This is a genomic window from Nocardiopsis sp. NPDC049922, from assembly GCF_040660275.1.
Lineage (GTDB): Bacteria > Actinomycetota > Actinomycetes > Streptosporangiales > Streptosporangiaceae > Nocardiopsis.
Genome location: NZ_JBFAME010000001.1, coordinates 794317 through 849520, shown reverse-complemented (window position 1 = coordinate 849520; position 55204 = coordinate 794317). Strand labels below are relative to the sequence as shown.

The following is a 55204-nucleotide window of genomic DNA, read 5'->3' as shown; positions in this document are numbered from 1 at the left end:
ACGTCACGTGGGACATGCGCGACGTGCCCGTGAGCGTGTCGGTGAAGGACAACGGCGTCGTCGGCGTGGCCGGCGGCGGCGAGGGCGCCCAGGCCCTGGAGCGCTGGCTCGTCGCCCAGCTCACCGCCCTGCACAGCCCGGCCGAGCTGCACCTGTACCTGCTGTCCATGGAGGGCGACCACAACCGCTGGCGGTGGACCCGCTACCTGCCGCACCTGCGCTCGGAGACGCCGCAGCTCTCCCTGAGCCGGATGGGCATCGACGCCACCACCTGCGCCCGCCGCATCTCCGAACTCCTCGTCATCCTGGAGTCGCGCAGCAAGGCGCGCCGCGACGGGGCGGGGGACGATCCCGCGATCGTGGTCGTGCTCGACGGCGCCCGCCGCATCCGCTCCCTCCCGGGCGTGGTGCAGCTGCTGCGCGAGGGGCCCGAGGTCGGGATCTACGTGCTGTGCCTGGACGCCGACGAGCGCCTGCTGCCCGAGGAGTGCCAGGCGGTCGTCAGCATCACCCCGCACGGCATGCGGCTGCGCCGGACCTCCTACGACAACGTCGAGGACGTGCGCCCCGACGTCCCCTCCGCCGCGTGGGCCGACCGCCTGGGCCGCGCCCTGGCCCCCATGCGCGACAGCAGTGTCGGCGAGGGCGGCGGCTCCCTGCCGCGCAGCGCCCGGCTGCTCGACGTCATCGGCCTGGAGCCGCCGACCGGCGAGGCCATCGCCGCGCACTGGACGGGCGGCGGCCGCAGCACCGTCGCCACCCTCGGCCTGGGCCTGGACGGCCCCTTCGCCGTGGACGTCCGCCGCGACGGCCCGCACGCGCTCATCGCCGGTACCACCGGTTCCGGTAAATCCGAGCTGCTCCAGACCCTCGTGGCCTCGCTGGCGGCGGTCAACCGCCCCGAGTCGATGTCCTTCGTGCTCGTCGACTACAAGGGCGGCAGCGCGTTCAAGGACTGCGTCGACCTGCCGCACACCGTCGGCATGGTCACCGACCTGGACACCCACCTGGTCGGTCGGGCGCTCGTCTCCCTCGGCGCCGAACTGCACCGCCGCGAGCACATCCTGGCCAAGGCCGGGGCCAAGGACATCGAGGACTACCTCGAACTGCTCGACCGCGACCCGCGCATGCCGCAGATGCCCCGGCTGATGCTGGTCATCGACGAGTTCGCGTCCATGGCGCGCGAGCTGCCCGACTTCGTCAAGGGTCTGGTCAACATCGCCCAGCGGGGCCGCTCGCTCGGCATCCACCTGGTGCTGGCCACCCAGCGCCCCGGCGGCGTGGTCACCAACGACATCCGCGCCAACACCAACCTGCGCATCGCCCTGCGGATGACCGACGAGAGCGAGAGCCGCGACGTCATCGACGCCCAGGAGTCCGCGCACATCGGCATCGACACGCCCGGCCGCGCCTACGCGCGGCTCGGGCACGCCTCCCTGCTGCCGTTCCAGTCCGGGCGGGTCGGCGGCCGCCGCGTCGTGGCCGCCGCCGACGCCTCCGACCCGGTCGTCCATCCGGTCAAGTGGTCGGACCTGGCCCTGCCCGCGCCGACCGTGGCCGAGGCCAAGACCGAGACCGGCGACGTCGAGGTCACCGACCTGACCGTCCTGGTCTCCGCCGTGAAGGAGGCCGCCGAGCGGATGGGGGCGCGCCGCCAGCCCAGCCCGTGGCTGCCCGCGCTGCCCACCGGGCTCACCCTGTCCGACCTGCTCCGCGGCCGCCCGCCCGCGGCCGAGCCCGGCCGGATCCGGCCCGCGCCGGTCGGACTGATCGACGTCCCCTCCCAGCAGCGCCAGTTCCCGTACACGCTCGACCTGGCCAAGACCGGCCACCTGCACGTCATGGGCTCCGGTCGCTCCGGCCGCTCGCAGACCCTGCGGACGATCGCCGCCTCCCTCGCCCTGGCCCACCACCCCGCCGACGTGCACATGTACGGCCTGGACTGCGGCAACGGCGCCCTGCTGCCGCTGGAGCGGCTGCCGCACTGCGGGGCCGTCGCCCAGCGCACCCAGAACGAGCGGGTCGTGCGCCTGCTGGGTCTGATCGGTGAGGAACTCGACCGCAGGCAGAAGCTGCTGGCCGCGCACGGGGCCGCCGACCTGGAAGAGCTGCGCGCGGCCCTGCCCGCCGCCGAGCGCCCGGCCCACATCGTGCTGTTCATCGACCGCCTGGACGCCTTCGAGCAGGCCTTCGGCGAGTACAACTACGGCGCCCTCGTGGAGGACGTCACCACCCTCATGCGCGACGGCGCGGGCGTGGGCCTGCACGTCGTCGCCACCGGCGACCGGGTCCTCACCCGGACCAAGTACTCCTCCACCACCGAGGAACTGCTGGTCCTGCGCTGCAACGACCGCGGCGACTACGGCGCGGCGGGGATCAACCACCGGGACCTGCCCGAGGAGATCCCGGACGGCCGGGCCTTCCGCGCGGGCGACTCCATGGAGGTGCAGATCGCGCTCCTGACCAGGAACCTCCAGGGCGCCGCGCAGGCGGCGGAGGTGGGGCGCATCGCCGACTACGTGGCCCGCCGCCCCCAGGCCGCGGCCGGGCCGCGGCCCTTCCGCGTGGACGTCCTGCCCGACCGGATCGGCTACGCGGACACGGCCCGGTACCGCACCGAGCCCGCCCGGCCGCTCTCCGCGCTGCTAGGCGTGGGCGGCAACGAGCTGTCCGCGGTCAGCGCCGACCTCTCGCGCGTCCCCACCTTCCTGATCAGCGGACCGCCGCAGTCGGGCCGCTCCAGCATGCTCACCACCATGGCCATGTCCCTGCTGGCGGCCGGGACGGAGCTGCTGCTCGTCACCCCGCGCGGGTCGCGGCTGACGGACCTGCGCACCCACCCGGGCGTGCGGGCCGTCATCGACGCGGCCGAGCCGAAGCTGTCGCAGCTGCACGAGGCGCTGGGCAGGTTCCAGGCGGACACGGCGGTGGTGGTGGTCGACGACGCGGACCTGCTGCTCAGCAGCGACCTGGGCAAGGAGTTCACGCGCATCGCCCGCGGCATGGTCGGCCCGGGATGGGGCATCGTCGCCGCGGGCACCAACGAGACGCTCCAGGGCGGGTTCAACGGCTGGCACGTGCACCTCAAACGCAACCGCGTGGGGGCGCTGCTGTCGCCGCAGAGCCAGGCCGACGGCGAGGTGCTGGGCCTGCGGCTGCCCAAGGGCGTGTCCAGTCCCCGGCTGACTCCCGGCACCGCCTACCTGCACCTCGGTGACGGCCGCATCCAGCAGGTCAAGGTGCCCCACCCGTGACCGGCCGACCCTCCCGGACCGGCGCCGGTCCGGAACGCCCTACGATCCGAATACCGGCACGACCCTCCCGGCGCACCCCTGCCCCGGGTGCCGTTTCCCTCTCCACTCGCCTCATCCGAACCAGGACCCGTCCCCAGTGAGCGCAACTCCCTCGTCCGTCAACCTGCCCACGACGGCCAGCGACCTGACGCCCTCCGACCCGGCCCGGATCGGCCCCTACCGGCTGGTCTCCCGCCTGGGGTCGGGCGGTATGGGCGTCGTGTACGCCGCGCAGGACCAGCTCGGCGAGCTGGTCGCCGTCAAGCTCATCCACGCCGAGTACGCCGCCGACTCCGAGTTCCGTGCCCGCTTCAGGCGTGAGGTCGACCTGCTGCGCCAGGTCGGCGGCGCCTGCGCCGTGCCGCTGCTCGCGGCCGACACCGACGCCGAACGCCCCTGGCTGGTCACCCCGCTCGTGCGGGGCCTCACCCTCAGCGCCTACATGCGCAAACACGGGGCCCTGGACGAACGGCTCCTCCTCGGGCTGGCCGCCGGTGTCGCCGAGGCCCTCGCGCAGATCCACGCCGCCGGGGTGATCCACCGCGACCTCAAGCCCGCCAACATCGTCCTCTCGCCCGAGGGGCCCCGGGTCCTGGACTTCGGTGTGGCCCGCGCGGTCGACCAGACGGCGCTCACCCGCACCGGCGCCGTCATGGGGTCGCCCGGGTGGATCAGCCCCGACCACTACCAGGGCAGGCCCGCCAGCACCGCCGACGACGTCTTCGCCTGGGGCGCGCTCGTCTCCTACGCCGCGACCGGCCGTCCTCCGTTCGGCTCGGGCGACCCCGCCGCCGTGGCGCACCGGGTGATCAGCGGCGAGCCCGACACCGCCGGGTTCACCGGCCCCCTCGCCGAGCTGGCAGCCCGCGCCCTGAGCAAGGAGGCGGAGGACCGCCCGACCGCGATGGACCTGGTCAACGGTGTGATCGCGGTCGCCAACCCCGGGCGCGCGATCGCCCCCCTCCCCGACGCCTCGGCGGCGGGCGGAGCGATGGCCGCCCTGGTCGACGACAACTGGACCGGGGTGCGGACCGCCCCCGAGCGCGCGTTCACCGTGACGCCGGAGAAGGGTTCGGGAGCCGGGCGCCGCGTCCTCCGCCTCGTCGGCGCCGGAGTCGCGGCGCTCGTGGTCCTCGCGGGCCTGGGCTTCGGCGGCGTGGCCGTGGCGCGGAACTGGGACTCGCTGCCCGTCGCCGCCTGGTTCGAGGGGGACCCCGACCAGCCGACCGGCGGGGACGGGGCCGGGGAGGACGGCGACACCCGCCGCCCCGGTCCGGTGGGCGAGGAGCCCTCCGAGGACGCCTCGCCCTCCGAGGACCCGTCGGCCTCCCCGTCCGACGACCCCTCCGAGGGTGAGGAGGACGAGGCCGAGGACTCCGGCGGCGGCGGGGAGACGACCACCGCGACGGCCACGGTCGGCTCCGGGGTGAGCGCCGGCGGCGAGCGCCCCTCCGGCGACCACGTGGTCGCCTTCCAGCCGGAGGGCGGTTCCGCCCGGTACGCCGTGCTCGACGGGGCCGACGTGACGTGCGCCTGGAGCTTCTGCCAGAGCCAGGGCGGAGAGGTCGCCGACGGGGCCTCCGGGACGGTCTCCTCCAGCCCCCAGGCGCTGACCGGCTACGTCAACAGCGGTGGCCGCACCATCGAGGCGCAGGTCACCTACACCACGGCCGACGACGGCACGATCACCATCACCCGCCTGGTCGAGCGGCACCGCGCCAGCGGCTCCGGGACCCCGCCGTGGTAGGCGGGGGAGCGCGCACGGACGGGACCGACAGAACGGACAGGAGAGCAATGCACAGGACCCTCATGCGCGGGGCCGCCGCCGGGCTGGCCCTCGCCGCGACCGCGGCGGTCGCCGCCCCGGCCCCCGCCTCCGCCGCGAGCTACGGCGGCCGGTGCGGGAGCGGATACGGCGTGGTGAACCAGGCGGCCGTCCCGGGCGGCACCGTCTTCCTCACCTACAACGACGCGAACGGCCAGAACTGCGTGGTCACCGTCCGGGACCGGACGGGCAGCGCGATCTCCATGGACGCCGCGCTCAAGACCAGCGACGGCACGTCCTGGCAGACCGACGCGGGGCAGTGGCAGACCTACGCCGGGCCGGTCTACGTGTCCGCCGCCGGGCAGTGCGTCGACTGGGGCGGTGCGATCCAGAACGAATGGGTCGTCCGGACCGGTACGAACTGCAGCTAGGGCGTGTGCCGCGGACACATACCCCGCTCGCGACGGGCGGCATCCACGGCACACACACCCTAGACCGACGGGTCGCGCTCGTAGAGCTTCCTGGCCCAGAGGTAGGAGACCAGGGCGATGCCGACGCACCAGGCGACCGCCGCGACCCCGCTGTCGCCGATCCCGGTCCCCGTCAGCAGCCCGCGCAGGGTGTCGATGACGGGCGTGAACGGCTGGAACTCGGCGAACCAGCGCAGGCCGGTCGGCAGCGTCTCGGTCGGCACGAAGCCGCTGCCCAGGAAGGGCAGGAACACCAGGGGCATGGGCAGGTTGCTGGCCGACTCGACGGTCTTGGCGACCAGGCCCAGCGCCACCGACAGCCAGGTGAGGGCGAACGAGACCAGCGCCAGCAGGCCGGCGGTCGCCAGCCACTCCGCCGGGCCCGCGCTGGGCCGGAACCCGATGAGCAGGGCGACCGCGACGACCAGGCCCGCGCACAGCATCGCCTGGATCAGGCTCCCGACGACGTGCCCGGTCAGGACCGAGACCCGGGCGATGTCCATGGTGCGGAACCGGGCGACGACGCCCTCGGTCATGTCCATGGCCACCGAGATGGCCGTCCCCTGGGCCGCGCTCGTCACCGCGATCAGCACGATGCCGGGCGCGATGTAGTCGAGGTAGTCGGCGCGGCTGGCGGCGGCGCCGTCCGTTCCGGGGCCCATGGCGCCCCCGAAGACGTACACGAACAGCAGGAGGAAGAAGATCGGCATCCCGGCCAGGAGCAGCGTCATGGACGGGTAGCGCAGCATGTGACGGAGCTGGCGGGCCACCATCGTGGCCGAGTCGCCGACGGCGTGGGCAAGGGTGGTCATCGGTTCGCCTTCCGTGCGTGGTCGTCCGTGCTCCGGTGGCCCGTGAGCGCGAGAAAGACGTCGTCGAGGGCCGGGGTGTGCACCGACAGCTCCTCGGGGGTGATCGACGCGGTGTCGAGGCGGTCCAGGAGTTCGCGCAGCGAGGCGATCCCGTCCCCGCCGGGCACGTCGAGCACCAGCGCGTCGGGGTCGGCCTCGCCGCCCAGGGCCCGGGCCGCCGACTCCAGCGCGTGGGCCTCGGTGAAGCGCAGGCGGACGTGGCCGCCGGGGACGCGCCGCTTGAGTTCGGCGGCGGTGCCCTCGGCCACGATCGTGCCGTGGTCCAGGACCGCGATCCGGTCGGCGAGCTGGTCGGCCTCCTCCAGGTACTGCGTGGTGAGGAAGACGGTGACGCCTCCGGCCACGAGTTCGCGGATGATCTGCCACATGTCCCGGCGGCTGCGCGGGTCCAGGCCGGTGGTCGGCTCGTCCAGGAAGATCAGCCGCGGCTCGCCCACCAGGGTCATCGCCAGGTCGAGCCGACGGCGCATGCCCCCGGAGTAGGTGGAGGCGGGCTTGGCCGCCGCGTCGACCAGGTCGAACCGCTCCAGCAGCTCGGCGGTGCGGCGGCGGGCGCGGGCCCGGCCCAGGCGGTGCAGCTTCGCCATGAGCATCAGGTTCTCCCGGCCGGTGAGCAGGCCGTCCACCGCCGAGTACTGCCCGGTGACGCCGATCGCGGCGCGCACCGCGTCGGGTTCCGTCGCCAGGTCGTGCCCGAGGACCCGGGCCCGGCCGCCGTCGGCGCCGATCAGGGTGGAGAGGATCTTGACGACGGTGGTCTTGCCGGCGCCGTTGGGGCCGAGGAGCGAGAAGATCGTTCCGGCGGGGATGTCCAGGTCGACGCCGTCCAACACGGTGTGGTCGCCGTAGGACTTGCGCAGTCCGGTGACCGTGACGGCCGCGCGGGGGGTGGGCTGGGTCATGTCTGCCTCTCTGTGTTCTGTGGTCAGGACCGGTGGATCAGGACGTCGCCGTGGACGCTGCGGGCACGGATCTCGACGGTCTCGTCGGCGGGGGCGGGGCCCTCGGCGGCCTCCAGGGAGCTGCGCACGACGCCCTTCTTGGACACCGCGTCCAACCAGGCGGCGGTGCCCTCGCGGACGCCGATCTCCAGTGCGCCGAAGGAGGTCTGCACATCGACGCCGCCGCGGACCACCTGGCCGAGCCGGATGCTGCCGTGGGTGGTGCGCGCGGTGACGGAGGTCTGGGCCCGGTCGACGGTGATGTCGCCGTGCGCGGAGTTCGCCCGCAGCTCCCCGGTCACCGTGCCGAGGGTGAGGGCTCCGCCGGTGGACTTGACGACGGCGGAGCCGCCGATCTCCCCCGCCCGGATCCAGCCGTACCCCGTGGTGAGCTCGGCGTCGCCGGTGACGCGGTCCACGGCGATGTTGCCGTGGGAGAGCGCGATCTCGGACGCGCCCAGGCGTCCCTCGCAGCGGAGGTCGCCGAAGCCGCCCGTGGCCTGGACACGCGAGCCCGCGGGCAGTTCGACGGTGACGTCGACCATGCCCTTGCGCCCGATCACGCGGCCCAGGCCCGTGGGCTGGGGGTCCCGCACCTCGAGGCGGCCGCCGGCGTAGGCGACCTCGACCTGTGCGGCGGCCCGCACGTCGCTGTCCTTGTCGGTGTCGCGCGGGCGGACCTCGACGGTGGTCTCCGCGCGGTCTCCGGCGGTGATCTGGACGGTTCCGGTCACCAGGGTGAGGGCCGCGGTGATCGGTTCGGGGGTGTCGAAAGTTGGCATGGCTGTCTCCCTGACATGGCGTTGGTGGGCGTCTCCGCTGGTGGGAGACGTGGTGGTGGGGTGGGCGGGTCCGGTCAGCGGATCCAGCCGGTGTAGCCGCGGCCGATCTGGCGTGCCCGGCCGCCGGTCCGGCGCCCGCCGTCGTCGAGCGCCGCTCCCACGGCGCGCACGAGCCAGGCGTTGACCGACAGCCCCTCGGCGCGGGCGGCCTCCTCGACGCGCGGCTTGAGGCGGTCGGGCAGGCGGAGGGTGATCCGCGACGTTCCGCCGTCCTCGGCCTCGGCCGGGAGCTGCCCCGCGGACGTCCGACGGTCCTCCCCGGTGTCGCCCTGGTGGGGTTGCGGCAGCGGGAGGCTCTCCTCGTCGACGTCCTCGAAGTCGGGTGACGTCACGATGAAGTCAGTCTGGCGTCCGCGCAGCCGAACCTCGACCGAGCCGGGGGCGAGATCCCGGGTGATCTCGTCCGCGGCGGCGGACAGGGCGTCCAGGAGGGTCAACCGCGCAGCGGCTTCGAGCGCCGCGCTGAGGCGCTCGGCGGTGGCCCGGGTCTCCTCGTCCCCGGCTTCGGCGGCCACCAGGAGTTGGCGGCGGAGTTCGTCGACGTACGGCATCAGATCCATGATGTCATCATGACGCCATGGATGACGTCATGTCAAGCACCGCCGAGGGGAGTGGCGCCGCCGATCCCTCGCGCGCGGACATCCGGTCACCGATTCCGGACGGTTGTGCGACTCGCCGTAATGGGATGATTGCCCGGAGTGGTGGGTGCGACTAGCGTCGGGCAGGTGCGTGCGACGAGGCACGTCAGGCGCGTCGGCGCCGGAGCCGGCCTCCACGTCGCCTCCGCGCCGCGGACACGGCCGGTGGGAGGTGTGGACAGATGCCGAATCCGCCCGAAGGGGCACCTGAGGCGATTCCGCGCGGCCGCACCCGATGGCGCAGGTTCGCCCTCCTCGCCCTCCCCGGCTTCGCGGCGGCCGGACTGCTCGGCGTGATGACCGCTCAGGGGCTGATCGCCGCGGCCTTCGCCGTGTCCGGGGACCGGATCAAGGTCTCCGCCGACGTCCTCGACGCGCAGGGGTTCACCCAGTTCGGCTCCTTCGACCACACCATCGACGGCACCAGCATCCCGGTCGCCGTCACCACCATGCAGCGGGCCGAACTGGTCAACCTGTGCCAGTCGACGCTGCTCGACACGCCGCTCGGCCCGGTCGTGGTCCGCGTCACCGCCGGTCACCACGAGCCGGTCGTGGGCCACTCGGTGGTGTTCGACGTCGAGGAGTTCACCGCCGACGTCGAGTTCACCGACGTGGAGATCGGCCGGGACGCCAGCACCCTGGACAAGGCCGCGGGCGGACAGGGGCCGCCCGGCGGCTTCGGCCAGCAGGCCGACACCCTGCGCCTCATCGACCTCCGGGCGCGCGTCCTGGCGATCACGGCCGCGGACCTGCGGCTGCCCGATACCCGTTTCACCGTCGGCTTCGACGAGCCGGAGTGCTTCTGACCATGCTCCGCCCGATCGCCGCCTCGCGGGCCGCCGCACGAGGGTTCCGCCACTGGCGCTGGAGCCGTCCCTTCTGGGGCGGCCTGCTCCTCGTCGTCGCGGGGGCCGAGGTCCTGGCCGTGCCCACCGCGCGGTCCCTGGTGCTCCCGCCGGACCTGCTCGTCGTCGCGGGGCTCGCCGGTTCCTCGCACTACCTCATCGGCGCCCTGCTGGTCGTCAACGGGTTGATGAGCTGGGCACAACCCGCGCACCACGCCTTTCACGGCGTGGTCGGGGTCCTCCTCGCCCTGGCCGCGTTCACGGCCTCGAACTTCGGCGGCTTCGTCCTCGGAACGCTGGTCGGCGTCACCGGAGGGGCGATGGTCTTCGCCTGGTCGGCGTCCCCGGGCCGTGGCGGCGCCGACGCGCCGACCGGTCGGGCGGGCGGCCGGTTCGCGTGGCTCAGGCCAACCGCTCGTCGAGCCAGTCGAGGACCCGCTGCTCGAACACGGCGCGGCCCATCGGCTCGCAGTGCAGGTCGGCGCCCTCGTCGGCGGTGAACCGCACGAGCTCCCGGGGCCCGCGCAGCGCGTCGTACAGCTGCTGGGACTGCCCGGGCCAGAAGCCCTCGCCCTCGGGATCGGTGATCAGCAGCGGCGTGGTGACGCGGTCCACGACGGGGGAGAGCGTGTACCGGGCGAGCTCCGTGAACAGGTCGAACGGGGCGAAGTGGCCGTACGGCTTGGCCCGCCACCGCCAGGTCGCGCGGGCGACCGGGTCGTCGTCGCCCTCCAGGACGTACCGGTCGAAGGCGTCCCGCTCACCCGCCTCCCACAGGTCGCGCATCTCCCGGGGGAAGTGCCGCCACCACGAGGCCGACACGTCCATCACGCCCGGGTCCGCGACGGCGGCGGCGATCCGGTGCTCGAACGCCAGCGCCCGGGGCACCCAGTATCCGGCCTGGCTGATGCCGAGCAGGGCGATCCGCTCCGGGTCGACGTCGGGGCGGCCGTGCAGGAAGTCGACGATGGGCGTGACGACGTTCTCCCAGTCGTGGCGGAACGGCACCCCGCGCAGGAACAGCATCGACTGCTGCCCCGGTCCGTCGAACAGCAGCACGCGGTACCCGCGCGCCACGGCGCCCGCGCCCGCGAGCGACCACACGTCGGTGAGCGCGCCGTCGCTGCCGTTGTTGACGATGAGCGTCGGCAGCGGGCCGGAGCGGCCGGGCGGGCCGAACAGGAACCCCGGCAGCGCGTCGCCCTCGTAGGGGATGTCGACGCGCTCGGCGGGCGGCTCCACGGCGGCGGCGAAGCGGTCGAAGCAGTCCCGGTGCTCGCGGAAGACCGGGACGAGCCGCTCCGGATCCTCCGTGGCGTCGACGCTGACCAGCGCGGTGGCGAAGTACCGGGCGGCGCGGAGAAGGCCCTCCCCGGCGCTGACCCGGTGCCCCCGGCCGGCGGAGAGCTCGGCCCGCGCGCGCACCCGGCGGGCCAGATCGGTCCACGCGGTGAACCACGCCTCGGCGTCACCGCCCGGGGTGATCCGCTCGGCCGTCGCCAGGATCTCACCGACGTCCGCCGCGCGGTGGTAGACCGCCCCCAGCGCGAGCCGCGTCTCGTAGTCGAACTGGTCGTCGTCGAAGAACCGAAGTCCCATCCGCCCACCCGTGGTCGGTACCGGCGCCACCGGCCTGGTCGCCGGGCGTTCCCCCTGGTCAGGCTAGTCCGGGCCGCGTGCCGACCACGGCACGGCACGCCGCCCGGAGCCAGCGGCCACCGGGGCTCGTGCGACCCGTGTCCTACAGTGGGTGGCGCGGGGTCGGGATCGCCTGGGATACGGCTCATGTGCGCCGCACCACACCCCGACGCCGCCGGACCGAACGCGATTCTCTACCATCTCGGAGTATGGACGTCCCTGAGAGAGGGGCTGGCGATCCCAGCACCCCCAACCTGGCCGAAGGGTTCCCGGAAGCCACCCGCGACCGGTGGCGCGAACTCGTCGCCGGGGTGCTGCGCAAGAGCGGCGTCGCGGAGGAACGGCTCGCCGACGCCCCCGAGGCGGTACTCGCCACCCGCACCTACGACGGCTTCGACATCGACCCGCTCTACACCGGCGACCCCGCCGCGGCCGACCCGGGCTTCCCCGGGCAGCCGCCGTTCACCCGGGGCTACCGGCCCGAGGGGGCGGCCACGGGCGGGTGGGACATCCGCGCCCGCCACACCGACACCGACCCGGACACCCTCCGGCGGCGTCTGCACACCGACCTGATGAACGGCGTCGCCTCCCTGTGGATCAGCGTCGGCGGGAACGCGCTGCCCACCGGCTCCCTCTGCGCGGCCCTCACCGACGTCTACCTCGACCTGGCGCCCGTCGTCCTGGACCCCGGTCCCGACTACGCCGACGCCTCCCGCGCCCTGCTGCGGGCCCACGGCGACGCCGGGGTGCCGGACGGCCGGATCATCGCCCACCTGGGCATCGACCCGCTGACCACCGCCGCCCGCGCGGGCGAGCGTCCCGACCTGACCGACCCCGTCCGCCTCGCCGTCGAACTCGCCGCCGACCGCCCCGGCCTCGGCCTGCTCGTCGCCGACGGCACGCTCGTGCACGAGGCGGGCGGCTCCGAGGCCCAGGAGCTCGGCGCCGCGATCGCCGCGGGCACCGCCTACCTGCGCGCCCTGCACGAGGCCGGACTGGACCTGGCCGACGCCGCGCGCCGGATCGAGTTCCGCCTGGCCGCCAACGCCGACCAGTTCTCGGTCATCGCCAAGCTCAGGGCCGTGCGCGCGATGTGGAACCAGGTCCTGGCCGCCTGCGGACTCGGTCCCGACCAGCGCGCCATGCGCCTGCACGCGACCACCTCGGAGGCGATGACCACCCGCCGCGACCCGCACGTGAACATGCTGCGCACCACCGTGGCGTGCTTCGCCGCCGGGGTCGGCGGCGCCGACGCGGTCACCGTCGCCCCCTTCGACTCGGCCGTGGGCCTGCCCGACGACTTCGCGCGCCGGATCGCCCGCAACACCCAGTCGCTGCTCATCGAGGAGTCCCACCTCGCCCAGGTCATCGATCCGGCGGGCGGCTCCTTCCACGTCGAGGCCCTCACCCGCGACCTCTACCGCGCCGCCTGGTCCTTCTTCCAGGAGTTGGAGGGCGCGGGCGGCGCCGCCGAGGCCCTGGCCGGAGGACTGCTGCGCGAGCGCGTCGACGAGGTGTGGGAGCGCCGCCGGACCGACATCGCGCACCGCCGCGCGCCCCTCACCGGCGTCAGCGAGTTCCCCAACCTCGACGAGGCCCCGCTGGTCAGACCCCCCGACCTCGCCCGGACCCGTGCCCCCGGCGGCTTCCCCGTCCGCCGCCACGCCCAGGACTTCGAGGACCTGCGCGACCGCGGTGACGCCCAGACCGGCGACACCGGCCGCCGGCCCGCGGCCTTCCTGGCCACACTCGGCCCGGTCGCCGCGCACACCGCCCGCGCCTCCTTCACCGCCAACCTGCTGGCGGCGGGCGGGATCGCGGTCGAACAGCCCGGCCCGCTCGACGACGCCCACGACGCCGCGCACGCCTTCGCCGCCTCCGGCTGCCGGGTCGCCGTCATCTGCTCCTCGGACAAGGTCTACGCCGAGCACGCCGAGACCACCGCCCGCGCGCTCAGGGCGGCGGGCGCCCGCCGCGTCCTCCTCGCCGGACCACCGCGCGACTCCTACCGGGAGGCCGGGGTGGACGTGTTCGCCCACCAGGGCTGTGACGCGGTCGCGCTGCTCACCGACCTGATGGACGTCCTGCTCACCGACCCCCCGGCCCGACCGGACGCCTCCGACGCGCCCCGGTCCGCCGACTCCCGGGAGGAGATCGCATGATTCCCGACTTCTCCACCGTGGCCCCCGAGCCGCCCGAGTTCACCGGCGACGGCGCCGCCGCCTGGCGCGAGGCCGTCCAGGAGCGCAGCGGCAAGGCCGTCGACGCCCTGGAGTGGGAGACCCCCGAGGGCATCTCCGTCAAGCCGCTGTACACCCCCGCCGACCGCGCGGGCCTCGACTTCGTGCACGGCCTTCCGGGCATCCCCCCGTACCTGCGCGGGCCGTACCCGACCATGTACGTCAACCAGCCCTGGACCATCCGCCAGTACGCGGGCTTCTCCACCGCCGAGGCGTCCAACGCGTTCTACCGGCGCAACCTGGCGGCGGGGCAGAAGGGCCTGTCCGTCGCCTTCGACCTGGCCACCCACCGCGGCTACGACTCCGACCACCCGCGCGTGGCCGGCGACGTCGGCATGGCCGGGGTGGCGATCGACTCCATCTACGACATGCGCCAGCTCTTCGACGGCATCCCGTTGGACCGCATGAGCGTGTCGATGACCATGAACGGCGCGGTGCTGCCCGTCCTGGCGCTGTACATCGTCGCCGCCGAGGAGCAGGGGGTGACCCCGGAGCAGCTGTCGGGGACCATCCAGAACGACATCCTCAAGGAGTTCATGGTCCGCAACACCTACATCTATCCGCCCCAGCCGTCGATGCGGATCATCTCCGACATCTTCGCCTACACCTCGCAGCGGATGCCGCGGTTCAACTCCATCTCGATCTCCGGCTACCACATGCAGGAGGCCGGGGCCACGGCCGACCTCGAACTGGCCTACACGCTCGCCGACGGCGTGGAGTACATCCGCGCCGGTCAGCGCTCCGGACTGGACGTCGACCGGTTCGCGCCCCGGCTGTCGTTCTTCTGGGCGATCGGGATGAACTTCTTCATGGAGGTCGCCAAGCTCCGCGCCGCCCGCCTGCTGTGGGCGCGCCTGGTCAGGGACCTGGGCGCGGTCAAGGACAAGTCGCTGAGCCTGCGCACCCACTCCCAGACCTCGGGGTGGTCGCTGACCGCGCAGGACGTGTTCAACAACGTCGCCCGCACCTGCGTGGAGGCGATGGCCGCGACCCAGGGGCACACCCAGTCGCTGCACACCAACGCCCTCGACGAGGCGCTCGCCCTGCCCACCGACTTCTCCGCGCGCATCGCCCGTAACACCCAGCTCCTCCTGCAACAGGAGTCGGGCACCACGCGGGTGGTCGACCCGTGGGGCGGGAGCTACTACGTCGAGCGGCTCACCCAGGAGCTGGCGGCCAAGGCCTGGGGGCACATCCAGGAGGTCGAGAAGGCGGGCGGCATGGCGGCGGCGATCGACGCCGGTCTGCCCAAGATGCGCATCGAGGAGGCCGCGGCCCGGACCCAGGCGCGCATCGACTCGGGGCGCCAGCCGGTGATCGGCGTCAACAAGTACCGGCCCGACACCCACGACGAGATCGAGGTCCTCAAGGTCGACAACGCCGAGGTGCGCGCCCAGCAGCTGGAGAAGCTGCGCCGCCTGCGCGAGGAGCGCGACGAGGACGCCGTGCGCTCCGCACTGGACGCGCTCACCGAGGCCGCCGGGCGCGAGTCGGTCGCGGACGAGGCGCTCACGAACAACCTCCTGGCCGCCGCCGTGGACGCGGCCCGCGCCAAGGCCACCGTCGGGGAGATCTCCGACGCGATGGAGAAGGTGTTCAGCCGCCACTCCGGACAGATCCGTACCATCCAGGGTGTGTACAGGGACGAGGCGGCGGGCAGCGAGGACGCGGCGGGGCTCATGGAGCGCGTGAGCGCCCGCGTGGACGAGTTCACCGAGGCGGAGGGGCGGCGCCCCCGCATCCTGGTCGCCAAGATGGGCCAGGACGGGCACGACCGGGGGCAGAAGGTCATCGCGACCGCCTTCGCCGACCTGGGCTTCGACGTCGACGTCGGCCCGCTGTTCCAGACCCCCGCCGAGGTGGCGATCCAGGCCGTGGAGGCGGACGTCCACGTGGTCGGGGTGTCCTCCCTCGCGGCCGGGCACCTCACGCTGGTCCCCGCGCTGCGCGAGGAGCTGGCCAGGCTCGACCGCGAGGACATCATGATCGTCGTCGGCGGCGTGATCCCCCCGGCGGACTTCGAGCCGCTGCGGGAGGCGGGCGCGGCCGCGATCTTCCCGCCGGGGACGGTGATCGCCGAGGCCGCGATCGGGCTGCTCGACCAACTGGAGGAACGCCTGGACCACCCCGAGCGGGAAGGGGAGTGAGCGTGGCCGACGAGGGCTCGGCTCCGAGGACGCGCGGCCGGGGGCGGCCCCCGGTGGACGTGGACGCCCTCGCCGAGGGGGTGCTGGCCGGGCACCGGCCGACCCTGGCGCGGGCGATCACCCTCGTGGAGTCCCGCCGCCCCGACCACGCGCGGGCCGCCCAGGAACTGCTGGTGCGGCTGCTCCCGCACACGGGCAAGGCGCGGCGGGTCGGGATCACCGGCGTCCCCGGTGTCGGCAAGTCGACCTTCATCGACGCGCTCGGCGGTCGGCTCACCGCGTCCGGGCACCGGGTGGCGGTCCTGGCGGTCGACCCCTCCTCCACGCGCACCGGCGGCAGCATCCTCGGTGACAAGACCCGGATGGCGCACCTGTCCGTGGACCCCAACGCGTTCATCCGCCCCTCGCCGACGGCGGGCACGCTGGGCGGGGTCGCCCGGGCGACGCGCGAGACGATGCTGCTCATGGAGGCCGCGGGGCACGACGTGGTGCTCGTGGAGACGGTGGGCGTCGGCCAGTCCGAGGTCACCGTGGCCGCGATGGTCGACTGCTTCCTCTTCCTCACCCTCGCGCGCACGGGCGACCAGTTGCAGGGGATCAAGAAGGGCGTCCTGGAGCTGGTCGACGTGGTCGCGGTGAACAAGGCCGACGGGCCGCACGCCGACGACGCGCGTCGCGCCGCCCGGGAGCTGTCCCGGGCGCTGCGCCTGCTCCAGCCGGTGCACCCCGACTGGCGTCCGCCCGTGCTGACGTGCAGCGCCCTGACGGGGGACGGGCTGGACGAGGTGTGGGAGACCGTGGTCGAGCACCGCGCCGTGCTGGAACGCGGCGGCGGGCTGGCCGAGCGCCGGAGCCGCCAGCGGGTCAGCTGGATGTGGGATCAGGTGCGCGACCAGGTGATGGACACGTTCCTGCGCGACCCGGAGGTGAGCGCGCTCATCCCCGGGCTGGAGGAGGAGGTGCGGTCCGGGGAGACCACCGCGACCCTCGCGGCGCGCGGACTCCTCGACGCGTTCACGCGAACGATCACACGGAGTGATCGAACCTCGGACGAGTGAACCGAAAGTGACGATGGGTAGTGTGACGCCGACCACGTGCGACAGGTGGGCGATTTTACCGCCTCCCATGTCGTGAAATCACACGGTGTCAGCGGGCGAAAACAGGCACCTCGGAGCCGGTTCGTGCCCAGGAGACGAAAATTTCTTCCGTGATGGCATTCCCGAACGGGCCGTTCGCCTATACCGTGTGTGTCCAACGACTTACCAGACCGCGGGTGCGCCAGCTTCGTCCCCTCGGTGGTTCGGCTCTGTGGGAGTGGTGCCGGATCCCGACGGCGCGGCCCGCCATTCTGCGTATGGTTCAGCGAAGGGACCCCCGCCATCTCAACGTGGGGCCGGGAGGAGTGATCGTGCACAGGCTTGGACTGAGCACGCGGACAGACAGCCGCAGCGTCATCGTCGCGATCGAGGGTGAGCTCGACATCGCGACCGCCGCCGACCTCCAGGAGCACATCGAGTCCGCGATCGAGGCCCACGGGCCGTTCCTGATCCTGGACCTGTCCGCTCTGGACTTCATGGACTCCAGCGGACTCAACGTCATCATCAACGCCTACCGAACCGTCCGTGAGCAGGGCGGTTCCCTCGCGCTCGCCGCTCTGAACGAGCGCGTCACCAAGGTCGTCCGCCTGGTCGGCCTGCACCGCCAGGTCCCGGTCCACCAGACCGTGGCCACCGCCGTCGCCGCCATGGACGCCCTGGAGGCCAAGCGGCAGGCCGGGTAGTCTCCGGGCGCATGACCCGAGTACTGCCCCCCAGTCCCATCGATCTCTCGTGGGACCACAACAGCCACTACCACGGACACCTTCTCCGCCAGGTGCCCTCCGGCCGGAGCCGCGCCCTCGACGTGGGGTGCGGCGACGGACGGTTCGCCCGGGTGGTGGCCCAGCACGGCCTGACCGTGGACGCGGTGGACGCGTCCGCGGAGATGGTCGCGCTCGCTCGCCGGCGGACCCCGGCGCGGCTACCCGTGCGCTACCAGCACGCCCGTCTGGAGGAGGCCGAACTCGCGCCGGAGGGGTACGGCTTCGTCAGCGCGATCGCCAGCGTCCACCACATGCCGTTCGGCCCGACCCTCGAACGGTTGGCCGCCCTGCTCGAACCCGGCGGGACCCTTGCCGTCCTCGGGCTGTACCGCGAGGAGGGGTGGGAGGACCTGGCCGCCAGTCTGGTCGCGCTCGGGCCGCAGTGGGCGATCGGCCTGGGGTTGCGCGCGGCGCGGCTCGCGACGGGCACGCCCGACCTGGCGCGGATGTCCGGGCACGTGGACATGCCCGTGCGCGACCCGGAGATGAGCCCGCGGGAGATCGCGGTGGCCGCCGCCCAGCACCTGCCCGGGGCCCGGCTGCGCCGCCTGCTCATGTGGCGGTACTCGCTGGTGTACACGCGTCCGGAGCAGGGGCACGCGGCCCCGGAGCCGTGCGGATCGTCGGTCCCCGCCGCTACGGTGACCGTGACCGGCCACCCCCACCGAGAGGACGACGACCGTGTTCATCATCGCCGGAAGCATCAGCGTGGATCCCTCGGACCGGGACGCGTACCTGCGGGGCTGCTCCGCGATCGTGGAGCAGGCCCGTTCCGCGCCCGGCTGCCTGGACTTCGCGCTCTCGGCGGACCCGCTGGACCCGGCGAGGATCAACGTCTACGAGCGGTGGGAGTCCGAGGCCGACCTGGAGCGCTTCCGGGGGTCCGGTCCCTCCGAGGACCAGGAGGGGCAGATCGTGTCGGCCTCGATGGCCCGGTACGTGATCTCCTCCGTCCAGGCCCCCTGACCGCGGCCGGAGCGGGCCGGGACGCCTCGCTCCGGCCAGGCGGGCGACGCGGTCGGCTCGGGAGCCGGACCCCGGTGCCGGGTCAGACCTCCCAGAGCCGGTGGTCCCGCTTGAGGTTGTCCGCGATCCAGACGACGTAGTTGTCGAGCTTGGTGTTCACGTCCGGGTAATTCGGTTGGGCGCACCCGTACCCCCAGGAGACCACGCCGATCAGGCGCGGAGTCGCCCGCCGGGACCCGTCGGGGTTGAGGAAGGACCCCACAGGACCCCCGGCGTCACCCTGACAGGTGCCGACCCCAGGGGCGGAGGCGCAGAACATGTTGCCCGTGAGGTCGGCGCCGTAGTTGCTCGATGCCCGGCAGTCCTCCGTGTTGAGTGCGCCCATGCGCCCCACCAGTGGAATGTCCGATGCCTCGCCGCCCTGCGACGTCGTCCCCCAGCCGATCGCGTAGACCGGGGCGTTGAGCCGAAGGGCGGCGTCCTCGTCCGATGCGACTGATGTGGCCAGAGGGGCTGGGCGGACGGCGCGGTTGAACTCGACCGGATCGGCCAGCTCGATGAGCGCGATGTCGTTGTCCACCGTCTCGGAGTCGTAGCGGGGGTGCGCGGTGATCGACGCGATGTCCACCACGACCCGGTAGGGCGTTTCGCTGTTGGAGTTCAGGTCGTGGTCTCCGACGGAGACCCGTAGGTCATCCGGGCTCGCACCGTCGACGCATTGTGCGGCGGTGACCACGTTGACGGAGTTGAGCAGCGTCCCCCCGCAGAGGTGCTCCCCGTTCCTCCCTTGCACGGATACCAGGAAGGGGTGCTCGTACACGCCTACGTCCTCGCCGCCGACGACGGCGTGCGCCGGCACGGGGATCAAGGCCGTCGTCGCGGCGACCGCGCTCGCCGCGATCGCGCTGAGAATCGTCCGTTTTGTTCGCATTATGCCCTTTCAGCGTCCACGCTCTGCCCGCCGATGAACGGGCTCGGAATGCTCTTTACCCAGCGTGAACCCCGTGTGACCATGCGAGAGGCGGGGCCGGACAGAACCGGCGGACGGATTCCGGGCGTGTCGGCACGAGGAATCCCGGCGGGCGGGCCGGGGCGTCCGCCCGGAGGCTCAGTCGGCTCGGTCGGCCGGTTCCGGGTCGTGGTCGGTCACCCGTCCGTTCACCCGCTCGGCGCGGGCGCGGTCGAGTTCGGCGCGCAGTTCGACGACGACCTCCCGGAGCTCGCGCAGTTCGGCGCTGGTGAGCGCCTTCTCCGCGTCCGCCTTCTCGCCCTCGATGGACTTGACGAACCAGGAGGCCAGGACGCCGGTGATGACACCGAGCAGGGCGATCCCCACCAGGAACAGACAGATCGCGATCAGCCGCCCCATGTCCGTCACCGGGTAGTGGTCGCCGTAGCCGACCGTGGAGATCGTGACCAGCGTCCACCAGGACGCGTCCCCGATCGTGGTGATGTTGGCCCCCGGGGCGTCGCGCTCGGCGCGCAGGACCGCGAGGGAGGCCACGAACAGGATGATCACGGTGAGCACGGCCGTGTAGAGCAGGACGTTCCCGCGCGCTGACACCGACAGTTTCCGGTGCAGGATGGACACCACGCTCAGCAGCCGCACCAGGCGCAGGGGACGCAGCATCGGCAGCAGGCAGATCGCCAGGTCGAGGAGGTTCGCGCGGACGAACGCCCACCGGTCCGGGGCCAGGTACAGCCGGACCAGGTAGTCCACGGTGAAGGCGAACCACACCACCCACGCGGCGGCGGCGCAGACGTCCTGCCACTGCTCGGACAGGTCGGGGTCGAGGATCGGCCACGCGTAGGCGACCAGGAAACCCACGGCCAGGGCGAGCAGGGGCCATTCGGTGGCCTGCTGCCACTGGTTGAGGCGCTCGGGGCTGCGGGCGTCGGTGCGTGTCTGGGGGTCGTCCACGGCCATGATTCGATCAGCCTTCGGGGGAGTCGGCGTAACGTGCGGGTCGCGATGGGGTTGCGGCTACCGCTGTTCCGGTTGGGGGCCCTGGGGAGCCTGCGGGGGCTGGGGAGGCTGCTGGGGGCCTGAGGGGTACTGGGCCTGGTGTGCTTGGGGAACACCCGGGGCCTGCTGGGGGTACGGCTGTCCTGACGGGCCCGGGTACCACGGCGCGGCGTGGTGGCCTGGAGCGGGCTGGTATCCCGGGTGGCCGTGTGGCGTCGGCGCGCCCGTGTTCGGCTGAACCGTGCCGCGCGCGCTCGGCACGGCGCACAGGAGCAGGGCGACCGCGACGGCGACCAGCACGGCGTGCGCGACGTTGTAGGCGTCGAGCACCAGTGGGTCGATCAGGGGGGCGCCGTGGTCGAAGGACACGAGGAGGTGGAACCAGACCTGCCACCCGATCTCCACGAGGCCGGACAGGGTCAGCAGTCCGCCGCCCGCGAAGACCAACCCCTTGCCGCTGGGGGCCCCGAAGGCGCGGATGAGCGCGATGACGCCCGGCACGAGGAAGACCACGAGCGCGAGGAGGACGTTGAGGATGAAGAAGAACAAGGTCGGCTCCGCGACTATCGGGGCTGGCTCGGGGCGATGGGGCCAGGCCCGTACGGGCCCTGCGGCGGGTGCGGGGCACTCGGCACGGGGTGGACGGCGGGCTTGGGGGCACGGCGCGTCGCGGCGAACGCCAGGACGATGAGTCCGGCTCCGGCCAGGGCGTACGTGACGTAGAAGACGGAGTTGATCACGGTGTAGGCGGTCGGCCCGCCGAAGACGTTCCAGAGGACATCGTTGATGGGGGTGCTGGCCAGCCACATGACCAGGTCGACGAACCCGCTGACCAGGAGGAGCGCACCCGCGGTCACGGAGAGGGCCCTGCGGCCGGCCGGAGCGGTCCGACCGAGGACGATGCCGCCGATCCCCAGGAGCACGAACAGGGCCGGGCTGACCAGGAGCGGTATCGGGAGGTCGTGCACGGTCATGGTCATGGGGCTCCTCAGGGGACGGCGGAACGGGGCGGCACGTGGTCGGGGCGCGCACACGAGCGTAACGGGCATCCCTGGCCAGGGTCGAAGGTCGGACCGGATGCGGCCATGCGGCGGTGCGGGGTCGCGCTCGTCCTAGTCGAAGACCTCGATCGGGCATCGGGCCGCACCGCTGCGGGCTATGCGGGCATCGCTGGTGACCAGCGTGCCTCCCAGGGATTCGGCCAGTGCCACAGAGGTGGCGTCGTAGGCGGACAGGTTGGCGCGGAGCACCTTGACACGGGGCCACGGTGCACGGGGTGGTCCGTCCCCGGGGCCCGCCGCCGCTCAGCGGGTGAAGACGAACGGGCGCAGCCCCTCCGGGGCTGTGTCGCGCTCGACCGCGAACCTCGCCCAGACGTGGGTGCCCAGGTCGCCCCACGGGGCCAGTCGAAAGTATCCCCAGGCTGTGGACAAGTTCTCGACCAGCGCCAGCCCGCGCTGGCCCTCCGCCCACTCCCACTCGTCCTCGCTCCGCTCCACGGGGATGCGCGGGACGCCGCCCCGGCCGCCCCAGTCGCTGAGGAAGACCCGCAGCTCCCCCTCATCGGGCATGGACAGGCCCCGGATGACCTCGCCGCCAGCCTGTCCCGAGTCCGTGTACTTGACACAGTTGGCGAAGAGTTCGCTGGTCACGAGCTCCACGGTCGCCACCAGGTCCGGATCGAACCCGGTCAGGTCGGTCGCGAGGTCCGCGCGGACCTCGCTCAGCCGCTCCAGGCGACCGGGGTAGGCGCGGTGCTCCCAGAAGACGAGCGGGCGGGGTTCCTCGGTGTGCTTCGGCATCAGACCGTCACCTCCGTCCGGTCCGCGCGGCCGTCCAGGGTCATGACGGTCTCCGGGATCGGTGCGAGGAGGTCGCCCGGCGGGACCGGCCTGGGCTGGGGGACGCGCACCGGAGCGGTCGAGGGCTTCGCGGTCCAGCGGTCGAGGCGCGCGCGGGCCTCGGCCTGGCGGTGCTCCCTCTCGCGTTCGAAGGCCAGGTAGTAGCCGCGCACCAGGGCGACGTCCTCGGCCGGGATCGGGGCGGGCGGAGGGGCCAACGTCGGCGCGGGACGCGGTGCCGGGGCGACGGCCTGCTCCGGAGCGGGCGGCGGCGCGTAGCGGCGGACCCGGGTGGAGCGGCGGCGGACGGCGGCGGAGTGGCGTCCGCGCGCGGGGGAGAGGAGGGTCCGGAGGGTGTGCAGGGTTTCGCGCAGGAGGGCGCGGATAGAATAGCCCATGTCGGCAATCCTTTGGTTAAAAAGTGTGAGTTGCTGGCCACGGCCCCGGACGCGTTCAAACGTCGCGGGGTCTTTTGGGTGTGCGGTTGTGTTGGGGGAAATACTAGGGGGGTGGGGGTGGGAGGGCGAACGGTTCTGGGGGAAAAGTCGGTGGGGAGAACCAGGTTGTTAGTCGTGGCAGTTCAGGGTGGGTGTGGGAAAGAACCAGGATGGTTTGTCGCCATTGCTTGAATGGCTACGTTTGCCCGAATTGGGGTCTCTTTCCGAGGGGGCTGCTCGGAGGACGCGGCGAAGGAATGCCTCCGTCCCCAACGGGAACACGGCTGTTCGCGTGGCTTCCTGGAGCGGGGTTCACCTTTCGCCCCTGTGGCCCGGAGCGCCCCCGTGGTTCGGTCTCGCGGTCGGGGATGCCCGATCAGCTGATGAGGCGGCTGTCGAAACCCGCTGCGATCAGCGTGCTGTACGCGTCCCGAACGTCATCGGGCACGTCCTGGGGGATGGCGAACCCCAGCGCCGGGTACTCGATCACGCGTTGGAGGTCGCCCACAAGCATGTCGATGACGAGCTTGTCGTCACCGATGTTCTCCCGATAGCCCGCCAGGTCCAGTGGTTCGGACGCACACACCACCTCGACCTCCGGCCAGACCTTGCTGGCCGTCGCGAAGGCACGCCGCTCCATGTAGGGCTTGGAGACGACCAGGACGCGTGCGGGGCGGATGCCGGAGGCGGCGAGGAGATCGCGGCTGAAGGTGAAGTTCTGCCCGGTGTTGCCCGCTGCCGACTCCACGAGGATGGCGGCGTCCGGAACCCCGAGCTCCACGGCGCGCTCGCGGTAGTGGACGGCTTCACCTCGCGGGAAGCGCTTCCTGGTGGTGGGGCTGTTGCCTCCGGTAAACACGAGATGCGGGAAGAGTTCCTTGTGGTACAGCTGGGCGGCGAAGGTGGCAACGCCCAGGTCATGGCTGCCCAGACCGATGGCGACGTCAGCCGATCGGAGCTCGTGGCGCATCTGGTGGTAGTCCCAGATCAGTTCGGCAAGGCCCCAGTGCTCGCTGGTCATCGTCACCCGTCGTCTCCCGCACAGAAATTCGTGGCCGTCGTGTGTGCGTGTCTTCGGAGGTCAGGGGCGTGCAACGGCAGACCAGGGCGACGATGCCGCGCCAACCTCCACTGTCAGGACACTTTGTCACAGGCGACGCGGTCGAGTGGGAGAACTCTACGAAGGCGCCGCCTCCCATGCCGCCGCTCATCGCCTGGACCGACGCCCGCTCCGAGAGGGGTGCCAGACGACCGCGCCCCGTCGAACGAGAGGCGTTTCGCCTGGAGACCCTGCCCAGATACACGGTTCCCGAGGAAAGAGGAGGAACTGCGCCGTTTTCTCGTTGGGGAGACCCGGCCGGTTGAGGAATTGCACACCGACAGTTACCTGATCCGGGTGCGAGGCCACATCGAAGCAGGGCGTCGGATGCGGCGCGTCCACACCCTGACGAGCCCCATCGGCGACCGTCTGCGGTTCCAGTTCGAGTGGGCGCACGCCTGGTGGACCGCCAACGGCGAGCCGGACTGGAGCCGCTTCGGTGCCACGGTGACCCCCGAGTCGCAGTGGGTCTGGCACGAGTCGCCGTCCAGCGGACGCACGTGGCTGCTGCCGGTCACCGCGGAGTAGAAGAGTCGCGACCCGCGCTGCCACGCGGGCCGCGACCCTCGACGGAACCGTGGTCAGAGCGAACTGCCCACGGTGAGCAGGTCCTCCAGACCGACGCGGCGCAGGAAGTCGGCCCGGACGCGGTCGGCGACCGCCGAGACGACCTCGCTGCCGTCCCGGCCCGGGCCGACGTGGGTGCGCAGCGGCCGGGTTCCCGGGGCCATGGCCGACTGCTGGGACGCGCCCATCAGATGATCCCTCCGTTGGCGCGGACGACCTGGCCGTTGACCCAGTGCCCGCCGGGCGAGGCGAGGAACGAGACGACCTCGGCGATGTCGGTCGGCGTCCCCAGCCGCTCCAGCGGGGGCAGGGCGGCCAGGCGCGCGATCGTCTCCTCGTCCTTGCCCTGGAGGAACAGGTCGGTGGCGGTGGGACCGGGGGCCACGCTGTTGGCGGTGATCCCGCGTCCGCGCAGCTCCCGGGCCAGGATCAGGGTGAGGGCCTCCACGGCCCCCTTGCTGGCGCTGTACGCGCCGTAGCCGGGGAAGGCGAGACCGACCACCGAGGAGGAGAAGGTGATGACGGCCCCCTCGTCGCGTACGCGCCGGGCCGCCTGCTGGGCGATCACGATCGTTCCACGGATGTTGGTGCGGTGCATGGCGTCCAGGTCCGCCAGGTTGAGTTCGGCGATCGGCGTGAGCACCATTCGGCCCGCCGCGTGGACGACCACGTCGACGCCGCCGAACTCGGACTCGGCCGCGTCGAAGAGCGCCGCTGCCGCCGTCTCGTCGGCCACGTCGGCCTGAACGGCGATCGCCCGGCCGCCCGCGTCGACGATCGCGTCGACGACGGACTCGGCGGCCTCCTCGCCGTTGGCGTAGTTCACGACGACCGCGAATCCGTCGCGGGCGAGGCGGGTCCCGGTCTCGCGGCCGATACCGCGCGATCCGCCGGTGACCACGGCGACCCGGCCGGTGGTCGCGTCGCCGTCGTGGCGGGTGGTGGAGGAAGAGGACACGGGTGGCTCCTTCGTGCGCGGGCGGGCCCGCACGGGTGTCGTCAGCGCCGTCCTGGCCCTGGTCGGGTCCGGCGGCTCCTCCTCACCATCGGTCCGGAGCCGCGGGGCAGCCAGATGGGCGCTCACCCTGGGGTCGGCGCCCCCTGTCTCGGCGGCGGCTCACGCGCGAGAATGGACCGCATGGACCTCGTGGAACTCGGTGCCTTCCTGAAGTCCCGACGCGACCGGATCCGACCCGCCGACGTCGGGCTGACCCCCGGCCCCCGTCGTCGCGTGCCCGGACTGCGCCGCGACGAGGTGGCGCTGCTCGCCGGTGCGTCGGTCGACTACTACACGGAGCTGGAACGGGGCCGAGGGGCCCAGCCGTCCGCGCAGATGCTCGCGGCGCTGGCCCGAGCCCTGCGCCTGACCCACGACGAGCGCGACTACGCCTTCCGCCTCGCGGGTCGCCCCGTGCCCGCCGAACACGGGTCCGCCGCGCACGTGGAGCCGGCCATGCTGCGCCTGCTGGACCGGCTGGAGTCCACGCCCGCCATGGTCATCACGGATCTGCATGAGGTTCTCGTGCAGAACCGGTTGGCGAAGGCCCTCCTCGGTGCGGCTCCCGTCGGGCACGGCCCGAAGGCCGGTTTGGCCTACCGCTGGTTCACCGACCCCGGCAGCCGGGGGATCTACCCGGAGGCCGACCACCCCCACCACTCCCAGGTGTTCGTCGCCGACCTGCGCGCGGCGGCCGCCCGACACGGCCGGGACCCGGAGACGACGCGGATGATCGCGTCGCTACGCCGACGCAGCGAGGAGTTCGCGGCCCTGTGGGACACCGGGGACGTGGCCGTGCGGCGGTTGGACCGCAAGCGGATCGTGCACCCGACCCTCGGCGTGATCGCGCTGGACTGCCAGAACCTGCAGAGCGAGGACGGGCGTCAGCGGCTCCTGTGGTTCAGCGCCGAGCCGGGGACTGAGGCGGTCGACCAGCTGGAGTTGCTGTCCGTTATCGGGGTGCAGGAGTTCACCGCCGAGGGCACGGCGGAAGGGGCGGATCTCCGGTTGAGCCGCCCCTCGCGCCGCGAAGGCTAACCGTGTGACTTGAGGGTGTCGACGAGGGAGGTCCACTCCGTGCCGGGGAAGGCCAGGTGGCCCAGATCCCTGTGCTGGGTGTCCCGGACCAGGATGGCCTGAGGGGTCTCGTTGACCTCCACGCAGCTCTGCTCACGAGCGCTGTAGCCCGACTTGTGCCAACCGGGTGCGGTCAGCAGGGTCTCGACGCAGTTGGACTCCGCGATGCTGTAGCTACTCTTGCGCCACATACCTTGGGTCATCACTCGACTTCTCCTTGTGCTTTCCTGATCAGTGCTCGTGACTGATCCGGGGGAAGGGCGAACCCGCGCAGATCCCCCATGCGGGAGATGTGTTCGTCGATGATCTGCCTCTCGACGAGCACTCCTCCGAACGATCCGGTCTCCAGGTAGAGGAATGTCCCCGCGTCGGGGACCTTCAACAGCATGAAGGCGTGATCGAGCCCCGGATGGTCCCACGTATCTGCTGGAATGATCTGAATCTGGACATGGCTCTCGGTGGAGACACGTTCGAGGTGTTCAAGCTGTTCCCTCATGGTGTCAGTGCTGCCGAGGCGGCGGTACATCACCGTCTCATCCAGGACGACTGAGAAGAACGGCGGGTCATCTCGCTTCAGAAGCTCCTGTCGCTCTGTGCGTTCCTTGATCTTCGCGTCCACTGCTGCTTGGGACATCGTCCTCGACCCAGCTCTGATCGAGGCGCGCATGTAGTCGCGTGTCTGGAGCAGTCCGGGAACCAGCAACGGGTGGTACTGCTGGATCTCCGTGGCACGTGGCTCCAAGGCTGGGAGCTTCCGATACCACTCCGGTGCCTCGTAGACGTCGTACTGGACCTCCCACGTCGCGATGATCCGACCCTCGCTGTTAAGCACCGCGTCGATTCGTTCGGCCATGCCTTTTTTGCACCGGGTCTTGCCCAGTTCAAGATCACTTATCGACGCCTGCGACGCCGGTATCAGGTTCGCCAACTTGGTCTGCGAAAGCCCAGCGTGCTCCCGCTGCCTGCGAACTTCCGCGCCGAACTTCCGAGCGGCGGGGTCCACTCCGTTCGCCATGTACCGATTCCTATCAGGTGTCTACCGGTCACCAACAGTGGTTACGGGGTAATTCCGCTGTTCCCAGCGATCGGTGGAACTCGGGCTCACCCTGATGGCACGGTGACCGGGAGCGCAGAAAGGCCCGGCGGCTGAGTTCGCAGGCAGCCCCGGGCCGCGGTTCGCACCCGTCTCTTCTAGCACACCAGGCACAAACATGAACGAACATACCTTTCCAGGGCCTTCTCCGGGAGGAATATCGGCACCTCGCGGAACACTCGTCCCCCCGCCTCGGCGGCTGCGGTTCGACGATTCCCACCTGTGCGGGATCGTGCTCGGCTCAGACCCGGGCCATGTCCGCCTCGCCCGTGTCTGGGCTCATCAGATCGCCCGTACCACGCCGAACGCGGCCTTCCCGCTGGTCACCGTGGTCAGCGAGCTCGTGACCAACGCCCAGCGGCACACGCGATCCGGTGATCCCGGCGGCACCACGACGGTCGTGGTCGAGCGTCGTCCGTACGCCTTCGTCCTGACCGTCGCCGAAAACGGCCCTCGCCCCGGCCCGACCATCCCGGTGCCGCGTATCGAGGAAGGCGCCGACCTGCTGAGGGTCGGCGGTTTCGGGCTCCGTCTCGTCGACACCCTCGCCGCCTACTGGGACTGGAGCGGTTCGGCGGGCGGCCCCCTGACCGTCCGCGCCCTCATCGAGCGCGACACCGCCCCCCGGCTCCCGCTCGCCGGATAGGCCGCTGTCCGCCCCCACCGGGGGGAGGGGCGGACGGCGTCTCACTCCATCCGGGCTGTGGTCGTCGGCGGTGCCTCAAGGACGAAGAAGAGGAAGCCGATCTGGGTCGACAGGGCGTGGAAGTCGTCGGGGAACAGTTCACGGGCGGCCGGGTCGGGCTGCGGCTCACTGATGACGGAAAGGCGGAAACCGGCGGCGGTGAAGGCATCGGTCATCGCGTGCAACGGCCTGCGCCAGAACTTCAGCGTGGCGGACTGCCCGTTGAACGTGAACTCGTCGGAATAGCTGGTGGTCGCGGAATAGTCGGGCCGGGGGTTCTCGAGCACGTAGTCCGCGAACGGGTGCTGCACCGACGCGATCAGCCGTCCGCCGGGCCTGAGCACGCGCCGCATCTCGGCCAGCGTCGGCCCCCAGTCCTCCAGGTAGTGCAGCACCAGCGACGCGACCACGTCGTCGAACGCACCGTCGGCGAACGGGAGGGGGTCGCTCAGGTCGACCACGTGCAGGTCCGCGTCGTCGCCGAGCCGCCGCCTGGCCAACGCCAGCATCCCGGCGCTGGCGTCGATGCCGGTGACGTCGGCACCGCGGTCGCGCAGTGCGGCGGACAGGGGGCCCGCGCCGCAGCCCGCGTCCAGGATCCGGCGGCCGGTCACGTCCCCCGCGAGGGCCAGCATCGCGGGCCGCTCGTAGTACGCGTTCTGGATGTTGGTCTCGTTGTCCGCCGCGTACGCCTCGGCGAAGCTGTCGTAGTCGTTCCCTTGGGCCGGATCCGCGGGCTGGGCGAGAGTTTCGGGCGTGTCGGTCACTCGGTCCACAGCCGGAGCCTAGCGTTCACACGATCCGCCGGACAGGCCCCCGTCACGCTCATCCTCGGCCGGAGGGGTGTGCCGGAGCCGGGCAAATCCCGGCTGCACATCGACGTCAACGCCACCGACCGCGACAGGGGAGGCGGATCTGACCACCGAGGAGCACACAGCGGCCGTCATGGCCCACCACGACGCCCAAGCCCGTTGACGGCACCCCGCGTCGAAGGAGGCCCCCGTCCGCCCCTGCCGGGGGGCGGACTGACGGCACGCTTGCGCATAATGACCGGATGAGCGAACACGCGGGCCTACCCGCAGCAGTCGACGCGAACGCACTCCTCGCCCTGGCCGAGGGCCACCACGAACGCGACGTCCACCCCCTGGACTGCCGGGAGATCAGCGGACACCTCGTCAAGGTCTACGCCCTGGAGGCACCCGGGCGCACCGTGACCGAGCAGGACGAGGCCGAGGCGGTGCGGATCGCGGAGGGCCACCTGGCCCTCGGCGCCGCTCGCGGATCCCTGGGGCTGGCCGTCCTCATCGTGCACGCGGGCGGCGACGGCGACTACGTCCTCGTCCACAGCTGGATCGAGGGCCACATGTCCGACCTCGGGATCTTCACCGGCCCCGCCGAACGTCCCGACCTCCTCCGACCGGCGCGCGCGGGACTGGCCCCCTGCGTATGGGAGGCCGAGATCCTGGCGCACGAGCGCGACGTGTTCGCGTGGCACGTCCTGGACGGCGACGGGGACCTGTCCGACCGGGTCACCGCGTGGGCCGACGACGTCTTCGAGGGCGCGTCGCGCTGAGCCGGACCCGGGTCCGGGGCGCTCGCCCCGGGCCCGGCCCCTCACGGCACTGGGCGTCGATGTACGCCTGGAAATCCGGGAACTCCGCGCGGGCCCGGCGACAGATCTCCTCCGGGTCGCGCGGGGCCTCCGGGGCGTGCCGCTCGGCGATCCGCACCGCGTTCGGGTCGGCGCCCCGGGGCTCCTCGTGGCCGACGGCCTCAGGCCACCAGGCCGTGCAGAGGCTCGGGGTCGAAGCCGGGCTCGTTGGAGTCATCAATGTAGGACACCACCGCTCCGGGTACAGCCAGGACACGGTGTTCGACCGGGGTCTGCCAGGCCTCGGTGAGTTCCGGTAGGAGTTCACCGCCGAGATCGATCCCCTCCCATCGGCCCTGTTCACCGTCGAGGGACACCAGTGCCAGTTCCCTGCTCGCACGGCCGTCCGCGTTGTGGGAGGTGTAGGGCGTCACCACCGCCCCGTCCAGCACGGCGGCGTGGGCCAGGTCCCACCAGAACCGCATGTCGCGGTCGACCCGCGTGCGGCCGAGGACCACGCCCTCGGCGTCGGTGCGCAGGAGCGTAGCGGGGTCGTCGTCACCGTATTCGCGCACCACGACCGCATGGGCGGTGTCGAGGTCCAAGACGTGATCGTCGGCCTCGGCCGCCGCGTCGGGGCCGGACGTGACGGGCTCGCCGTCGGCCACGGCGAACGTTCCACCCGACGTGATGACCACCGCGGCCCCAGCACTCCCCGCCGCAGGAGCGCTCACGACGGGTGGATCACCCAGACGAAGGTCCTCAGGAGCCCAATCGCGGCGCCACACCTGCTGCCCGGTGCCGCTGTCCAAGGCGATCACGCTCTCGACCGCATCGTCGGGCACGTTCTCTATCGCGGTCAGGGTGTCCTCCACACTGCTACCCGGAACGTCCGGTTCGTCCAGGCACAGGCGGGCGATCAGCACACGGTCCGCGTACCCACGGATTCCATCGTTTCGGGCCCACAGACACACGCGCCCCTGGGGGGTGTCGGCCAGAGGGAACTCCCACAGGCGTTCGGTTGAGCGTGTGGAGTGGGCGACCACCAGCTGTTCGCCGTCCTCGTTCAGGACGGAGACGCGGACCTCGGGGGTGAGGTAGCGCCTCTGCGGCTGGTCCTCATCTCCCAGCGGGGGCAGGAGAGCCTCGCGCACGATCCGGCCGTTGGCGGTGTTCAGCACGACCATCGACTGTGTTTCTGGCTCTGGCCCGGGTTCGGCCACGTGCAGCAGGTAGGCGTACTCCGACGAGCCCACGAAGAGACCGGTCCGCACCTGACGGGCGTGCGGGCGGCGGTAGGTCCACAGTTCCTCGCCTGTGGCTCCGTCCAGTGCGACGAACCCGTCAGCGTAGCGAACGATCGGCCCGAGTGGGCCGCGTTCCACGCCCATGACTGGATGTTCGGGCTGCCAACTCCACCCCACCCGTGTCACTGTGGCGGGTACCGGGGCGGGCTCGCCCGCAGCGTCGGCGACGGTGTGCTCGACCATCAGGGTGTACCTGATCGTGGGGGTGAGCCCCACGATCAGGGCCAGGGCCGTCGCGCCAGCCACGACGCCCATCAGCGGGCGGCCGCGGAGCCTCCACGACAGGGATCTGGGAGAGAACAGCAGCAGCGCCAGGCCAAGGGCGATGGCGCAAACACCGATCCACAGTTCGGTGACCTGCTCGGGGAACAGGCGGTAGCGGTCGTTGACGACCGTGACCCCCAGGTGTCGGGCAGGGAAGGTGAACCACGCCAGGGCGAGTCCACCGAGGACGGCCGCTACGCGCACCAGCACATCGCCCGTTCCCAGGCGGTTCGTGCCAGGGTCGGAGGCCGACCGCGTGCCCGTGAAGATCAGCATCACCAAGGCCAGGAGCACAGACGCCCATACCAGAGGCGACAGGTCCTGGCTGACGGACTCGGTCTCCCACAGGAAGACGAGGAAGCGGGGCGCCGTGACGATCAGCGCTCCCAACAGCACCGCCACCCCAGCCCCACCAAGTACTTCCGTGAGTCGTTCTCGCACCGTCCCCGCCTCCTGTCCGTGCTTGTTCGTGGCCGACGGCTGCGGCCCGGGGACATCGCTTTCGCGGGGGTGTGCACGGTCCACGTCAGCTCACCAGTCCGTAGACGGCCGCAGGCTCGGAGTCGCGCACGTAGGCGATGACCGCGCCGGGGACGGGGAGCAGTCGGGCGCGGTCCTCCCAGAAGTCCTCAGCGAAATCGGTGTCGGTGTGTTCCTGGGCGAGCTCGATCCACACGGTTTCGCCCACCTCGTTACCGAAGCCGACGACCGCGGCGGACAACGCCCGCTCATCTTGGGCTTCGTCGCGGGGTTTGCGGGTCAGGACGGCCACCGCGTCGCCGAGCATCACGGCCGTCTCCACGTCGTCGGAATAGACGGTCTCCTCCTGGAGCAGGGCGGTGCCGATGACCTCCCCGTCGGGCGAGGCGCGGACGAACTCCCAGGGTGGTCGTCCCGGCCCCTCCCAGCCGTCGTCGTCCTGGGTCAGCAGGACGGTGCCGGTCGAGTCGGCGTGCACCAGTCCCTCGAACCCCTCGGCCATGCCTGTACCGGAGGCCGTCAGCTCCGGCGGCACCTCATTAACCAGGGTGCCGTCGCGCGGGTCCAGGACCCGGGGTAGCCCCCGCCCGTGGTCACTGTCGACCACGACCACCGGACCCACGTCACTGCCCGGCTGAGGATGGTGGGTGGCCAGGTCGTAGTCGTTCTCTCCGGCGGCCTCCCATTCGTGTTTCCAGACGACCTCGCCGGAGGCGGTGTCCAGCGCGGCCGTGGTCACGGTGAACGACGCGTCGGGGTCTGCGGCCACATCCCACAGGAACCGGTTGTCCTCCAGTTGGTCGGCGTCCGCGCAGCCGTACAGGACGACCAGGAGGTCGTGCACCAACAGGACGTTCTCTCCCGCCCGCCATCCGTAGTCGGCCGCGCAGGCACGGTCGCCCTCGTTCGGCAGCGTGAACGCCCAGGCCTCCTCACTCGACCGGGCGTCGCGGGCGCTGATCCGGTACGGCTCGCCGGGCTCGCTCCACTCGTAGAGTCGCAGGTCCGCTGTGGCCGCCAAGAACGAAAGTCGCAGTTCCTCTCCCTCGGACCTGAGCGACGGCACGGCGGACTCGCGGGTGATCCGGCCGGTGGCGGTGTCGATCTCGGTGACCCGCCGGTCGTCGTACTGGTCCGCCGACGGCTGGCGGGTGATGACGGCCCTGGCGCCGTCGGCGACCACCCTGGCCGACACCTGGCTGTAGGGGTGGCGGTAGCTCCACAGCTGGTCTCCGGACGCGCCGTCCAGGGCGACGACGCCGTCGTCAAGCAGGAGCAGGGGGCCGAGCGGGCCGGGCTCCACTGCCTGCACCGCCACGCCCTCAGGCGGTTCCCAGGTCCACCCCACCTCGCCGACATCGGTCGGCACCGGTGCCGGAGCGTCCGGGAAGGCGTCGGCGACCGTGTGTTCGGTGGGCTGGTACAGGGTCGCGGCGCGCAGAGCGACCTCGAACAGCACCACCAGGACCAGCCCGGCGGCGAAGAACGGCATGGAGCGGTCGGCGGGCAGGAGCCTGGGCCGGTACCCGGCGGCCACGGTCAGCACCAGACCCAGGGAGACGGTCAGGGGAACCGCCCACAGCGACACCCCCACCGGGTCGGGGCCGTAGTTCCGGGGCTCCTGCGCCAAGGCGACGAACGGTTCAGGGGAGAAGGAGGTGACGGTCACACCCACCGACAGTGCGCTGACCACCAGCAGGAACACCGTGCGGCCCCAGCCGTGGCGTTCGGCGGGCCCGGGGTCGGGATCCCTCAGGCCACGCCGCACCACGGGCACGAGGACGAACGCGCCCAGGAGGACGGCCACCCACCACCAGGGGGTGTTGTTCGCGGTCTCCAGGTCCTCCCCCTCGACGGAGAAGCGCACCGCATCGACCAGGGCGAGCAATATCCCGCCCCCGATCAGACCCAACCCGATCCAGCTCACCGCCTCTGGCCGGATCCGGCCGCCGATCCGTGCCGCGTTCTTCACCCGTGTCCTCGTTCCTCACTGCGGTCCTGATCCGGCCACCGTGCCCGGAAACGGGTGGTACGCCGGATTCGCGGTCGACAAGATAACAGCGCGTGGGAACGTGTGGTGAACGTGTGACCGGGTTCGGACACGGCGGTGCCGGGTGATCGGGTGCCCGCTATCGTCTCCTGCGGACGGAGCTGTGCAAACCGTGTGGAAGTGGGACATGGCGGAGCAGACGGACACCTAAAGTGAGCGGGTGGCCCCTCCCGCTTCTGAGGAGTCGGACGGTCACCTTCACTGGACGATCCACGTGCACACGCTCGCGGTCGTGGCGCTTCCCCTGCTTCCCTGGGCGATGGCCGCGGTCGCGTACGGGTGCGGTGAGCAGGCGGTGGAGAGGGGCGAGGCGCCGCCAGATCGCTGGGCGGGGGTGTCAGTCGTCGCCAGGACGGGGGCCGCGGGCCGCGGCTGAAATCCTCTCCCCGGCCCCGCCGTTCGCGAACACCCAGCGCTCCGAGCGCATCGGAGCATCAGATGCCTCCCCGCCGGGATGGCGAACGACCCAGGGAGTGACCATGGCCCATTCCGGTGCCGCCCCGAAGAGGGGCTGCCTGCGCTGGTTCGTCGGGTGCCTCGTCGCACCCGTCTGCGTAGTGCTCGTGTTCATTCTCGTCATGAGCGTCCGCAGCGGGATCCGCGAAGGACACATCGTGTTCTCCCCGGAGGTTTGGGGGTCCTTGCGGTGGTCGGTCGAAGGACCGGCGGGGGAGGTCGCCGGGGGCTGGCGAACCGACGACGCCATGGTCTACGGAGCCGAGGGTGGCGTCACGTCCGTGGACATCGGCAACGGCGATGAGCGCTGGCGGCTGGAACCGGCGGAGACCGTGTGCGGGATGAGCGACGAGGCGCGGGACGGCTTCGGTGTGGTCCTCCTCGAAGGGGACACCGAGGAGGAGCCCGAGGACCCCGATGACGAGGAGGGTGCCCGCGCCCCCGACCCGGACGAGAGCCCGGCGCTCTCCTGCGACACCGCCCTGCTGGTGGACACCGACAGCGGGGAGGAGGTCTGGCGGACCGGTCCGCTGGCCGACGAGGACTTCGAGGAGCCCGACCTGCTCTTCTCACGCGGCTCGGGTGTCGCGCAGGTCGGCGATCAGGTCCTCGTACGCGCGGGCGGCGAACTCGTGGGGCTGGACGCCGCCTCGGGCGAGGAGCTGTGGCGGCGCGGCCCGCTCAATGCCGACGAGGCCTCCTGCCCGGCCGCCGACTTCCTGGCACGCGACGCCTCGGAGGTCGTCATCGTGGCGGACTGCGGTATCGACGAGTCCATCACGGTGCACGTGGCCGACCCCGCGACGGGCGAGGACATCAGCGCCTTCGAGTTTCCCCGGGGCCAGTCCAGCCCCAACACGGACTCTGTCAGGCAGACGTTCCTGGTCGCCACGGACCCGATCCACGTCCGCGTCGACCTAGGGCACAGGGACGGGGCGGGCAGCGAAGGCTACGACCCGGACCAGGACAACGGCGCTTCTCAGGAGCCGGAACCGGTCCTGGCCTTCGACGACGACGGGCGCCTGCGGAACGAGCTCGACGTCAGCGGCTCGCTCGTAGGGACCGCAGGGCAGGAGAGGCCGTACGTCGTGGAGGACGGCCGGATCTACACGAGCACCGACGACTCCAGTTGTTCGAACGACATCCGCGCCCACGACCTGGACACCGGCGATCTGGTCTGGGAGACGGCCATCAGCGACCCCGGGACGTCGGTGATCGACGTGCGTGACGGCAGGCTGCTGGTGATGCTGGACGGCGACGGATCGTTCGGCGAGTGCCACATGCTGGGCCGCGCCTGGGACTGGCAGCTGTACACGCTGGACACCGCCACGGGTGAGGACAGCCCGATGAGCGGTCCGCTCTCCAGCGTCAGGCAGCCGCAAGCCTCGGACCTGTGGTGGGCCGACGACCGGATCGTCCAGGTGGACCGTGCCGTTTCCGGTCGGCCCAACAGCCTGATCTCCTATCGGTGAGCGCGCGGGGTGCTGCGGGCACCGTCTTTCACCTCCCCCGAAAGAAGCAGGAGTGATGAGCGAAGACCTGAAGAGGGAAGAGCTGCCGAACGACGAACTGCGGTTCGGCGCCGTGGTCGTACTCAAGGGCTTGGGTGCTGTCGTGGCGGTGGGAGCGTGGGTGCTCGCCGCGCTGTGGATGCTCGTGCCCGTCGCGTACAACGGGGCCTCCCCCGCAGGCTCGATCCTGCCTGTCGGGTACGTGGTGTGCGCCCCGCCCGCCTGGGAGGTCGATGAGCGTCAGGAGTGGCCGGGGTGTCTGGAACGGCGGGAGCAGGCTCCCACACGAGCCTTGACAGCTGTGGTGATCGCGCTGCCCGCGACCTGGCTGTGGCTGGGGCTGCGTGTGCCATCCACCCCCGCGCGCCCGCCGGGTGACCGACGTGCTGCCTGACGTCAGGCGGGGGTCGCGCCCGGATCGCTCTGGTGCAGGCACATCGCGTCCACGCGCTCCTGGAAGTGGGGGAACTCCTCCTTCAGGCCGATCCGAGGGCGCCCCGGGCGCTGCTCATGGGCGCGGGCTGGGTGATCAACCTCGTCGTGGCCGAGTGGATCATCCGCCGGGGGGCGCGGGGGAAAACCGGTTGGCCGGGGACGCACCCCGTGGTTGGATCCGGGCATGGTGCCCTGCGACGTCTTCCGCGACCAGCCCGTCCTCACCGGTGACCGGGTCCGACTCGAACCGGTCGACGCGCGGACGGGGGAACTCCTCGTCCGCGCCGTCGTCGACCTGGACCCCGAGGTGCGGCGCCTGACCGGCACCCACCAGAGCTTCACCGAGGAGCAGGTCCGCGCGTGGGCCGCCTCCCGCCCCGACCACGACGACCGCGCCGACTGGGTGATCCTCCGGAACGAGGACGACGTCTGCGTCGGTGACTGCGCGCTCCTCGACCTCGACGCGGACAACGGCGGCGCGGACTACCGCGTCGCCCTCAACGACATGGCGTTCACCGGTCGGGGCTACGGCACGGAGGCCACCGACCTCGTCCTGGAGTACGCCTTCACCGTCGCGGGCCTGCACCGGGTGGCGCTCCAGGTCTTCGACTTCAACGGCAACGCCCAGAAGTCCTACGAACGGTCCGGGTTCGTCCGCGAGGGCGTGTGGCGCGACCACCTGTACTGGGACGGCGCGTGGCACGACGCCGTCCTCATGTCGATCCTCGCCCACGAGTACGCCGACCTCCGCGCGTCCCGGAGCTGATCGCGGCGACCCCGTCACCGTGGGTGAGAGTGACCAAGGCCACACGGCACGCCCGCCGCGCCCGGTCGATGCCGACATCGTCGCTGGTCGGTGGCCGACAGTGGCCGCCTCGGAACCTCGTCGGTGGAACGGACATCCCCTAGGCTGAGATAAACAGCCGACACGAGTGAGAACAGCCATGGTCGGGAGAGGGCGTGCGCGCCTCTCCCTACTATTCAGTAACAGAAGCGATGTGCGTTTTCCCGGGAAATGCGCGTTCCACGGGGCGTCGGAAACCTCCGCCCCCTTCGTGAGCCGTGTGCACCACGGCGGGGAACGCGAAAACCCCTCGCATCCGCGCCCCTGCTCCCGGCCCGAGACCGCGCGGTCAGGCAGAACCGACGGCGCGAACCGGTCATCCCAATGCCTGGATGAAGAAGCGTCCTCTGACGACAGGTCCCCAGCGGCACGTTCACTGAATGGACAACTCGCCCTGTGCATGACATAAGCCAGACGCTCGACGGGAACCCACGGAGTGTTCTCCCGGAGTTCACGGAAAATTCTCCCGCCGATTCACTGAGCCGCGGAATCGGCGCCATCGTCGCACGCCTCTGGGAGCGCCTCACCGAGGCGTGCAACCCCCTGGGCACCGACCCCCAGGTGTGGCCGCACACCGCCGACTGGGCCGCGTCCGTGGTCCTGGAGTGCGCCTGGAGCCTCCAGCACGCCCGCCCGAGCGTCCGTGTCACCCGCATGACCGAGACCTACTGGGCCGAGGTCGAGGAGCAGCCCTGGAGCTGGGAGCCCCGGCACACGGGTGAGGCGGGCCGGATCCTCTTCGAGGAGATCGCGGACGCGCTGCCGCCCGGCTGCTCGTCCGAGCAGACCCGGTCCGCGCTCCAGACCGCCAACAGCGTCGTCACCCTGCGGATGGAGGCCACCCAGACCCGCGCCAGCGCCCGGTTCCTCAGCGACGAGCACGCGGCCAACCAGGACTTCCGGCGTTTCCTGGCACGGGAGCTGCACGACCGGATCGGCAGCGCGGTCAGCCTGGCCAACCGTCAGCTCGAACTCTACGAACTGCTGGCCGACCAGCAGGCCCACGGTGACGCGGGCGGTCGGCTCCGCGCGCTCAAGAGCGCCCTGTTCGAACTGAACCAGCACCTGCGCCAGCTCATCTCCGAGCAGCGCCGCAGTGAGCGCGGCGGCTCCCTGCACACCGCCCTGCAGGCCTACGTCACCGCCCTGGACCTGACCCTGCCACGGGTGCGGATCGAGATCTGCGGCGAGGAGTCGTTCGCCCCGCCGCACCACCTCGACGAGCTGTTCATCGTGCTCCGCGAGTGCGTGCGCAACTCGGTGCGCCACGCCCGCGCCGAGACCGTGCTGATCGCCGTGCGCTTCGAGCACGGCGAGATCCGGGCGATCGCCTCCGACGACGGCGTGGGCTTCGACGTCGGGGCCCGCACGGCGGCGGGCCCCGGTCCCTCCACCGGTCTGACCTCCCTGACGGAGCGCGTCGAGGCGCTCGGCGGACGGGTGCGCCTGCTCAGCGCGCCCGGCGAGGGAACGCGCACGATGATCCTCATCCCCATCGCCACGTCCTCGAACGAAGGTGAGTCAAGCTGATGATCCGCATCGCCGTCGTCGACGACCACCACCTGCTGCGCGAGGCGTTGTGCGACCTGCTGCGCGTGTACCCGGACCTGGAGGTGGTCGCGAGCGTGGGCTCCGTGCGCACCCTGGTCCCCACCGTGGTGGAGACCCGCCCCGACGTGGTCCTGCTCGACCTGGAGATGCCCGGCCACGACCCCCGGCACACGGTCGGCGAACTGCTCCGGCTCGCCCCGAGCACCCACGTGGTCATCCTGAGCATGCACGACGACGCCGACCTCGTGAACGACCTGCTCGCGCTCGGCGTGCGCGGCTACCTGCACAAGAGCGTGGACTCCGTGACGCTGGTGGCCGCCATCAAGGGCCTGCGCGATCCGGACCGCACGACGGTCGTGGTCTCCTCGCCGAACTGGCGGCAGCCCTCCGCGTCGGCCCCCCAGCTCACCAGACGCGAGATCGAGGTCCTGCGGCTGGTCGCCGAGGCGATGAGCAACCGCGAGATCGCCCGGAGCCTGGACATCACCGAGGGGACCGTGAAGCGCCACATGCGCAACATCTTCGAGAAGCTGGAGGCGGTGTCGCGCATCGACGCCGTCAACAAGGCGACCGAGTGCGGCGCCCTCGCCCCGCATCGGAAGAGGACCGCCCCCCGCTTCTGACTCCGCGTGTCACCTTCGAGGCAGAGGGATGGCCACTTACGGGCAAACCGCTTGGCGCCGACGGTCCCCCGCCCTAGGTTCGTCGACATGACCACTGGTCAGATCACCCAGCCCCCGGACAGGAGCGAGGAGAAGAGCGTGCTCCACTTCAGGGTCCTCGGTCCCCTCGCCCTGGAGGCGGACGGGGGCGACGACTTCCGCTGCGGCCCCAAGATCGCCCGGCTCCTCTCCCTCCTCCTCGTCCGCGCCAACCGGATCGTGGACGTCGGGACCCTGATGGAGGAGCTGTGGGACGGCGACCCGCCGGCCACGGGCCTGAAGACCGTGCGCACGCACGTCTACCACCTCAGGGGCGCGCTGGAGCGCGTGTGCGGGGCCGCCGCCGCCCGGCGCGTCCTGCTCACCAGGGGGTCCGGCTACCTCCTGGAACTGGCCCCGGACGAGCTCGACCTGTTCGCCTTCGAGCAGCTGGTCGGCCAGGCGCAGGTGCTGTGGACGGAGGGCCGCCACGACGAGGTCGTGGACCGCGCCAACCGGGCCCTCGCCCTGTGGCGCGGACCGGTGCTGACCGACGTGCGCCCGGGCCGGATCCTGACCGGGCACGTGTCACAGGTGCAGGAGACCTACACCCGGGCCCGGGAGCTGCGCGTGGAGGCCTCCCTGCGCCTGGGCCGCCACCACGAGGTCCTGCCCGAACTGCGCGACCTGGTCAGCGAGTACCCCCTGCACGAGGGGTTCCACGCCCAGCTGGTCGACGCCCTGCACCGGTCGGGACGGCGGGGGGAGGCGCTCAGCGCGTTCCGCGCCGCCCGCGACACCATGCACGACCAACTGGGTCTGGACCCGTCGGAGGAGTTGTGCCGCCTCCAACGGGCCATCCTCGCCGGGGCCAGAGCCGGGAGCTGAGGTCCGGGTCCGGTCATGGGATCGGCCCACGGCAATACCTCCTTCGTGGTATTCCTCCCGGGGCCGCTTCCTGGTTGAGTGACCGGTGCGTCTCAGGGGACCCCCCCGATCTCCGGTCGATCACCCCCCGCACTCACGGCATCACCAGTGGAAACCATCGGACCTTCCCCCGCTCGCCGTGGCCGGCACGCCCTGACACCCGCGTCGGATCCCACGGATCGGAAAGCGAGCCATACGTGCGCATCTCGGAGCTGTGCGATCGGGCCTCGGTGCCCGTCGCGACAGTCGAGTACTACCAGCGTGAACACCTCATCGACCTCCCCTCCGAGAAGCACGGGTACCGTCCCGAGGACGTCCGCCGCGTGCGCCTGGTCCGCGCCCTGATCGAGGTCGGCGGCCTGGGCCCGGCCGAGGTGCGGACCCTGCTCGACGACATGTCCGGCTCGGGCCGGACCCCGCACAAGACCTTCAGCCTGGTCCTGCGCGCCCTGAACGGGGACACGGGCGGCGAGCCCGCGTCCGAACCCGCCGCCGAACCGGTGGACGACCGCGCGTCCACGCTCGCCAGGCGCCTGGCCGATCGCCACGGCTGGCGGATGGAACCCCGGGCGGAGCACTGGGAGAGCCTGCTCAAGGTGCTGCGCATGGTGCTGTGGCTGGACGACGCCAACGCCGAGTTCGTCGTGGAGGCGTACGCGGCGGCGGTGGAGCAGGTGACGGCCGCCGAACTCCAGGTCATGGGCTGGTACGCGGACGAGGACGCCCTGGTCGAACGCGTGGTCCTGTGGACGGTGCTCGGCGACCGCCTGTTGGCGTCCCTGCGCCAGATCTCCCGGAAGAACGGGTCGCGGCAGGTCTTCGACCAGGACCTCTCCCCGGCGGACCGGGGCTCAGCGCGCTGAGAGCAGCACGCACGAGGGGCTGGCGACCGGCACCGGGGCGCCCACGGGGGCGATCCGGCCGTCGTCGGCCACCCGGTGCGCCGTGACGCACTGGCCCGCCTGGTTCGCGGCGTACAGGTAGCGGCCCGAGGGGTCGAGGGCGATGTCGCGCGGCCAGCGCGTGCCCGGCCCCTTCGTGGTCACGGGCTCCTGCTCCACCAGGTCCAGGGACGCGCCGCCGTCGGCGACGGCGTAGGAGACCAGCGAGTCGATGCCGCGGTCGGCGGTGTACACGAAGCGCCCCTCGGGATCGACCAGCACGCCCGAGGGCGCGTTGCGGGGGTCGGCGCCCGGCGCGGCGGCCGAGACCGACGCGCCGACCCGCAGGGCGCCCTCCCGGGGGTCGTACTCACAGACCGTCACCGTGGAGCCGAGTTCGTTGGACACGTAGACGTGGCGCCCGGAGGGGTGGAACACCGCGTGGCGGGGGCCGGCGCCCTCGGCGACCAGGACCCGGGAGCGCTCGGTCAGCGTTCCGCCGTCCGGGTCCAGCGCGTACACGTACACGTGGTCGTTGCCCTTGTCGGGGACGACGACGTCGCGCCCGCCCGGGGCGAACAGCGCCATGTGCGGGTGCGGCGCGGCCTGCTCCTCGGGGTGCGGCCCCGAGCCCTCGTGCTCGACCAGGTCGGTGAGCTCCCCGATCGAGCCGTCCTCGGCCAGCGCGTGCACGGCGACGGTCGCCGAGTCGTAGTTGACCGTCACGAGGTGGCGGCCGTCCGGATGGACCGCGAGGTGGACGGGGTTGACGCCCCGGGTGGGGGCGGCGTTGACCGGTTCGGGCCATCCGTCGTCGCCGATCCGGAACGCGTGGACGTGGCCGTCGTCGGTCTGGCTGACCGCGTACAGCAGGTCGCCGCGGGGGCCGAGGGTGAGGTAGGAGGGGTTCTCGATCCCCTCCCGGTAGCCGTCGATCCGCGGGACCCCGTCCGCCCCGACGGTCGCCACCCCGATCCCGGGCAGCCCAGGCAACCCGTACTCGCCGACGGTGAACCCGCCGACGTAGGCGCGCCGGGCCGTCGGGGGCGGCGGTGACGAGGCGCCGGCGGACCGCGCGGTGAGCCAGGTGAGGCCGCCGAGTCCGACCGCCGCGGCGGCCCCCACGAAGGTGCGTCTGCTGATGTCGGCCATCGTCTGTCCTCGGGTCGGGGTGGTCAGGGTGGGGGGCGGGTCACACGTCGGAGCCGACGACCAGCCCGGACAGGAGCGTGACCGCGAGTCCCGCCGCGCCGGTCGCGAGGAGCGCGTGCGTCCACACCGGCCACGCGCGGATCCGGGGCGCCACGCGCAGGAACGCGGCTGTGGCCACGGCCGCCGCCCAGCAGGGCACGGCCAGGCGCACGCCGATCTCCCCGTTGAGGAGGAGCTCGTCCACGGGCGAGGCGCACGCCAGCGGCGAGCAGTCCGCCGGGTCGGCCGTGTCGAGCAGGGCCGTCCCGGCCGCCAGCGCGGCCAGCGGGCCCAGGAGCAGCAGCGCCGTGAGGACGGCGTACGGGGACCGGCGGTGGGGGGACCCGTCGAGGGAGCCGCGCCGGGAGGAGAACCGCGCGGCGACCGCGACGGCCGCGGCCGTCGGCGCTCCGTGGAGCAGACCGAACAGACCGCCGTGGCCAGTCTGCGCGAGCAGGTGCCAGAGCGTCTCCGCAGCGCCGCCCACCGATCCGCCGACCGCCAGCCCGGCGACCGCACCGGCCAGGGCCCCCAGGGCGAAGGCCGTGACCGGCACCGACCAGGACCGGAGGAGCAGCCGTGGTGTTCCCAGCGCGCCGGACGGCGCCGCGGGCGGTCGCCACACGGCGTGCAGCGCCGCCGCGCAGACCGCGACGAGCACCACCAGGTCGGCCGAGGGCGAGGTGACCCGGCCCGGCAGGGGGAAGCCCCACCCGACGGTTGCCCGGGCGAGCGGCCCGGTGTAGGAGTCCCAGTCGGCGAACAGCCCCGCCGTGAGGGCGACCGCGACCGCCCCGGCCAGCGCCGTCCACACGGACGGCCCCGGACCCGTGCGGCCGGGCCGGGCGCCCTCCGCCGTGGTCGTCTCGGGCACGCGCGCCGCCTCCGCCGCCCGCGTCACGCGACCGGGCTCTCGGACTCGGCGGCGGCCACGCGCGCCTCGGACACGGCGCCGGCCGGGCCGCGCTCGGCGCGGGGCCCGGGCGCGTCGTCCTCACGGAACCCGAACCGCTCCCACCACCGGGCCAGCGGCGCCGGAGCCCACCAGGCCCAGCGGCCCAGGAGCCTCATGGTGGCCGGGACGAGCAGCCCGCGGACGATCGTCGCGTCCACGGCGATCGCGATGACCAGGCCGATGCCGATCATCTTCATGAAGACGATCGACGAGGTGACGAAGCCCGACACCACGATGACCATCAGCAGCGCGACGCCCGTGATGATCCCCGCCGTGCGCTGGAGCCCGACGGCGACGGCCTCGGCCTCCCCGACGCCCCGAGCCCACTGCTCACGGACCCGTGACAGCAGGAACACCTCGTAGTCCATGGCCAGGCCGAAGGCGATGGCCACGATGAGCACCGGGAAGTTGGCGTCGACCACCCCCACCGCCTCGAAGCCGAACAGCTCCGCCAGGTAGCCGTGCTGGAAGATCAGGGTGATCGCGCCGAAGGCCGCCGACAGCGACAGCATGTTCATCACGATCGACTTGAGCGGCAGCAGGACGGACCCGAACGCCATGAACAGCACCAGGTAGGACACCGCGGCGACGAACAGCAGCATCGCCGGAGCCCGCTCGCCGATCATGTCCACGATGTCCACACGCGACGCGGGCATCCCCGTGAACAGGGACTCCGCGTCCTCCGGCGGGTCGAGGGCGCGCAGCTCCTCGACCATCGTCCGGGCCTCGGGCGACATCGGGTCCACGTCGTAGGTCAGGGTCACCCGCGCGGCGTCGCCCGCCGTGCCGCTCACGCTCGCCGAGGACACCCCCTCCACGTCCGTCATGCGCGCGGCGTACGCGTCGAGCGCGTCCCCGGCGGCGTCGGCCGGTCCGGGCAGCGTGACGACCGCCGTCATGATCCTGGTGGGGTCGGCGTCGAAGCGCTCCTCCAGTTCCGTCGCGACGACACGGGCGTCCGCGTCGGCGGGCAGGACCCAGTCGCCGGGGCGCGCCCAGTTCGCGGTGGCGAACGGAGCGCCCAGGCCGAGCAGCAGGGCCGTGATGAGGACCGTGACGGCCACCGGCCGCCGCATGACGGCGTGCGCGACGCGGTACCACCGGCCCCGGTCGTCCGTCCCGGCCCGCCGTCGCGGCCACGGGATGCGCCACGCGTCGACCCGGCGGCCCATGAGGAACAGCAGCGTGGGCAGCAGGGTGACCGAGCTCAGGACCGCGAAGGCGACCACGGCCACGCCCGCGTACCCCATGGAGCTGAGGAAGCGCGCGGGGAAGAGGGTGAGGCCGACGAAGCAGATGGCCAGCGCGACGCCGGAGAAGACGATGGTGCGCCCCGCCGTCGCGGTGGCGCGCTGGACGGCCCCGGTCACGTCGGCGCCCGCGCCCAACTCCTCGCGGAACCTGCTGACCATGAAGAGGGCGTAGTCGATGGCCAGGCCGAGCCCCAGGATCGTGATCACGTTGATCACCGACCCGGCGATGTCCACGGAGTAGCTGAGCACCCGCAGCACCACGAACGAGCCGAGCGCGGTGACGACGCCGACGGCCAGGGGCAGCAGCGCCGCGACGGGGCTGCGGAAGACCAGCACCATCACGACCAGCAGAACCGGCAGCGACAGCATCTCGGCGCGCGCGATGTCGGCCCCGGTCAGCGCGTTGACCTGCTCGGTCATGGCGGTGACGCCGCCGAAGGTCACGTCGAGCCCGTCCACCTCGAAGGCGTCGGCGACCTCCTGCAGCAGCGCGACCCCCTCCTGGTCGTCGGAGGTCGCGAACTGGACCGTGGCGTAGGTGGCGTGCCGGTCCTGGGACACGAACGCCTCGGAGCCGGTGGTGGAGTGGGAGTCGAGCCGTTCGATCCCCTCCCTCGGCACCTGGGCGAGGGTCCGCGCGACCGCGTCGCCGAACCCGGGGTCGTCCACGGTCAGGTCGTCGCTCTCGTAGAGCACGACGACGTCGACGGCCTCGCGCCCCAACGCGCCGGCGAGGACGGCGTCGGCCCGCGCCGACTCGCTCTCGGGGTCGTCGAAGCCCGCGCCGCCGGTCAGGGCGCTGAGGGCCCCGGTTCCCCACACGCCGCCGAACACGGCGAGCACGATCGCGGCGGTGACCACCCACCACCGGCGGCGCACCGCGAACGTGCCGATCCTTGTGAACAACGCTGTCTCCTCGCTACGACGTCGGATGCGGGTGGGAGCGGCCCCGCCGGTCCCGGCGGCGGTTCACGGCGCGACGCCCGAGGCGACGCGGACCCGCGCGGGCGCCTCGTCCTCGCTCGTGGCGCCGACCGCCTCCGCCAGGGCGGGGATCTGGTCGGGGACGGCGACCGAGGCGCGGGCGGCGCCCCGGGTGATGCGTTTGGCGAACCCAGTCAGGACCCGGCCCGGACCGAGCTCGACCAGGAGGTCGGCGCCCAGGTCGCCGGTGAGCGTGCGGACGGTGTCGAGCCAGAGCACCGGGCTGGTGAGCTGGTCGAGCATGAGGTCCGGCCAGCGGTCGGGGTCGTCGTGGGCGCGGCCGTCGACGTTGGCGACCACGGGCGCGTGCGCGGGGCGGAACGCGGTCCCCGCCAGGGCTTCGGCGAGCCGGGGGCGGGCGGGCTCCATCAGGGGGCTGTGGAACGCGCCGCCGACGGGGATGTCCACCACGCGGGTGGCGCCCTCGGCGAGGGCGGCCTCGCCGCAGCGGGCGACGCCCTCGGGGGCGCCCGACAGCACGGCCTGCTGGGGCGAGTTGAGGTTGGCGACCCACACGTCCGCGCCCTCCCGTACGCGCAGCCGGTCGGCCAGCGCGCGGACCTCGTCGACGTCCAGGCCCAGGACGACGCCCATGGTGCCGGGCGCCGCCGCGCAGGCCTCGCGCATCGCCTCGCCCCGGGCGGCGACCAGGCGGACGCCGTCCTCGTAGCCGAGGGCGCCGGAGGCGACGAGCGCGGTGTACTCGCCCAGGCTGTGCCCGGCGACCGCGACGGGGCGGACGTCGGGCAGGGCCGCGCGCACCTCGGCGTGCGCGACGCAGGCCAGGACGAACGTGGCGAGCTGGGCGTTGTCGGTGCGTCGGAGCGTGTCGGCGTCGGCGTGGAGCAGCAGTTCGGCGACGTCGCGGCCGCTCACCCGGGACGCGCGGTCGACCAGGGTCCAGGAGGGCGTGTGCGCCCAGGGGGCGCCCATACCCGGCTCCTGCGAGCCCTGGCCCGGGAACACGAAGGCGGTCTGGGACACGGTGGGACCTCTTCCTCACGGAGACGTGGGGTCGGGGACGCGGGGACCGGATCCGGCCGCCGCGTCCCCGACCCCGGAGGGGGAGCGGGGAGGGGTGCTCAGGAGGTGACGGGCTGCTGGTCGGGGGTGAAGGGGCGCAGGTCGAGTTCGACGGCGCCGATCTGGAGCATGAGGAACAGGTCCTGGCGGCAGCCCCAGTGCTCGACGACCTTGCCGTCCGCCACGCGGTAGATGTGCATGTGCTCGAAGGCGACGTCGTTGCCGGTGGCCTCGATGCCGAGGAAGTCCTTGACGTGGCGGCCGGTGAAGCGCACGTGGATGATGGCCTTGTCGCCCGAGGCGAAGCTGTCGATGCGGTCCCACCGGGCGTCGGCGAAGACCTGGTTCATCCACGTGGCGGTGCCCAGGTAGCCGTCGGGGCCGCCGGGGGTGCCGGGGGGCGCCTCGTGGTCGACGAAGTCCGGGGCGACGAACTCGTGGGCCACCTCGGCGTTGAGGTCGTTGAAGATGTCGCCCATCCTGTGGGCGATGTCCAGCGTGATCTCGGTCTGGGACTTCTCGGACATGCGTGCTCCTGTCGGTTCGGTGCGGGAAGGTTCCGGCGGGGTGTCAGCCGACGTCGGCTCCGCCGGTGACGGGGATGTTGGCGCAGGTGACGTAGGACGCGTCCGCCTGGGCGAGGAAGCGCACCGCGGCGGCGACCTCCTCGGCGGTGCCCGTGCGGTGCAGCGGGGTGCGGGCGAGGATCTCCTCGCGCCGGGGGGCGGGCAGGTCGGCGATCATGTCGGTCTCGATCAGGCCGGGGGAGACGACGTTGGCGGTGATGCCGCGCTTGGCGACCTCCCGGCCGACCGACCTGGCCAGGCCGAACAGCCCCGCCTTGGACGCCGCGTAGTTGGCCTGGCCGGGGGCCCCGGCCATGCCGGCCAGGGAGGACACGTAGATCAGCCGCCCCCAGCGGGCCCGCACCATGTCGGGCAGGACGGCGCGGGTGACCCTCATGGCGCCGACGAGGTTGGTGTCCAGGACGTCGACGAACTCCTGGTCGCTCATGCCGAGGAGGAGCCCGTCGCTGGTGACGCCCGCGTTGGACACCAGGACCTCGATCGGCCCGTGCTCGCGGCGCACGTGCTCGACCGCCGCCTCCACCGACTCCGGGTCGCCGACGTCGCAGCGCACCCCGGCCAGCCCCTCGGGCGGCTCCGTCCCGCGGTGGGTGACCACGACCTCGTACCCGGCCCCGGCGAAGGAGCGGGCGACGGCCAGGCCGATGCCCCGGTTGCCGCCGGTGACCAGGACGCGGCGGCTCACGGGGTGACCTCGGCGGGCGCGTCGACGAGCCGGGCCAGCTCGGCGGAGGCCTGGTCGGTGTCGCGGAAGTGGACGGCGTGCCACCCGGCGGCGCGGGCGCCCTCGCAGTTGCGCTCGATGTCGTCCACGAGCAGGCACCGACCCGGGTCGACCCCCGCGCGGCGGGCGGCCAGCTCGAACATGGCGGCCTGGGGCTTGCGGGCGCCGACCTCGAAGGACAGGACCACGTCGTCGAAGAGGGCGGTCACGTCGACCATGCGGCGCCAGTGGGCGTCCCACGTGGGGACCATGTTGGAGAGCATGCCGACGAACAGGCCCCGGGAACGCAGCCCCTCCAGGCGTTCGACCCAGGCGTGGTTGGTCTCGCGGTCCTTGAACCAGTCGTCCGCCAGCGTGGTGAGGCGCCGGTCGATGCCGTGGCGCTCTCGCAGGAGGACGCCGATGCGGGCGAGCCACTCGGCCTCGGTGACGATCGGGGTGTCGATGGGCTCCATGTAGTCGTCGGTGCCGAAACTCTCGGTCACCTCGCCGATCACCGTCAGCAGGGCGTGCGCGTCGATGCCGGTGCGCTGGCAGAAGTTCCGCATCGTCTCGGCGATGGGCGGGGTCAGGACCCCGCCGAAGTCCGTCCACACGGCCGTGACCGGGGATGTGCTCATCGTGGGGTCTCCTCCGTGGCGAGGTGGGTCGTGTCGGCGACCGTCAGGGTGATGTCGGCGATGCGCGCGCCCGCCTGCTCGACACGGACCCGCCGCTCCCCGACCGGGGGCGCGTCCGCGGGCGTGGCGGCCCGCACCGGGGAGGTCAGTTCGGCGAAGCCGGTGAAGTCCGCTCTCACCCCGGTCACGTGCCGTGCCGGGGCGCCGGGGCCGTCGGCGTCCGGGGCGGCCAGGACGAGCTGGCGCGCGGCCTCGGTGATGACGGCGGCGGGGAGGTGGTCGTAGGCGTGGTCGAACAGGGACGGGTTGTCCCAGCGGGGCCGGATCTCGGCCGAGACGCCGTCGGGGCCGGTCGCGAGGGGACCGATGACCACGTTGCGCGGGTCGGTGCGGCGGACGGTCGCGGGGTCGGTCGGGTTGGGCGCGTTCACCTGGTCGGTGGTCCACGGCACGCGGCCGTCCAGTTGGGCGCGGCGGACCGCCTCGTACTCGCCGGGGGTGAGGAGGACGACGTCCATGGTGTGCGTCCCCGCGCGGACCCCGTCGACGTGGAAGGTCTGCTCGACCCGTCCGGCGCGGACCCGGTTCCGGCGCGTGCGCACGACGCTGAAGTGGTTGTCGATGACCAGCTCGCCGGGGCGGTCGGCGCACAGCAGGGCGGCCGGGTCGGTCGCGATGGCGAACCGGTCCACGATCATCTGCGTGCCCTCGCGGGCCCCCATGCGGGCGTGCGTCCCGGCGATGGCCGCCTGTCGGCCGGCCTCCAGGACCAGCAGCACGTCGAAGAGCGCCGGGCGCTGGGTGTGGTCGCTGAAGTAGGCGTGGTTCAGCGGCAGCTGCGCCGCCGCCACGGCGTCCGTGTCGGCCTGCGGGCGCAGGTCGGTGAGGAAGACCTCCGACACGGCGCGCCGGTGGACCAGTGTCCGGTCGAGGGTGGACGTGAAACAGAGGTCGGCCCTCGCGGCGTCTTTTTCCACGACCGAGGTCATGGCACCGCCTCTCGTTTAATCGATGACCTTCGCAGCCATCGTCGCAGTGCGCCATAGAAAGGCGATCAATTCTCGATAAAAGCCGCCCGACTACAACTTTCGATGAGGGGGGAGCAGTACAAAGACGCAGATCTGTTGCGGCCTCCACCAGCGGCGGACAAGGTGAGGGAGGACAGGCCCGAACGGCGGGCCGAGAATCCGAAAGGGGCGAGGATGAGCGACACCGGAACCGCCGCGGGAGCCGACGTGGATATGGAGAAGCTGCGCGGAATCGTCATCCAGGAACTGGAGCTGGAGGACGGCGAACTCACCGCCACGGGGCATTTCGTGGAGGACTACGAGGGGGATTCGCTCTCCCTCATCACCGTGGTCGCCCGGATCGAGAAGGAGATGGGCGTCGTCATCCCCAAGTCCGAGCTGCCCGAGCTGCTGAACTTCGAGCAGCTCGCGGCCGCGGTCCACGCGTACGCCGAGGTGGCGCATGCGTGAGACCAGACGCGTCGCGATCACCGGGCTCGGCGCCGTGAGCAGTGTCGGCATCGGCGCCGACGCGTTCGCGGCGGCGATCCGGGACGGGCGCACCGGGACCGGGGAGATCACGTCGTTCGACGCCTCCGGCTTCCCCTTCCGCGTCGCCGGAGAGGTGCGCGACTTCGTCCCCGAGGACATCCTGCGCCGGATCCGGGCCGACCGGTGGGGCCGCAGCGGGCTCCTGGCCGCGGCCGCCTCCCGCCTGGCCCTGGAGGACTCCGGCCTGGACCCCGACGCCGCGTCGCGGGGCCGGTCCGGCGTCATCATGGGCACGACCAGCGGCGAGGCCACGGTGTCCTCGGTGCTGGGCGAGCAGTGGGTCGCCGGGCGGGCGAAGGAGTTCGAGCCCCGCGTGGTCGCCCAGGCCCCGGCCAGCCAGATCTCCGCCGCGGTCAGCACCGAGCTCGCCCTGAGCGGCGACACCCAGACCATTCCCACCGCCTGCTCCGCCAGCAACTACGCGCTGGGGCACGCCTTCGACCTCGTGCGCACCGGTGAGGCGGACCTGATGTTCGCGGGCGGCGCGGACGCGGTGAACCGCTTCACCCACGCCGGGTTCCACGCCCTGGGCGCGCTCGCCCCGGACGTGTGCCGCCCCTTCGACAGGAACCGGGCGGGCATCCTCACCGGCGAGGGAGGCGTGTCCCTGATGCTGGAGCCCCTGGACGCGGCCGTGGCGCGCGGCGCCCGCGTGTACGCCGAGGTGCTGGGCTACGGCGTCAACTGCGACGCCCGGCACATGGTCCACCCCGACCCGGAGAGCATCTCCGCGTGCATCCGCGAGGCCCACGCCTCCGCCGGCATCACCCCCGACCAGGTGGACTACGTGTGCGCGCACGGCACCGGCACCCCCACCAACGACGCCACGGAGGTCCAGGCGGTCCGGGAGGTCTTCGGCGCGAACCCGCCCCCGATCAGCTCGATCAAGTCGATGATCGGCCACACCATGGGCGCGGCCAGCGGCTTCGGCGCCGTGGTCTGCTGCAAGGCCCTGCACGACGGCTTCCTGCCGCCCACGGCCAACGTCACCGAGCTGGACCCGGCCCTGGGCCCCGGCCTGGACGTGATCCCCGGGCACGGGCGCGAGGCCCGGCCGCGGATCGTGCAGAACCACGGGTTCGCCTTCGGCGGCAACAACGTCATCACCATCCTCGGGAGGCCTGAGTGACCACCGTGACGACCGGCGCCCCGGTGTCGGCTCCCCCCGCCGAACCGCTCGCCATCACCTCCGCCGGTGTCGTGACCGCCGCCGGGTACGGTCTGGGGCCGCTGGCCGAGCTGATCGCCTCGGGCGAGCCCGGCCACGCGCTGCCGGAGGGAGCCGACGCCGCCGAGTACCCGCAGGTCAACGTCCGTTCGGTGGCGGGGTTCCGGCTCCGGGACCATGTCGGCCGCAAGGGGACGCGCAACCTGGACCGGCTCACCGGGCTGGGCATGGTCGCGACCAAGCTCGCCCTGGAGGCCGCCCCGGAGGAGGCCGACGGCGACCCCGCCCGCACCGGGGTGGTGGTCGCCACCAGCACCGGCAGCACCCAGAGCCTCACCGACCTGGCGGGCGACACCCTGCTCCAGGACCGGCCCTACCTCGTCAACCCGTCCCGCTTCCCCAACACGGTCCTCAACTGCTGCGCCGGTCAGATCGCCATCTGGAACGGGCTGCGCGGCGCCAACGTCACCCTCGCCGCCGGGCAGGCGTCCGGCCTCAACTCCTTCCGCCACGCCCGGATGATCCTGGCGCTCGGCCGGGCCGACCGCCTCGTCGTGGGCGGGGTCGAGGAGCTGAGCGCGGCGCTGGCCTGGGGCTGGCACGCCGCCGGAGTGCTGTCGGGCGACACCGCGATCGGCGAGGGCGGGGCCGCGTTCCTGCTCAGCACCTCGGAGTCCGCGCGCGCCCGGGGAGCGGCCGTCGAGGCGGAGGTCCTGGGCGTCGAGGTGGGCTTCCACCCCGCCGCGCGCGGCGGTCGCGCCCACGCCCTGGCCGAGCGCGTCGGCCTGGCCCTGGCCCGCAGCGGGCTGGGCCCCGAGGACGTCACCGAGGTCTCGCCCGGCACGACCGGACTGGTCGGCCTGGAACACGCCGAACGCCGCGGCGTCGAGATCGCCCTGGGCGGCGCGCGTCCGGTCCACGACGTGACCCGCGCCGTCGGCCAGTGCTACAGCGCGGCGGGCGCCATGCAGGTCGCCGGGCTGCTGGCCGCGTGGCGGCGCGAGCCGTCCGAGCGGCCCCGGACCGCCCTGGTCACCGCCATGGGCCACGACGGCAACACCGGCGCCCTGGTGCTGCGCGAGGGCGGTGGCTCCTGATGGCCCTGGACCCGATACTGGTCGGCCGCGTGTACCGGTCGGAGGAGACCTACGAGGTCGGCCGCGAGAAGATCCGCGAGTTCCGGGCCGCCGTGGGCGCCCCGGACGGGACGGACGCGCCCCCCACGTTCCCCATCGTGCTCGCCATGAGGGCGCAGGAGGCCGCGGTGCTGGACCCGGCCCTGGGGTTCGACTTCTCCCGCGTCATCCACCGTGACCAGTCCTTCCGCCACACCCGTCCGGTCCGCGCGGGCGACGTGCTGACCACCGAGGTGCGCCTCACCCGGGTGGAGACGCTGGGCGCCAACGACCTCGTGGCGCTGCGCAGCGACATCCGCACCACCTCGGGCGAGGACGTGTGCACCGCCACCACCACCCTCATCACCTGGGCGGCCCCCTCATGACCACGACCACCGCCGACACCGCTCCCGACACACCGTCCCCGGCCCCCCTGGACACGGCCGAGCCGGGACTGGTCCTGCCCGAGCGCCGCTTCACCCTCACCCGGAGCGACCTCGTGCGCTACGCGGGCGCCTCGGGCGACCTCAACCCCATCCACTTCGACGAGCGCTCCGCCGACGCGGTCGGCCTGCCCGGGGTCATCGCCCACGGGATGCTCACGATGGGCCTGGCCGCGACCGCCGTCACCGACTGGTGCGGACCGACCGCGCGCGTCGCCGAGTACGAGAGCCGGTTCGCCCGTCCCGTCGTCGTCCCCCCGGGCGAGGGCGTCGAACTGGTCGTGTCCGGGCGCGTGGACGCCGTCCTGCCGGAGGGCGTGCGCCTCGTGCTCACCGCCACGTGCGGCGGCGAGCGCGTCCTGGCCCGGACCCGAGCCCTGGTGGTGGCGGAGCGATGAGCGTACCGGCCGTTCCCCAGACCTCTCCCCTCGTCCGTACCAGGAGGGTCGACGAGCCGGTCTTCCGGCTGGTCCTGCTGCACCACGCGGGCGGCGCGCACACCGCCTTCCGCGGGTGGGCGCGCCGACTCCCCGCGGACTGGGACGTGTGCGCCGTGGAGACGCCGGGGCGCGGCCGACTCGCGCGTGAGCCGTTCGCGTCCGGGATGGCTCCGCTGGTGGACCGGCTGGCGCGGGCGGTCGCCCCGCTGGCCGACGTGCCCCTCGGGGTGTTCGGGCACAGCATGGGCGCGGCCGTCGGATACGAGCTGACGCGTGTCCTGGCCGAGGGCGGCACGGCGCCGCCCACCTGGTTGGGGATGTCCGGATACCCGGCGCCGGACGCGGCCCGCTCCGAGGACGTCTCGCGGATGTCCTCCCGCGCACTGCGCGCACGGGTCGGCGGCCTGAGCGGCGTGCCCGCCGAGGTCCTGGCCGACGACGAGCTGTGGGCCCTGTTCGAGCCCCGCCTGCGCGCCGACCTGGAGCTGGTGCGGGCGTGGCGCGACGCGGGACCGCCCGGGGAGCTGCCGGTCCCCCTGACGGTGTTCGCGGGTGAGTCCGACGCGGTCGCGGGTCCGGCGGAGGCGTCGGGTTGGGCCGCGCTGGCGCCGCGCTTCCAGGGGCTGCGGTGCTTCCCGGGGGCGCACTTCTACCTGAACGACCAGCGTGACGCGGTGCTCCGGGCGATCACCGAGGAGATCGCCCTCGCCTCGGCCGTCCACGACCCGAGAGGCGGAATCCCCCGATGACCCGTTCGACCGGAGGCGTCGCGGCGATCGTCGCCACGGCCCTGCCGATGTTCATGGTCGCCCTGGACAACCTCATCGTCACACACGCGCTCCCGCAGATCCGCGCGGAGTTCGGGGGCGGGCAGTCCCAGCTCCAGTGGGTGGTCAACGCCTACGTGCTGGCCTTCGCGGGTCTGCTCATGGCCGGTTCGGCGCTGGGCGACCGGTTCGGCCGCCGCGGGGTGTTCGCCGTCGCGCTGACCGTGTTCACCCTGGCCTCCGTCTGGTGCGCCACGGCCTCGTCCCTGGGAGAGCTGATGCTCGCCCGGGCCCTCCAGGGCGCGGGGGCCGCCGCCGTGCTGCCGCTGTCGCTGACGCTGGCGGCCGCCGCGGTGGACCTCCGGCACCGCAACGCGGCCATCGGCGCGTGGGGCGGGATCAACGGGCTGGGCATCGCCCTGGGCCCGCTGGTGGGCGGGGTGTTCACCGAGACGCTGGGCTGGCAGTGGGTCTTCTGGATCAACGTGCCGGTCGGCCTGCTGGCGCTGCCCGCGGTGCTGTGGTTCGTCGCGGAGAGCCGGGGCGGAGCCGCCGTCTTCGACGTCCCCGGCACCGGACTGGTGACCGGCGCCCTGGTCGCGGCGGTCTGGGGCGTGGTGCGCGCCGCCGAGTCGGGGTGGTCGTCGGCGACCACCCTGGGAGCGCTCGCGACGGCGGCCGTCCTGCTGGCGGCGTTCGTGGCCTGGGAGCGGCGCACGCCGACGCCGCTCGTCCCGCTGGAACTGTTCCGGAGGGGCCCGTTCGGGCTGAGCGTGCTGGTGTCCCTGGCGATGTACTTCGGTGTCTTCGGCTCGGTGTTCCTGCTGGCGCAGTTCATGCAGGGACCGATGGGCTACGCGCCGTTCGAGGCCGGGCTGCGGACGCTGCCGTGGACGGCGGCGCCCATGCTCGTGGTCCCGGTGGCGACCGTGCTCGTCGACAGGGTCGGCGGCGGTCGGATGCAGGCGCTGGGCTGCGCGCTCCAGGCCGGAGCGCTCGGCTGGCTGGCACTGGCGGCCACGACGGAGATGTCCTACGCCTCGATGCTCCCGGCCCTGGTGGCCGCGGGAGTCGGCATGGGACTGGTCTTCGCCGCCAACCCCGTGGTCGTCATCGCGTCCGTGCCCGAGGACCGGCACGGCACCGCCTCCGGCGTC

The 55204-nt window shown here is 72.5% G+C and carries 56 protein-coding genes and 3 pseudogenes (2 of these 59 running past the window's edge); 31 read left to right on the top strand and 28 right to left on the bottom strand.

Annotation, left to right across the window (positions count from 1 at the left end):
• The 3 genes from AB0I72_RS04075 to AB0I72_RS04065 all read left to right on the top strand — a co-directional run.
• On the top strand, positions 1-3254 hold the 3' portion of the coding sequence (locus AB0I72_RS04075; protein ID WP_358562717.1) for an FtsK/SpoIIIE domain-containing protein. 1150 nt of this gene lie to the left of the window's left edge; the window shows 3254 of its 4404 coding nt (coding positions 1151-4404); the start codon falls outside the window, past its left edge; it ends in the stop codon at positions 3252-3254.
• 136 nt (positions 3255-3390) lie between these two features.
• Positions 3391-5040, top strand: coding sequence for a serine/threonine-protein kinase (locus AB0I72_RS04070; protein ID WP_358562715.1), 1650 nt, complete (start codon positions 3391-3393; stop codon positions 5038-5040).
• Positions 5041-5087: 47 nt separating this feature from the next.
• Positions 5088-5489 carry a spore-associated protein A gene (locus AB0I72_RS04065; RefSeq protein ID WP_358562713.1) on the top strand — a complete coding sequence of 134 codons (402 nt, stop codon included), beginning with the start codon at positions 5088-5090 and terminating at the stop codon, positions 5487-5489.
• A 59-nt stretch (positions 5490-5548) separates the two neighbouring features.
• Here AB0I72_RS04065 and AB0I72_RS04060 read toward each other — a convergent pair whose 3' ends face one another.
• From AB0I72_RS04060 to AB0I72_RS04045, 4 genes are all read right to left on the bottom strand, one after another.
• Complete coding sequence (locus AB0I72_RS04060; RefSeq protein ID WP_358562711.1) at positions 5549-6340, bottom strand: ABC transporter permease; 792 nt, start codon at positions 6338-6340, stop codon at positions 5549-5551.
• Positions 6337-7302 carry an ATP-binding cassette domain-containing protein gene (locus AB0I72_RS04055; RefSeq protein WP_358562709.1) on the bottom strand — a complete coding sequence of 322 codons (966 nt, stop codon included), beginning with the start codon at positions 7300-7302 and terminating at the stop codon, positions 6337-6339. The genes AB0I72_RS04060 and AB0I72_RS04055 overlap by 4 nt, the downstream gene beginning before the upstream one ends.
• 23 nt (positions 7303-7325) lie before the next feature.
• Positions 7326-8123 carry a DUF4097 family beta strand repeat-containing protein gene (locus AB0I72_RS04050; protein WP_358562707.1) on the bottom strand — a complete coding sequence of 266 codons (798 nt, stop codon included), beginning with the start codon at positions 8121-8123 and terminating at the stop codon, positions 7326-7328.
• A gap of 74 nt (positions 8124-8197) precedes the next feature.
• Positions 8198-8743 carry a histidine kinase gene (locus AB0I72_RS04045; protein ID WP_358562706.1) on the bottom strand — a complete coding sequence of 182 codons (546 nt, stop codon included), beginning with the start codon at positions 8741-8743 and terminating at the stop codon, positions 8198-8200.
• A 260-nt stretch (positions 8744-9003) separates the two neighbouring features.
• Between AB0I72_RS04045 and AB0I72_RS04040 the strand changes: the two genes are divergently transcribed.
• On the top strand, positions 9004-9627 hold the full coding sequence (locus AB0I72_RS04040) for a DUF6230 family protein (RefSeq protein ID WP_358562704.1): 624 nt from the start codon (positions 9004-9006) through the stop codon (positions 9625-9627).
• 2 nt (positions 9628-9629) lie between these two features.
• Positions 9630-10166: a DUF6114 domain-containing protein gene (locus tag AB0I72_RS04035; protein ID WP_358562702.1), complete on the top strand. Its 537-nt coding sequence runs from the start codon at positions 9630-9632 to the stop codon at positions 10164-10166.
• Here the strand turns inward: AB0I72_RS04035 and AB0I72_RS04030 are convergent.
• The gene (locus AB0I72_RS04030) at positions 10069-11265 is read right to left on the bottom strand and encodes a dipeptidyl aminopeptidase (protein WP_358562700.1); all 1197 of its coding nucleotides are present in this window, start codon (positions 11263-11265) and stop codon (positions 10069-10071) included. The genes AB0I72_RS04035 and AB0I72_RS04030 overlap by 98 nt on opposite strands.
• Before the next feature lie 248 nt (positions 11266-11513).
• On the opposite strand from AB0I72_RS04030, the gene AB0I72_RS04025 reads away from it, so the two are divergent.
• The 6 genes and pseudogenes from AB0I72_RS04025 (at position 11514) to AB0I72_RS04000 (ending at position 18518) form a co-directional block, all read left to right on the top strand.
• Positions 11514-13466, top strand: coding sequence for a methylmalonyl-CoA mutase subunit beta (locus AB0I72_RS04025; protein WP_358562698.1), 1953 nt, complete (start codon positions 11514-11516; stop codon positions 13464-13466).
• Entirely contained in the window at positions 13463-15691 is a 2229-nt protein-coding gene (gene scpA, locus AB0I72_RS04020; protein WP_358562696.1) for a methylmalonyl-CoA mutase, read from the top strand. Before AB0I72_RS04025 ends, scpA begins: the two co-directional genes overlap by 4 nt.
• A 2-nt stretch (positions 15692-15693) precedes the next feature.
• Positions 15694-16749 carry a methylmalonyl Co-A mutase-associated GTPase MeaB gene (gene meaB / locus AB0I72_RS04015; RefSeq protein WP_358562694.1) on the top strand — a complete coding sequence of 352 codons (1056 nt, stop codon included), beginning with the start codon at positions 15694-15696 and terminating at the stop codon, positions 16747-16749.
• A 350-nt stretch (positions 16750-17099) separates the two neighbouring features.
• Positions 17100-17471, top strand: a complete 372-nt coding sequence (locus tag AB0I72_RS04010; protein ID WP_358562692.1) for an STAS domain-containing protein — start codon at positions 17100-17102, stop codon at positions 17469-17471.
• 38 nt (positions 17472-17509) lie between these two features.
• Positions 17510-18139, top strand: a pseudogene (locus AB0I72_RS04005) (class I SAM-dependent methyltransferase); the annotation flags it as partial.
• A gap of 94 nt (positions 18140-18233) precedes the next feature.
• On the top strand, positions 18234-18518 hold the full coding sequence (locus AB0I72_RS04000) for an antibiotic biosynthesis monooxygenase family protein (protein ID WP_358562690.1): 285 nt from the start codon (positions 18234-18236) through the stop codon (positions 18516-18518).
• A gap of 82 nt (positions 18519-18600) precedes the next feature.
• Here the strand turns inward: AB0I72_RS04000 and AB0I72_RS03995 are convergent, their stop codons facing one another.
• The 8 genes and pseudogenes from AB0I72_RS03995 to AB0I72_RS03960 form a co-directional block, all read right to left on the bottom strand.
• Complete coding sequence (locus AB0I72_RS03995) at positions 18601-19449, bottom strand: serine protease (protein WP_358562688.1); 849 nt, start codon at positions 19447-19449, stop codon at positions 18601-18603.
• Positions 19450-19626: 177 nt separating this feature from the next.
• Positions 19627-20439, bottom strand: coding sequence for a potassium channel family protein (locus tag AB0I72_RS03990; protein WP_358562686.1), 813 nt, complete (start codon positions 20437-20439; stop codon positions 19627-19629).
• 63 nt (positions 20440-20502) lie between these two features.
• Complete coding sequence (locus AB0I72_RS03985) at positions 20503-21033, bottom strand: hypothetical protein (RefSeq protein WP_358562684.1); 531 nt, start codon at positions 21031-21033, stop codon at positions 20503-20505.
• A gap of 14 nt (positions 21034-21047) precedes the next feature.
• The gene (locus AB0I72_RS03980; protein ID WP_358562682.1) at positions 21048-21464 is read right to left on the bottom strand and encodes a hypothetical protein; all 417 of its coding nucleotides are present in this window, start codon (positions 21462-21464) and stop codon (positions 21048-21050) included.
• A 132-nt stretch (positions 21465-21596) separates the two neighbouring features.
• A pseudogene (locus tag AB0I72_RS03975) lies at positions 21597-21755 on the bottom strand (VapC toxin family PIN domain ribonuclease); the annotation flags it as partial.
• Positions 21756-21788: 33 nt separating this feature from the next.
• Positions 21789-22286 carry an ATP-binding protein gene (locus AB0I72_RS03970; RefSeq protein ID WP_358562680.1) on the bottom strand — a complete coding sequence of 166 codons (498 nt, stop codon included), beginning with the start codon at positions 22284-22286 and terminating at the stop codon, positions 21789-21791.
• Entirely contained in the window at positions 22286-22723 is a 438-nt protein-coding gene (locus AB0I72_RS03965) for a hypothetical protein (RefSeq protein WP_358562679.1), read from the bottom strand. The genes AB0I72_RS03970 and AB0I72_RS03965 overlap by 1 nt, the downstream gene beginning before the upstream one ends.
• A 415-nt stretch (positions 22724-23138) precedes the next feature.
• On the bottom strand, positions 23139-23783 hold the full coding sequence (locus tag AB0I72_RS03960) for a YdcF family protein (RefSeq protein WP_358562821.1): 645 nt from the start codon (positions 23781-23783) through the stop codon (positions 23139-23141).
• Positions 23784-24131: 348 nt separating this feature from the next.
• On the opposite strand from AB0I72_RS03960, the gene AB0I72_RS03955 reads away from it, so the two are divergent.
• Positions 24132-24389: a DUF6879 family protein gene (locus AB0I72_RS03955; RefSeq protein WP_358562677.1), complete on the top strand. Its 258-nt coding sequence runs from the start codon at positions 24132-24134 to the stop codon at positions 24387-24389.
• A gap of 53 nt (positions 24390-24442) precedes the next feature.
• Here the strand turns inward: AB0I72_RS03955 and AB0I72_RS03950 are convergent, their stop codons facing one another.
• A complete protein-coding gene (locus tag AB0I72_RS03950) occupies positions 24443-24616 on the bottom strand; it encodes a hypothetical protein (RefSeq protein WP_358562675.1) in 174 nt (57 codons plus the stop codon).
• Positions 24616-25386, bottom strand: coding sequence for an SDR family oxidoreductase (locus AB0I72_RS03945; RefSeq protein ID WP_358562674.1), 771 nt, complete (start codon positions 25384-25386; stop codon positions 24616-24618). Before AB0I72_RS03945 ends, AB0I72_RS03950 begins: the two co-directional genes overlap by 1 nt.
• A gap of 180 nt (positions 25387-25566) precedes the next feature.
• On the opposite strand from AB0I72_RS03945, the gene AB0I72_RS03940 reads away from it, so the two are divergent.
• Positions 25567-26463 carry a helix-turn-helix domain-containing protein gene (locus AB0I72_RS03940; protein WP_358562672.1) on the top strand — a complete coding sequence of 299 codons (897 nt, stop codon included), beginning with the start codon at positions 25567-25569 and terminating at the stop codon, positions 26461-26463.
• Here the strand turns inward: AB0I72_RS03940 and AB0I72_RS03935 are convergent.
• Complete coding sequence (locus AB0I72_RS03935; protein WP_358562670.1) at positions 26460-26705, bottom strand: DUF397 domain-containing protein; 246 nt, start codon at positions 26703-26705, stop codon at positions 26460-26462. The genes AB0I72_RS03940 and AB0I72_RS03935 overlap by 4 nt on opposite strands.
• Complete coding sequence (locus AB0I72_RS03930) at positions 26705-27517, bottom strand: helix-turn-helix transcriptional regulator (RefSeq protein ID WP_358562668.1); 813 nt, start codon at positions 27515-27517, stop codon at positions 26705-26707. The genes AB0I72_RS03935 and AB0I72_RS03930 overlap by 1 nt, the downstream gene beginning before the upstream one ends.
• Positions 27518-27827: 310 nt before the next feature.
• Between AB0I72_RS03930 and AB0I72_RS03925 the strand changes: the two genes are divergently transcribed.
• Entirely contained in the window at positions 27828-28241 is a 414-nt protein-coding gene (locus AB0I72_RS03925; protein WP_358562666.1) for an ATP-binding protein, read from the top strand.
• Between the two features lie 41 nt (positions 28242-28282).
• Here AB0I72_RS03925 and AB0I72_RS03920 read toward each other — a convergent pair whose 3' ends face one another.
• Positions 28283-29056 carry a methyltransferase domain-containing protein gene (locus AB0I72_RS03920; protein WP_358562664.1) on the bottom strand — a complete coding sequence of 258 codons (774 nt, stop codon included), beginning with the start codon at positions 29054-29056 and terminating at the stop codon, positions 28283-28285.
• Positions 29057-29095: 39 nt separating this feature from the next.
• Between AB0I72_RS03920 and AB0I72_RS03915 the strand changes: the two are divergent.
• A pseudogene (locus AB0I72_RS03915) lies at positions 29096-29185 on the top strand (VOC family protein); the annotation flags it as partial.
• Positions 29186-29334: 149 nt separating this feature from the next.
• Complete coding sequence (locus AB0I72_RS03910) at positions 29335-29853, top strand: hypothetical protein (protein ID WP_358562662.1); 519 nt, start codon at positions 29335-29337, stop codon at positions 29851-29853.
• A gap of 200 nt (positions 29854-30053) precedes the next feature.
• Here AB0I72_RS03910 and AB0I72_RS03905 read toward each other — a convergent pair whose 3' ends face one another.
• Entirely contained in the window at positions 30054-31883 is a 1830-nt protein-coding gene (locus AB0I72_RS03905; RefSeq protein ID WP_358562660.1) for a hypothetical protein, read from the bottom strand.
• Positions 31884-31968: 85 nt separating this feature from the next.
• Positions 31969-33894: a PQQ-binding-like beta-propeller repeat protein gene (locus AB0I72_RS03900; RefSeq protein ID WP_358562658.1), complete on the bottom strand. Its 1926-nt coding sequence runs from the start codon at positions 33892-33894 to the stop codon at positions 31969-31971.
• A gap of 238 nt (positions 33895-34132) precedes the next feature.
• Between AB0I72_RS03900 and AB0I72_RS03895 the strand changes: the two genes are divergently transcribed.
• The 8 genes from AB0I72_RS03895 to AB0I72_RS03860 all read left to right on the top strand — a co-directional run bounded on the left by AB0I72_RS03895 (position 34133) and on the right by AB0I72_RS03860 (position 41200).
• Entirely contained in the window at positions 34133-34348 is a 216-nt protein-coding gene (locus AB0I72_RS03895) for a hypothetical protein (protein ID WP_358562656.1), read from the top strand.
• A gap of 103 nt (positions 34349-34451) precedes the next feature.
• On the top strand, positions 34452-35900 hold the full coding sequence (locus AB0I72_RS03890) for a PQQ-binding-like beta-propeller repeat protein (protein ID WP_358562654.1): 1449 nt from the start codon (positions 34452-34454) through the stop codon (positions 35898-35900).
• Positions 35901-35955: 55 nt separating this feature from the next.
• Positions 35956-36333, top strand: a complete 378-nt coding sequence (locus AB0I72_RS03885; protein WP_358562653.1) for a hypothetical protein — start codon at positions 35956-35958, stop codon at positions 36331-36333.
• Positions 36334-36558: 225 nt separating this feature from the next.
• Positions 36559-37140 (top strand): GNAT family protein, encoded by a 582-nt coding sequence (locus tag AB0I72_RS03880; protein WP_358562651.1) that lies wholly within the window; start codon positions 36559-36561, stop codon positions 37138-37140.
• Between the two features lie 474 nt (positions 37141-37614).
• Positions 37615-38748: an ATP-binding protein gene (locus AB0I72_RS03875; RefSeq protein WP_358562649.1), complete on the top strand. Its 1134-nt coding sequence runs from the start codon at positions 37615-37617 to the stop codon at positions 38746-38748.
• Positions 38748-39392: a response regulator transcription factor gene (locus AB0I72_RS03870; RefSeq protein WP_358562647.1), complete on the top strand. Its 645-nt coding sequence runs from the start codon at positions 38748-38750 to the stop codon at positions 39390-39392. The genes AB0I72_RS03875 and AB0I72_RS03870 overlap by 1 nt, the downstream gene beginning before the upstream one ends.
• Positions 39393-39479: 87 nt before the next feature.
• Positions 39480-40298 (top strand): AfsR/SARP family transcriptional regulator, encoded by an 819-nt coding sequence (locus AB0I72_RS03865; protein WP_358562645.1) that lies wholly within the window; start codon positions 39480-39482, stop codon positions 40296-40298.
• Positions 40299-40534: 236 nt separating this feature from the next.
• A complete protein-coding gene (locus AB0I72_RS03860; protein WP_358562643.1) occupies positions 40535-41200 on the top strand; it encodes a MerR family transcriptional regulator in 666 nt (221 codons plus the stop codon).
• Here the strand turns inward: AB0I72_RS03860 and AB0I72_RS03855 are convergent.
• From AB0I72_RS03855 to AB0I72_RS03820, 8 genes are all read right to left on the bottom strand, one after another.
• Positions 41189-42370 carry a lactonase family protein gene (locus AB0I72_RS03855; RefSeq protein WP_358562641.1) on the bottom strand — a complete coding sequence of 394 codons (1182 nt, stop codon included), beginning with the start codon at positions 42368-42370 and terminating at the stop codon, positions 41189-41191. The genes AB0I72_RS03860 and AB0I72_RS03855 overlap by 12 nt on opposite strands.
• Before the next feature lie 40 nt (positions 42371-42410).
• On the bottom strand, positions 42411-43283 hold the full coding sequence (locus tag AB0I72_RS03850; protein WP_358562640.1) for a hypothetical protein: 873 nt from the start codon (positions 43281-43283) through the stop codon (positions 42411-42413).
• A gap of 23 nt (positions 43284-43306) precedes the next feature.
• Positions 43307-45523 (bottom strand): MMPL family transporter, encoded by a 2217-nt coding sequence (locus tag AB0I72_RS03845; RefSeq protein ID WP_358562638.1) that lies wholly within the window; start codon positions 45521-45523, stop codon positions 43307-43309.
• A 63-nt stretch (positions 45524-45586) separates the two neighbouring features.
• A complete protein-coding gene (locus AB0I72_RS03840; RefSeq protein WP_358562636.1) occupies positions 45587-46585 on the bottom strand; it encodes an ACP S-malonyltransferase in 999 nt (332 codons plus the stop codon).
• Positions 46586-46683: 98 nt separating this feature from the next.
• Positions 46684-47151 (bottom strand): ester cyclase, encoded by a 468-nt coding sequence (locus AB0I72_RS03835; protein WP_358562634.1) that lies wholly within the window; start codon positions 47149-47151, stop codon positions 46684-46686.
• Between the two features lie 43 nt (positions 47152-47194).
• Positions 47195-47896, bottom strand: coding sequence for an SDR family oxidoreductase (locus AB0I72_RS03830; RefSeq protein ID WP_358562633.1), 702 nt, complete (start codon positions 47894-47896; stop codon positions 47195-47197).
• On the bottom strand, positions 47893-48555 hold the full coding sequence (locus AB0I72_RS03825; RefSeq protein WP_358562632.1) for an HAD family phosphatase: 663 nt from the start codon (positions 48553-48555) through the stop codon (positions 47893-47895). The genes AB0I72_RS03830 and AB0I72_RS03825 overlap by 4 nt, the downstream gene beginning before the upstream one ends.
• The gene (locus AB0I72_RS03820; protein ID WP_358562631.1) at positions 48552-49544 is read right to left on the bottom strand and encodes an AfsA-related hotdog domain-containing protein; all 993 of its coding nucleotides are present in this window, start codon (positions 49542-49544) and stop codon (positions 48552-48554) included. The genes AB0I72_RS03825 and AB0I72_RS03820 overlap by 4 nt, the downstream gene beginning before the upstream one ends.
• Positions 49545-49757: 213 nt before the next feature.
• Between AB0I72_RS03820 and AB0I72_RS03815 the strand changes: the two genes are divergently transcribed.
• The 7 genes in view from AB0I72_RS03815 to AB0I72_RS03785 are tightly spaced (each overlapping or abutting the next) and all read left to right on the top strand, a layout consistent with a single transcriptional unit that may run on beyond the window.
• Positions 49758-50033, top strand: a complete 276-nt coding sequence (locus tag AB0I72_RS03815) for an acyl carrier protein (RefSeq protein ID WP_358562630.1) — start codon at positions 49758-49760, stop codon at positions 50031-50033.
• Positions 50026-51243 (top strand): beta-ketoacyl-[acyl-carrier-protein] synthase family protein, encoded by a 1218-nt coding sequence (locus AB0I72_RS03810; protein ID WP_358562629.1) that lies wholly within the window; start codon positions 50026-50028, stop codon positions 51241-51243. The genes AB0I72_RS03815 and AB0I72_RS03810 overlap by 8 nt, the downstream gene beginning before the upstream one ends.
• Positions 51240-52379 carry a beta-ketoacyl synthase N-terminal-like domain-containing protein gene (locus AB0I72_RS03805; RefSeq protein WP_358562627.1) on the top strand — a complete coding sequence of 380 codons (1140 nt, stop codon included), beginning with the start codon at positions 51240-51242 and terminating at the stop codon, positions 52377-52379. Before AB0I72_RS03810 ends, AB0I72_RS03805 begins: the two co-directional genes overlap by 4 nt.
• Complete coding sequence (locus tag AB0I72_RS03800) at positions 52379-52783, top strand: MaoC family dehydratase N-terminal domain-containing protein (RefSeq protein ID WP_358562625.1); 405 nt, start codon at positions 52379-52381, stop codon at positions 52781-52783. The genes AB0I72_RS03805 and AB0I72_RS03800 overlap by 1 nt, the downstream gene beginning before the upstream one ends.
• Positions 52780-53238 carry a MaoC/PaaZ C-terminal domain-containing protein gene (locus tag AB0I72_RS03795; RefSeq protein WP_358562623.1) on the top strand — a complete coding sequence of 153 codons (459 nt, stop codon included), beginning with the start codon at positions 52780-52782 and terminating at the stop codon, positions 53236-53238. Before AB0I72_RS03800 ends, AB0I72_RS03795 begins: the two co-directional genes overlap by 4 nt.
• Positions 53235-54029: a thioesterase domain-containing protein gene (locus AB0I72_RS03790; RefSeq protein ID WP_358562621.1), complete on the top strand. Its 795-nt coding sequence runs from the start codon at positions 53235-53237 to the stop codon at positions 54027-54029. Before AB0I72_RS03795 ends, AB0I72_RS03790 begins: the two co-directional genes overlap by 4 nt.
• On the top strand, positions 54026-55204 hold the 5' portion of the coding sequence (locus tag AB0I72_RS03785) for an MFS transporter (protein WP_358562620.1). The gene runs 243 nt beyond the window's last position; the window shows 1179 of its 1422 coding nt (coding positions 1-1179); the start codon lies at positions 54026-54028; its stop codon lies beyond the right edge, outside the window. The genes AB0I72_RS03790 and AB0I72_RS03785 overlap by 4 nt, the downstream gene beginning before the upstream one ends.

Excerpts from the sequence above, each read along its gene's own strand:
- AB0I72_RS04065 (WP_358562713.1), top strand. The coding sequence starts at position 5,088 with ATGCACAGGACCCTCATGCGCGGGGCCGCCGCCGGGCTGGCCCTCGCC.
- AB0I72_RS04060 (WP_358562711.1), bottom strand. The coding sequence starts at position 6,340 with ATGACCACCCTTGCCCACGCCGTCGGCGACTCGGCCACGATGGTGGCC.
- AB0I72_RS04055 (WP_358562709.1), bottom strand. The coding sequence starts at position 7,302 with ATGACCCAGCCCACCCCCCGCGCGGCCGTCACGGTCACCGGACTGCGC.
- AB0I72_RS04050 (WP_358562707.1), bottom strand. The coding sequence starts at position 8,123 with ATGCCAACTTTCGACACCCCCGAACCGATCACCGCGGCCCTCACCCTG.
- AB0I72_RS04045 (WP_358562706.1), bottom strand. The coding sequence starts at position 8,743 with ATGGATCTGATGCCGTACGTCGACGAACTCCGCCGCCAACTCCTGGTG.
- AB0I72_RS04040 (WP_358562704.1), top strand. The coding sequence starts at position 9,004 with ATGCCGAATCCGCCCGAAGGGGCACCTGAGGCGATTCCGCGCGGCCGC.
- AB0I72_RS04035 (WP_358562702.1), top strand. The coding sequence starts at position 9,630 with ATGCTCCGCCCGATCGCCGCCTCGCGGGCCGCCGCACGAGGGTTCCGC.
- AB0I72_RS04030 (WP_358562700.1), bottom strand. The coding sequence starts at position 11,265 with ATGGGACTTCGGTTCTTCGACGACGACCAGTTCGACTACGAGACGCGG.
- AB0I72_RS04025 (WP_358562698.1), top strand. The coding sequence starts at position 11,514 with ATGGACGTCCCTGAGAGAGGGGCTGGCGATCCCAGCACCCCCAACCTG.
- scpA (WP_358562696.1), top strand. The coding sequence starts at position 13,463 with ATGATTCCCGACTTCTCCACCGTGGCCCCCGAGCCGCCCGAGTTCACC.
- AB0I72_RS03995 (WP_358562688.1), bottom strand. The coding sequence starts at position 19,449 with ATGCGAACAAAACGGACGATTCTCAGCGCGATCGCGGCGAGCGCGGTC.
- AB0I72_RS03980 (WP_358562682.1), bottom strand. The coding sequence starts at position 21,464 with ATGACCATGACCGTGCACGACCTCCCGATACCGCTCCTGGTCAGCCCG.
- AB0I72_RS03970 (WP_358562680.1), bottom strand. The coding sequence starts at position 22,286 with ATGCCGAAGCACACCGAGGAACCCCGCCCGCTCGTCTTCTGGGAGCAC.
- AB0I72_RS03965 (WP_358562679.1), bottom strand. The coding sequence starts at position 22,723 with ATGGGCTATTCTATCCGCGCCCTCCTGCGCGAAACCCTGCACACCCTC.
- AB0I72_RS03960 (WP_358562821.1), bottom strand. The coding sequence starts at position 23,783 with ATGACCAGCGAGCACTGGGGCCTTGCCGAACTGATCTGGGACTACCAC.
- AB0I72_RS03950 (WP_358562675.1), bottom strand. The coding sequence starts at position 24,616 with ATGGGCGCGTCCCAGCAGTCGGCCATGGCCCCGGGAACCCGGCCGCTG.
- AB0I72_RS03940 (WP_358562672.1), top strand. The coding sequence starts at position 25,567 with ATGGACCTCGTGGAACTCGGTGCCTTCCTGAAGTCCCGACGCGACCGG.
- AB0I72_RS03935 (WP_358562670.1), bottom strand. The coding sequence starts at position 26,705 with ATGACCCAAGGTATGTGGCGCAAGAGTAGCTACAGCATCGCGGAGTCC.
- AB0I72_RS03930 (WP_358562668.1), bottom strand. The coding sequence starts at position 27,517 with ATGGCGAACGGAGTGGACCCCGCCGCTCGGAAGTTCGGCGCGGAAGTT.
- AB0I72_RS03910 (WP_358562662.1), top strand. The coding sequence starts at position 29,335 with ATGAGCGAACACGCGGGCCTACCCGCAGCAGTCGACGCGAACGCACTC.
- AB0I72_RS03890 (WP_358562654.1), top strand. The coding sequence starts at position 34,452 with ATGGCCCATTCCGGTGCCGCCCCGAAGAGGGGCTGCCTGCGCTGGTTC.
- AB0I72_RS03885 (WP_358562653.1), top strand. The coding sequence starts at position 35,956 with ATGAGCGAAGACCTGAAGAGGGAAGAGCTGCCGAACGACGAACTGCGG.
- AB0I72_RS03880 (WP_358562651.1), top strand. The coding sequence starts at position 36,559 with ATGGTGCCCTGCGACGTCTTCCGCGACCAGCCCGTCCTCACCGGTGAC.
- AB0I72_RS03870 (WP_358562647.1), top strand. The coding sequence starts at position 38,748 with ATGATCCGCATCGCCGTCGTCGACGACCACCACCTGCTGCGCGAGGCG.
- AB0I72_RS03865 (WP_358562645.1), top strand. The coding sequence starts at position 39,480 with ATGACCACTGGTCAGATCACCCAGCCCCCGGACAGGAGCGAGGAGAAG.
- AB0I72_RS03855 (WP_358562641.1), bottom strand. The coding sequence starts at position 42,370 with ATGGCCGACATCAGCAGACGCACCTTCGTGGGGGCCGCCGCGGCGGTC.
- AB0I72_RS03835 (WP_358562634.1), bottom strand. The coding sequence starts at position 47,151 with ATGTCCGAGAAGTCCCAGACCGAGATCACGCTGGACATCGCCCACAGG.
- AB0I72_RS03825 (WP_358562632.1), bottom strand. The coding sequence starts at position 48,555 with ATGAGCACATCCCCGGTCACGGCCGTGTGGACGGACTTCGGCGGGGTC.
- AB0I72_RS03820 (WP_358562631.1), bottom strand. The coding sequence starts at position 49,544 with ATGACCTCGGTCGTGGAAAAAGACGCCGCGAGGGCCGACCTCTGTTTC.
- AB0I72_RS03815 (WP_358562630.1), top strand. The coding sequence starts at position 49,758 with ATGAGCGACACCGGAACCGCCGCGGGAGCCGACGTGGATATGGAGAAG.
- AB0I72_RS03810 (WP_358562629.1), top strand. The coding sequence starts at position 50,026 with ATGCGTGAGACCAGACGCGTCGCGATCACCGGGCTCGGCGCCGTGAGC.
- AB0I72_RS03800 (WP_358562625.1), top strand. The coding sequence starts at position 52,379 with ATGGCCCTGGACCCGATACTGGTCGGCCGCGTGTACCGGTCGGAGGAG.
- AB0I72_RS03795 (WP_358562623.1), top strand. The coding sequence starts at position 52,780 with ATGACCACGACCACCGCCGACACCGCTCCCGACACACCGTCCCCGGCC.
- AB0I72_RS03790 (WP_358562621.1), top strand. The coding sequence starts at position 53,235 with ATGAGCGTACCGGCCGTTCCCCAGACCTCTCCCCTCGTCCGTACCAGG.